A 54,258-nucleotide genomic window follows, 5' to 3' on the forward strand; every position below is an offset into this window, starting at 1 on the left:
CCGTCGCGGAGCCGCCGGAGCTGTCCGACGGCACCGGGTACGAGGCAGGCCAGAGGCAGCGCGCGATCGAGCGCCAGATCCGCAAGTACAAGAAGCGCGCTGCGGCGGCCGCGACACCCGAGGCCCGGCAGGTTGCCGAGCAGCGGGTGCGGGACTGGCAGGCCCGGATGCGCGACCATCTCACCGCCAACCCGGAGTTGAAGCGGCTCAGGTACCGCGAGCAGCTGGGGGCGGGGAACCTCCCCGAGCCGCGCCGCCCGGCGCCGCCGGATGCGGTCGAGGCCGCGAAGGTGCGCGCCGGCGACCACCGGACGCCAGCCGAGATGAGCGACGAGCAGCTCGGCGCCGCTCTGCGGCACGGCAGCCTCGACGAGCGCGACCGCGCCAATATCGAGGCCGAAGCGAACCGGCGCGACGAGCAGGCCCTGCTCGACCGCGTGCGGCCCGGCGGCCGGGTGGCTGAGCACCTGGTCGAGTTCAGCGATGACGAGCTCGCCCGCGTGCTGCCGCTACTCAGCGACGCCGGCGTGCTGCGGGTGGCAGTCGAGTTGGACCGGCGCGACATCGACGCCGCCCTGCCCGGCGCCCGGCGCGACTTGATCGCGCTGTCCGAGCGGCAGCTCGCCGAGCGGGCCCGGCACGCTACCGGCGACGAGCTCGCCGCCCTGGCCGCCGAGGCGGACCGGCGGGCCCTGCTCGCCGAGCTGTTCCCCGGCGGCCGGCTGCTGGCGGACCTCTCGCAGGTGGCCGACGACCGGCTCGGGTGGGCGCTGCGCTACACCGATACCGACGGGGCCGAGCGCATCGCCGCCGAGCTTGACCGCCGCTACCCGCTCGACCCGCCGCCGGCCGCCACCGGCCGCGGAGTCGAGGCGCAGCTCGCCGACCGGGCCGCGGTCGACGAGGCGCTGCGCCCGGGCTCCCGGATGGACGACTGGTCGTGGGTCGATGCCGCGCCCGACGAACACCCGTGGGACCGCCTTCCGGCGGCCGAGCGGTGGCTCGCCGAACGGGAGTGGGCCGAGGCCGGGAACCGGCAGGCGTTCACCGCCAAGCAGGTCCGGCAGATGTACGACGAGTACGTCTATGCGCAGTGGCTCGACGCCGAAGAGTGGTGCCGCGGCGTGCTGCTCACCAAACGGGCCGAACTCGACGGCGTCGACCCCCTGAGCCTGTTCTCTGGGCCGGCGCACGTGGCCTACGCCCGGGCGTCCGAGGAACTGCGCCGCTACTGGGCCGAGGTGTCCCCCCGGACCACGCTCGCCGAGTACACCGAGCAGCTCACCGGCGTGCGCTCGGCCGCCGCCGACACCGCCCGTAAGACCGGTGCCGACATCTCCAACAGGTTCTAGGGGGGTGAGGAGTTGGGGTTCCGCGCCGACGTCGTGCGCGCCACCCGGGCCGGCCGCGATGCGGCCCGCGCCGGACAGCCGATCACCGCCTGCCCCCACCCGCGCGACAGCCTGCTGCGCTCCGCATGGGTGCGCGGCTACGCCGCCGCCCGCCCGCTCACCGCGCCGCCGTAGCGCGCCGCCCGTTCCCGCCAAGGTCCGTACCCCGACCCGGGGGACGGGCCTTTCCATTTCCGCTCACGGCCCGGAGGGACCAACTACCTTGCCCACCAACGCATTTCCCATCCACCCCCGCACCGGGCTACAGGCCGTCGGGCTGCGCCGCGACGGCCGCCCGATCTGGCCCATCCTCGGGGGCTCCGGCGACACCGGCCCCACCGGCACGCCGACCGGCGACCCGGCCGCCCCGGGCCCCACCGACCCGGCCGCCCCCGCTCCGGCTCCGGCCGCGCCGCCCCCCGCGCCGCCGGCCCCGGCCGGCCCCACTTCCGAGCAGCTCGCCGAAGCGCAGCAGCAGGCCACCGACGCGGCCGCCCAGCGCGACCAGCTGCAGGCCGCCCTCGACGCCATCAACAAGGCCATCAACCCCGACGCCGGGGCCGGTGCGGACTCCGACCCGGCGCAGCTCGCGGCCGCCGTCGCGGACCGCGACCGGCAGCTCGCCGAGCTCGGCGCCCAGCTCCGCACCGCGCGGGTCGAGCTCGCCGCCCACCAGGCCGCCGAGGCGGCCGGCGCGCGCCCCGACCGGCTGCTCAACTCCCGCAGCTTCGCGTCCGCGGTCGCCGACCTCGACCCGGCCGACCCGAAGTTCGGCGAGCGGCTCACGGCCGCGATCACCGCGGCGGTCGACGCCGACCCCGATCTCTACCGCGCCGCCGGCGCCCCGCCGGCCCGGTCCGGCGGCGAGTTCCGCGGCGCCCCCACCACCCGTACCGAACCCGCGTCGCTGCTCGAAGCGATCTCGGCGCGGCTCGCCAAGTAAGGAGGCCGCCCCGTGGCTATCACGCTGGCTGACGCCAAGCTCAACACGCAGGACGCCGTCGACCTGCAGGTGATCGACGAGTTCGCCAAGTCGAGTTGGCTGCTCGACAACATGATCTGGGACGCCGCCGTGAACCCTGCCGGCGGCGGCGCGACCCTCAGTTACGGCTACACCCGGCTCGTTACCGAGCGCGGCGCAGCCTTCCGGCCGCTGAACACCGAGTACGCCAAGGGGCAGGCCAAGCGCCAGCGCTACAGCGTCGACCTGTCCCCGCTCGGCGGCGCCTTCGAGATCGACCGCACGATCGCCGAGCTCGGCCCGGCCGCGTCTGCAGAGGTCAACTTTCAGATGCTGCAGACCATCAAGGCCGCGAACGCCTTCTTCTCAGAGCAGGTGATCACCGGTAAGCGGGTCACCACCCCGGGCGCCGAGCAGGGGTTCGACGGCCTCGACAAGGCGCTCGCCGGCTCCGTGACCGAGATGGGCGCCGGCGCCTCCCTCGACTGGACCGGCACCACCCTGGGCGCCGACGCCGCCAAGGTTCACAACGCGCTCGACGTCCTCGACGAGTTCCTCGGGCTGCTCGACGGCGTCCCGTCTGCGCTGCTCGGCAACAAGAAGACGATCTCTCGCGTGCGCTCGCTCGCCCGCCGGGCCGGCTACTACAGCCGCACGGAAAACAGCTTCGGGCAGACCGTCGAGTCCTACAACGGGATTCCGTTCGTCGACCTGGGCGCGGTCGCTGGCAGCAACAACCCCGTCATCCCGATCGAGTCGCGCGACGTCGACGGCGCCGGCCCCGGCGGACAGATCACCGGTCTGTCCGACATCTACGCCGTCCGGCTCGGGATCGACGGCTTCCACGGCGTGACCACCACCAGCGGGAAGCTGGTCCGGCAGTGGCTGCCCGACTTCGAGCGGGCTGGTGCGGTGAAGGTGGGCGAGGTGGAGCTTGGGCCGGTGGCCACCGTGCTCAAGGCGACCCGGGCCGCGGCGGTGCTGCGGAACGTCAAGGTGCAGTGATGTACGCGATCACCTCCCCGTACGGGGATGACGGCCCGGTTGCCGGCGTCCACTTCACCAACGGCCGGGCCACCATCGACGAACTCGGCGCCGGGGCCCGGCTGTACTTCCTGCGGCACGGCTACGAGGTCGAGCAGCTCGACGACACCGACGAGCAGGGCTCGACCGGCGACGGCCCGCCGCCCCCGCCCGCCACCACGAAGGGGCGCAGCCGCGCCAAGGAAGGGGCGGCGCCGCCCGCGCCGTCCCGGTGATCGGGGGTGGGCGTCGTGGCATTCACCTACGCCACCCCCGCGCAGCTCGCTGCGTGGCTGGGCCGGCCCGCGCCGGCGGACGCCGAGCGGCTGCTCGCCCGCGCGTCCGCCGATGTCGACGCCGCGCTGCTCACCGCCTGCTATCCCGTCGACTCCGCTGGCGCCCCTACCCGCCCCGAGCACGTCGCCGCGCTGGCCGATGCCGCGTGCGCTCAGGTCGAATACCAAGTCGCCGCGGGGGAGGACGGGACCGGCGCGGCCGCGCGCTGGTCGAGCGTGAGTGCCGGCTCGATCAGCCTCTCGGCGAGCAGTTCGGCCCCGGCCGGCGCGCTCGACCTGGCCCCCCGGGCGCTGCGGGCTCTGCAGCAGGCCGGGCTCACCGGTCACGGGGTGGGCGCCCCATGGTGACCCGCGTCCCCCGGTGGCTTCTGCGCCACCGCATCGTGATCGAGCCGTACGTCGGAGAGTCCGCGTACGGGCCCATCTACGGCCCGCCCCTCGACGACGTGCCCGCCCTGGTGTCCGAGTCGGCGCGGCTCGTGCGCGCCCCGGATGGCCGGCAGGTCGTCAGCTCGGCGCAGGTCGTGCTCGACCTCGACACCGACGTGCCGGCCGGCTCCCGGATCACCCTGCCGACCGGCCGCACAACCGTGCCGATCACCGTCTCGACCATCGACGCGCCGGGCCTGCCCGTGCCCGCGCACAAGGAGGTGACCTGCGAATGAGTCGCCCCCGTGCCCGGATCGAGTGGACCGGTGACGCCGTCCTGCGGGCCGAGCGCGCCGGCGCCGCGCGCGGCCTGCTCGCCGCCGCCGAGCACCTGCTGCAGGTCTCCCGCGAGGTGGTGCCGATCGAAGAGGGCACCCTCGCGCGCTCCGGCGTCGCATCCGTCGACGAGCAGCAGCTCACCGCCGCAGTCTCCTACGACACCCCCTACGCCACCAGGGTTCACGAGGACCTCAACGCCCGCCACGACGCCGGCCGGACGGCGAAGTTCCTGGAGCGGCCAGCCGCCGAGGAAGCCGCGGCGGTCGAGCAGATCATCGCGGCCGCGGTCCGGCGGGCGCTGCGTGGCTGACGTCCTCGACTCCCTGGCCCGCTATCTGCAGGCCGCCGGCCTGCTCACCTACGACCCCACCGGCGTCAAGGGCGACACGTTCATCGAGCTCCTTCCGCCCGCGCCCGACCGCGCGGTGCAGCTCTCCCTCTACGGCGCCGGCACCCCTGACCCGCTCAACGCGTGGGACGAGCGGTCGCTGCAGGTGCGGGTGCGCGGCACCGCAGACCCGCGGGTGTCCCGCGCCCGCGCGGAAGCGATCTTCTCCGCCCTGCACGGGCTCGCCGGAGTCGAGCTGCCCGGCGGGATCTGGCTCGTGCTGTGCATCGCGCAGCAGACCCCCGCCCCGCTCGGCGTCGACGCCGCCGGCCGGCACGAGCACACCACGAACTTCCGCCTCGACGTCGAGGCGCTCAACCCCCGACCTACCTAGGAGGTGACCCCATGGCGACCACCGGAAGCCCGCGCCCGATCGACGCCCGAGGCTGGATCTTCGAAGTGCAGGACCTGACGGCCAGCACCGAGACATGGCTGCGTGTGGGCCTGTTGACGTCCTTCTCTCACTCGCCGGGCGAGAACGAAGAGGTGGAGGACATCACGAGCTTTGACGACGACGGCCACTACTCGCAGGACATCATGCAGCGCGGCGCGTCCATCTCCCTGGAGTCCAAGTACGCCGCCGACAAGACCGGCGCGCGCGACCCCGGGCAGGCATACGTCGACGAGAAGTGGACGCCGCGTCTCGGCGCCGAGTCCCACAACCCCGTGCGCTGGCGCCACCGCACCCAAACCGCGTGGGTGGTGTGGGACGCGACCGTGTCGCCCGGCGAGCAGGGCGGCGGGACCACGGAGAAGACCAGTTGGAGCGCGACGATCACCCGCTGTGGCAAGCCGTCGAGTACCGCGGTGACCCCGCCGCCGGCCGGGGGTGGCTCGTGACCGACGACGAGCTCGACCTCGACCACCAGGACCCGCCCGGCACCGGGGGGTTCGCGGACTTCGATGCGTTCTTCGCCGAGCAGGCCGCTACCGGACCTGCAGAAACGTTTCAGCTCTACGGCCGGACGTACACCTTGCCGGACGCCCTGCCGTTGATGTTCACGCTGCAGATGGAGCGGCTGCAGGCATCCGACGACCCGGACGACGTCCGGACGATGTTGCGAACCCTGGTGGGTGAGGATGCCCTCGATCACTGGGCCGAGCAGGGCATGACCGACCGGCAGCTCGGCATCGTCCTCATCTACGCGGCCGCGACCGTCCGCCGGCCCGGCAGCATCACCCTGCAGCGCGCCGCCGAGCTCTACGACCAGCAGAACGGGGCCGCGGGAAAAGCCCCGACGCCGCCGGCCCCGAACCGGGCTACCCGCCGGGCGAAGACGGGGCGGCGGCGGGCGGGCTCTGGGCGGCGGTCCTGACGCACTGGGCCGCCGTCGAGGCGGACCTCACCCGCACCTACCACCTCACCGCCGCCGAGGTCGCCGCACTCACTGAGCGGCGGTTCGTGGTCCTGCTCGGCGGGCTCGGCGAAGACTCCCGGTTCCGTGAGCTGTGGGCGCGCACCCCCCGCACCGTCTCGACGGCGGCGGAGATCGCCGCGATCACGGGCCTACCCGCCGAGGGCTGAGCGCGGGCTGCATCTGATCGAACACGACGAGCTTCCAACAGCGGATCATCCGCGGTTGGTTGCGCTCGGCGAGGGGGTGAGCAGCGTTGGCGCTCACCGTCGGCGAGCTGCTCGCCACCATCACCGTCGACGACGCCCCGGCCGAGGCTGGGCTGCGCCGCACCGAGCAGGGCATCCGCCGTACCGCGCAGGTCATCGAGGACGAAGCCGGCCGCGCCGGCCAGGCCGCCGGGCGCGAGCTCGGCGAGCAGCTCGCCGAGGAGTCCGAGCGCGGCGCCGAGCGCGCAGGCTCCGGCATCACCAGCGCGCTCGGGGCCGTCAAGGGTGCCTTGATCGGCGGCGCGATCGGCGCCGCCCTGATGGCCGGGCTGTCCGAGGCCGTCGAGCAGGACAAGGGGACCGACCTCCTTGCGGCTCGACTCGGCGCGACCCCGGAGCAGTCCGCGAGGCTCGGCAAGGCGGCCGGGAAGCTGTTCACCGGCGGATACACCGAGTCCGTCGAGGCCGCCAACGAAGCTCTCCAACACCTGTGGCAGCAAGGGCTCGTACCGGCCGACGCGACGGCCGAGCAGCTGCAGCAGGTCGGCGGCCGCGCGCAGCAGGTCGCCGACATTCTCGGCGAGGAAGTCGGCCCCGTCGCCAAATCCGTTGGGCAAATGCTCAAAACGGGAATGGCCAAGGATGCCGACGAAGCGTTCGACATTCTCGTAAGGGGAACTCAGCTCGGCGCAAATAAAGCCGAGGACCTGCTAGATACTTTCAACGAATATCCGACTCAGTTTCGGGATCTGGGCATTGATGGAAAACAGGCCATGGGCCTTATCCATCAGGGCCTGGAAGCGGGCGCGCGCGATGCTGATGTCGTCGCGGACGCTTTCAAAGAACTGAATATTCGGGTCAAGGATGGCAGCGCTGCCGATGGGCTCAAGTCCATTGGCTTGAACGCGGACAAGATGGCCGCCGCGTTCAACAAGGGTGGGCCGGAGGCGAATGCCGCACTTGATCAGATCATGGATCGGCTGCGGCAGGTCAAGGACCCGTCCGAGCGTTCCAAGCTCGCTTTCTCGCTTCTGGGAACTCAGGCCGAGGACCTTTCCAAAGCCCTTTTCTCGCTCGACCCATCGAGCGCGGTCGCAGGGCTCGGCGCCGTCGACGGCGCGGCCGCCAAGGCGGGCGACACCATGCGGGACAACGCGTCCACCCGTTGGACCAGCTTCACGCGCGGCCTGCAGCAGGGCGCCGTCGAGGTGCTCGGCTCCAAGGTGGTGCCGGCCCTCATGGCGGCCGCCGACTGGGTCGGCACGCTCGGCACGAAGTACGACACCGCCCGCAAGTTCGTCGGCGAGCACAGCCTCGCGTTCAGCATCGCGGCCGGCATCATCGGCGCCGTCCTGCTGCCCACGCTCATCGCGCTTGGGGTGCAGGCCACCGTCACCACCGCTACCACGGTGGCCGGTTGGGCCGCGCAGAGCGCGGCCGCGGTGCGCACCGGCGCAACCTACCTCCTCACCAATGCGGAGATGCTCGCCGGTTGGGCGGCGCAGGGCGTCGCCGCCGCTGCGGCCGGCGTCCGGGTGGTCAGGGCATGGGTGCTCATGGGCACACAGAGCCTGCTGCAGGCCGCTCGCATGGCGGCCGCGTGGGTGATCGCGCTCGGGCCCGTCGGGTGGATCATCGCCGCCGTGGTCGGCCTGGTCGCCCTGGTGATCAGCAATTGGGACACCGTCAGCAGCGCGACGGCCGCCGCGTGGAATTGGATCGTCGGCTTTGTGAAGTCGGCGGCCGGTTGGGTCGTCGATGTGTTTTTGAATTGGACGTTGATCGGGCTCCTGATCAAGCATTGGGATTCCATCAAGTCTGGCGCCGTCACGGGCTGGAATGCAACGGTGGATTTCGTCCGTGGCATTCCCGGGCGCATCGTCGAGTTCTTCCTGAACTGGACTCTCGTCGGACTTTTGATCAAGCATTGGGATTCGATCCGCTCGGGCGTGGCCGAGAAGGCGTCCGGGCTCGTCTCGGACGTCAAGGCGCTGCCCGGCCGCATCGCCGAAGGGCTCGGGAATCTCGGCTCACTGCTAGTCGACAAGGGGCGCGACATCGTGCGCGGCCTGTGGTCCGGCATTCAGTCCATGGGCGGCTGGCTCAAGGACACCCTGATGGGCTGGGCCAAGAATCTCATTCCGGGCCCGATTGCGAAGGCGCTGGGAATCCACTCGCCGTCGCGCGTGATGGCACAGCGGGTTGGCCGCTGGATTCCCGCCGGTATCGTCTCGGGAATCGAAGGCGGGCAGCCCGAACTCGCCGCCGCTATGCGGGACTTGGTCGAGGTACCGGACACCCCCGCCCTCGCGGCGGCCGCGCGCACGCCGCACCCCGCGGTGGCCGCGCAGCTTCCGACCACCGCCTACAGCACGGCCGGCGCCGGGCCGTCCGGCCCGCTGCTGCACATCGAGCAGTTCAACGCCGGTGGCCAGTCTCCCGAGCAGCTCGCGGCCGCGCTCGGGTGGGAGCTCAAGGTGAGGGGGTGAGGCTGTGGCGGGCGACCGCGTCACCCTGCCGGGGCACATCCAGTTCGGCGAGTTCCTGCTCGGCCCCGGCACCCCCTACCGGTGGCGGAAGCTGAGCGGCTGGTCCGACTCCCCCGCGTGGGACTCGGGCACCACCAACCGCCCGGCCGGCCACGGCGCCTACCCGGGTGCCCTCTGGGCGCAGCCGCGCACGGTCACGGTCGAGGACATCGTGATCCGGGCGCCGGCCGCCCGGATCGGCGCCGTGGTCGGCGCGTTCGAGGTCGGCGCAGCGTCGATCGACGACGAGCTGCCGCTCGTCGTGTGCGTCGACGAGCGCGGCCCGCTGCTGGTGTGGGCGCGGTGCCTGCGGTGGTCGGTGCCCACCGGCCGGGGGTACCGGGTCGGCACCATCACCGGCTGCTCGCTGCAGTTCGAGGCGACCGATCCCCGCCGCTACGGCCTCACCGAGCGGCACGCCGACACCGGCCTGCCGATCGACGAGCAGGGCCTCGACTGGCACCTCGACGCGGCCGCCGAGCGCGGCCTCGACTGGCACCTCGCCACCCCGCCCGGCGGCCTACCGCCGTCCGAGGACGGGATCACCTTCGGGTCCGGCGGGTCCACCGGCATCATCACCACCACCAACGCCGGCCGGGCCCCCGCGCCCGCGGTGCTGGTGTTCACCGGGCCCGTGGAGCTGCCTTCGCTCGTCGACCTGCGCACCGGCCGGCGGTGGGAGTACGACATCACGCTCGGCCCGGGCGAGCAGCTCGTCGTCGACGGCGCGGCCGGCACGGTCACCCTGTCCGGCTCGTCCCGCATCCACACCGTGACCGACCGCTCGGCCCCCGAGCAGTTCCTCGTCGTCCCCCCGGGAGTCTGCGACTTCGCGTTCGCCGGCGCCCCCGACACCGTCCCGCACCCCGCCGCCCGCGCCGAAATGCGCTGGCGTGACGCCCACTGGTAAGGAGGTACTCCCGTGCCCGTGCGCGCCGCGTGGCTCCCGCCCACTGGGCAGACCCGCACCGATACCCGACTCGCCCCCGTCGGCACCATGACCCCGACCGGGGCGACCACCACCGCCCCCGGAGTGATCCCCGGCGGCACCCCCCTGTCGCTCACCTCGACCGCCCCCATGCAGGCGCAGCTCGGCGCCGGCCGCGCCATCGTGCAGGGCACCACCCTGCAGGGCGCCTACCCCGTGACCCTCACCCTTCCCGAGACGCTCGACTTCGCCCCCGGCCACACTCAGTGGGACCGGATCGACGTCGTCCTGCTGCACGTCTACGACGGGCTCTACGACCAGAGCGGAAAGGCTCTGGCAGCGGTCGAGATCCTCAAGGGCACCCCGGCCGCCGACCCGAAGCCGGCGCCGCTCCCCTCGTGCTCCCTTCCGCTGTGGGCGGTGCGGGTGCCCGTCGCCGCGTCCGCCGGCACCGGCGGCATCCCCTGGGCCACCGCCGTCACGGACCTACGCGTCTACACCGTGGCCGCCGGCGGCATCCGCCCCGATGCGAGCAGCGACCCGGGCGCCTACGCCGGACAGCTGCGCGACACCGGCACACGGGTCGAGCGGTGGTCCGGCGCCGCATGGGTGCCCTACCCGTCCGCGCTCGGCGGCATCGTGCCCAACACCGGCCCCGCGTTCGGCAGTTACGTCGGCCAGTGGCGCGACGGACCCACCGGACTGGACCGCTGGGACGGTACACAGTGGGCGCCGCTCGGCCGTTGGGTGCCGTACACCCCGTTCTGGTCCGGGCTGGACATCTACGGCGACGCGACGGCCGGCGGCCGGTACTGCCGGATCGGCCGGCACGTCGACGTCGTCGCGTGGCTGACCTGGGGCCCCGGCAGCTCGCTCGGCACCGGGAACATCAGGGTGACGCTCCCGGTGGCGTCCGCGGACGTCGGCGCGCCCCACGGGTGGCAAGGCACCGGCCGCCACCTCGACGCAGAAACGTACTGGCGTGCGCTGCTGCCCGTCGTGGACGCCGGCGACGGCGGGGCGCAGGTACTGGCGACCGCCCCCGACGGGCAATGGATGAACCCCGGACAGCTCGGCTACCGGTGGAACCGGGAAGGCGCCAGCATGCGCGTGCAGTTCAGCTACGAGACCGCCTAGGGCCACCGGCCCCGGGCCCCCGGGGGTGGTCGAGCTGCCGCCTCTCGCCACCCCCTACACCCCGTACCGCGTGCTGATCTGCGACCTGCGCAGCGACCAGCTGCTCGACGTCCTGCCGCTCTGGGGCGTCGCGTTCGACGAGTTCCTCGGGAAGACCGGTTCGCTCCGGGCGACGGTGCACCTGGTCACGGCCGAGCTCGCCGCCCGCGCCCGCGCCGCGCTCGTTCCCGGCCGCACCGCGCTGTGGGTCGAACGGGCCGGCTCGATCTGGTGGGGCGGCGTCCTGTGGACCACCAGCCTCGCCAGCGACGAGCACGGCGAGCTCTCCCTCGCCCTGCAGGCCGCCACCTGGGATTCGTACCTCAGTCACAGAATCCTGTTCGACTCCCACCAGGCCGAGCAGGTCGACCAGTTCGACATCGTGCGCAACCTCATCTCCTACACAGCGGCGCAGCCCGGGGGCGACATCGGGATCGAGGCCGGCAGCGAGCTGTCGGGGGTGCGCCGCGACCGCTTCTACAGCCGGTACGACCAGCCCTACATCCGCGACCTGGTCGAGCAGCTCTCACGCGTCGAGCGGGGGTTCGAGTGGCGGATCGCCTCGACCCGCGACCCCGACACCGGCCGGCGGATCAAGCGGCTGCAGCTCGGCCACCCGGTGATCCAGGCCGGCGCGAACGAGGTGGTACTCACCCGCCCGGGCCCGATCCTCGCGTACACGTGGCCCGTCGACGCCACCAACAAGGCCAACGTCTGGCAGGCCCGCGGCGCCAGCGTGAACCGCAACCAGACGGCCGACTCGCACCCGCTGCTCTCCCCGCTCGTCACCAGCTCGGCAGACATCGCGGAGGGCTGGCCGAGGCTCGACGGGTCCGCCGACTACAGCACCGTTGAGCAGCAGGAGACGCTCGACGCGCACGCCCGCGCGGACGCCGCCGCCCACCTCGCCCCGCAGACCGTGCCCTCGATCACCGTGCGCCTCGACGGCCAGATCAGCCCCGCCCTGCTCGGCGCCACCGCACGCGTCAAGATCACCGATCTGTGGTGGCCCGAAGGCATGACCGCCCGCCACCGCATCATCGGAATCGCCGTGACGCCACCGGAGCGCGGCCGCCCCGAATCCGCCCAACTTCTCCTGGAGGCATAACCGTTGGCCGCGATCCCGCAGGATCTTCTCGACCGCATCCGCACCCTCGAACGGCAGGTGCGCGAGCTCTCCGGCCGGGCCCAGACCCGGCCGGCCCTCGACCGCATCCAGCACGGCCCCGTCGTGATCGGCGAAGGCGGAACGCTCACCGTGCAGGACGCCGACGGCACCCCGATGGTCTACATCGGCGACCTCGACATGCCCCGGCCGAACGGCGCCCCACAGTACGGCGTACTGATCTCCCGCGAAGACGGCACCCTCGCGCTCGCCATGTTCTCCGGCGGAACGCAGCCTCAGGGCCTCGACATCTACGACAACCGCGGCAACACGATCTTCACCGAAGACCGGGTCAACGGCGGGCTCGCCGTCCCCTACCTGCACACACCGTTCTATCCCGACGGGGACCTCGACCGGTACGCGCGCACGCAGTCAGGCAGCCCGGAATCACTGTGGACCGCCCCGCACGTGCGCTATCACCCGATGCTCACCGTGGCCGCCTACGCCGCGAGCGACGTCGGAACCACCGGTGCCGCGCAGGTCTACGTCGACGGCCAACCCTGGGGCGAGCAGCACAACCTCAACTCGGGCGACTGGATCTACGTCACCGACGGCCCGAAGCTCTGCCCCGGCAAGTACGGCGACATCACCCGAGTTGAGATCCGGGCATGGCGCACCGGCGGCGCCGGCAACGTCTACACCTGCGCCGCCGGCGCCATCGGTACACAGACCCGCTAGAGCCCCAACCCGCAACCACCCCAACACCGTTCGCCCCGCGGCCCACCGGCCCCGGGGCTTTCCCATGTCTGGAGACACCCCTGATGTCGTGGTACCCCGGCGCCGAAAAGATCGAGCTGCAGCCCGAGAGTGACCAGCAGCCGGCCATCACCCCCACGCAGTTCATCCTTCACTCGATCGCCGCGGAGTGGGGGCCGCACCGGATCTTCGAGTACTGGCGCGACTCGACGAACCTCGAATCGCACTTCGGGCTCGGCTACCGGGGCGAACTCGGCCAGTTCATCGGGACCGGCACTCGCGCGGACGCGAACGCGTCCGCCAACCGCAGGAGCGACGGCACCGGTGCAGTCTCGATCGAGACCGAGTCCAACAGCGAGCACACGGACCCGTGGACGCCCGAGCAGGTCGAGCAGCTCGTCGCCCTGGGCGTCTGGCTCCACCACGAGCACGGCATCCCCCTGCGCATCTGCCGCACCCCGGACGACCCCGGCTACGGCTACCACCGGCTCCACCGGTCGTGGTCGACCACCGGCACGGCCTGCCCCGGCGACGCCAGGGTGAGCCAGTTCCACGACATCGTGTTCCCGCGCATCGTCGCCCGGGCGACCGGCACCGAACCCGACCCGGGCCCGGCGCAGCCGGCGCCCGACCCGCAGCCGGCCGGGCCCGCCCGTTACCGGGTGACCATCGGCGGACTGGAGTACGGCTACGGCGCGCACGGGCCGCACGTCCGGCAGGTCGGCGAAGCGCTCGTGTCCGCGGGTCACGGCAGGCACTACGCCGTCGGCCCGGATGAGGACTGGCGGGACGCCGACACTCTGAACTACTCGGAGTGGCAGCAGGCGCTCGGCTACACGGGGAGCGACGCCGACGGGGTGCCGGGCGAGCAGTCGCTGCGGCGCCTGCTCGGCGGCGCACTGCCGGGCGAGCAGGCGGCCGTCGACCCCGACCAGGTGATCGCCGCCGCCCACCGTGACCCCGGCCTCCCGCAGGGCGGCACCACCTACCCGGACGCCGTCCGGGTAGTCGAGGCCGCGCTCGCCGACGAGGGCCTGCTCGACCGGCAGTGGTCCGGCGACGGCAGTTTCGGCTCGCGCACCGTGGCGGCCTACGCCGCGTGGCAGCGCTCCCTCGGCTACTCCGGCGCCGCGGCCGACGGCATCCCCGGCCGCGCTTCCCTCGAACAGCTCGGCGCCCGGCGCGGCTTCACCGTCCGCTAACTCACCCGCCCGGGGCCAGCCGGCCCCGGGCACTCACCGACAGGAGGCACCCCCTTGACCGACGCCACCCGGCGCACCATCCGCACCGGCCTGCAGGCCCTGCTCGGCCTGCTCGCCGCACTTCCCCTGCTCGTCTCCACCGCCGGCATCCCCGAGACGCTGCCCGGCATCGCGGTGGCGCTCACCGTGGCCGGAGCCGTCACCCGCGTGATGGCCCTGCCTGTCGTCGAGCAACTGCTGCCCGCGTGGCTGCGCACCCCGCCGAAGGAGGACGACGCCCAGTGAGCGACCCCACCGGCCGGCTCGACGACATCCTGCTGTGGGCCGGCGCGGTGGTCACCCTCTCCGCCGCACTCGGCCTCATCTGGCGCGCTACCCGCGGCGCCCGCCGCCTTGCTGCCAAGGTCGAGGAAGTCGTCGACGACTGGACCGGCGTGCCCGACCGCCCCGGAGTACCCGGCCGGCCCGGCGTCATGACCCGGCTCGACAAGATCGAGCACAAGCTCGCCGCCGTCGAGCACGAGCTGCACCCCAACAGCGGCAGCTCGCTCCGCGACGCCGTCGACCGCGTCGACCAGCGCACCGCCCACCTCGACCCCCCGTAGGACAGCGCAGCGCCCCCTGTACCGGCACGTAGCCGGTACAGGGGGCGCTTTCGTCGTAGAGCGAGGCATCGGGCAGCGCCCATGAGTCAGACGGCGCCGAACTCTCCAGACCGAACGGCCGTGACGAAGGCCGTCCACGCGTCGGCGGGGAAGACCAGCACGGGGCCCTCGGGGTCTTTGGAGTCGCGTACGGGGATCGCGTGAACGGCGCCCTCGGCGACTTCGACGCAGTTCCCTCCCTGAGTGCTGTACGAGCTCTTGTGCCAAGTAACGCTACGTAGATCATCCATGCTCAAAGCCTCTCCGCACGTCTCGAATGAACTCGATGCTCGCTGCCCGGGACAACGCCTCGACCTGAAGGTGATCGTACTCAGTGACCCACTCAGCCAATGTGTCCGGATCACGTTCGAGGTAGCCGCGCCGCTGCGTCTCGCCATACCCCACGATGACCCTACCCGCCATGGTCAGCAAGGTAATTGGGTGCCCAAATGGTCGGTTCTCGCCTGCCGATGTAGGACAGACCTGCACAACATAGCGGGGGCGAGAAGCTAGTTCCTCCAGGTGCCTGAGTTGCTCCACCATCACGTACCGGCCGCCGATCGGTCGCCGCAGCGCCCCCTCGTCTATCACCGCGTGAACAAGCGGCGCAGGGTCCCGAAGCAGGGTCTGCTGCCGGAGCAGAACCTTCTCGATGCGCTCGTCAGCCTGCTGCTGCGTTGCCGTCCCCCGCCGGACGGGCGCCTCCTGGAAGGCCCTGCTGTACTCGGGGGTTTGAAGCAGGCTCGGAACGATGTTGATCTCGAACAGCTGCATCGCGACCGCCTTACTTTCGTGACGGAGGTACTCGGCGAAGCCCTCGAAAAGAACCCGTCCACCCGACGTGCTCCACTCCCTGAGGAACTGCTCGCCAGACCCGAACGCGCGGTCAAGTTTAGTTACAAATCGTTGACTTGGTTTCTTTCGGCCGTTCTCAAGGGCCGAGATGTACGACGATGTGCAGCCAACCAGCTCCGCAAGATGTTCCTGCGTCCAGCCGCGCGCCTCGCGCGACATGCGAAGCAGTACGCCGAACTCGGCATCTTGATCACCCCGGGGGGTCGGTTCGTGCTTGCTCAGCAAGATTCATCCCACCAATCTAACCAATTTGGACTGGTTGATAACTGCGCCAGCCTAGAGGACAGTTGGGCGCCCTGGTAGCCGTCGAGTTACGGAACGGAGTCACCCCCATGGCGCGCAGACGCACCCCCACGCCCCCCACGAAGCCGAAGGGGCCGGCGGTGGCCGAACCCCGGTCCCTGCTCGACGACCTGCGCAGCACCGAACACGCGGCGGCGCTGCTCGCGCTCGCCGAGCTGATCGGGGCGACCAAGTCGGCCGGGGTGGTCCTGCCGTCACTCGAAGTGGAGCTGCCGGCCCGGGGCCGGACGGATTTCCTGATTCAGCTCGGCGGGGTACCCCCGGAGACGGCGGCGCGACTTGCGGTCGTGATCCTCGCCGGGGCCGCCGCCCTCGCCGCCAAGAAGCCCGCGGGTACCGTCACCCACCTGTGGGCGCCGGCCGTGGGTGATCTGGTGGTGGACACCATGGTCGACAGGGTCGGCGAGTTCCGGGGCCTGGACGACTCCGGCGCGTGGCTGCTCGCCCCGCCGGCCGGTGGCTCGCCGTGGCCCGCGGACCCCTCCGGGGTGCGCGTGGCGGGTCCGAACGACCGGATTCGAGCCGAGTCCGCACAGGCAAATGCCCGAAGCCACAAGGCGGTTGGCGGATGAACCCCAACCCGTTCCGCCGGCGCAGGGCCTACCGGTTCCTGGTGTGGGCGTTCGGGACGGACCCCGACCGCGTAGAGATCCACCTGGTCTACTGCGAGGGCGAGGACGACACCGGGCGCCCGTGCGGCGCGGACTCGGGCGAGTGCTCGGATGAGGACGTCGCGCGCGCCTGGCCCTTCGAACACGCGAAGCGCTTCCCCGAGCACCGCAGCTACGGACAGCTCTCCTACTACCCGAAGATCATGGCCCCGACGGAGGAACCGGCGTGAAGCACAAGGTTCTGGCCAGCGCCCTGGTCGTCGTGGTCGGCGGCGCCCCCGCCGCCCTGGTCGTGCTCGCCGCCGTGCTCGCTCCGTCGCGGCAGACCGCGGGGGTTCTGTGCTTCGTCGCCTTGGCGCTCGCCATGATCGGGACCGTCTACGGACCCGGGTGGGCCGAGCACTGCCAGCACCGAAGACAGGTGCGCGCCCGACGACGAGCCGGCTCGTGACCACCGAGACCGGCATGCTCCCGACGGTCCCGGACGGCCTTCGCTGGGAGGCTGGCTGGTGCTACCCCTGCGGCATGATGCGGGACGTGACGCCGATCCCCGCGATCGGTCGACGCACGATCCTCACCGTGTGCCGCTGGCACCACGGCCAGTACGCCCAACGCTTCCGCCGCACCTTCCAGCTCGCCCCTTGGTACGGGGCCCTGTCCCGGCACCGCGACCGCGCGCCGGGCACCTGATCCCCCGGGACGTCCTCCCTCGCCCCGGGTACCCCGCCGTTCCGCATGCGGCGGGCGCGTGCGGAACGACGCACGCCGGTCGCCCTGGTCCTGACCTTGTCGGGAATCAGGCCCGGGCGACCCCAAGACCCCCGGCGGCACCTGCGGGCCACCGGGCGTTCAACCCCCGCCCCGGTGACGGGAAACGATGGACCCGGACGACCGGGGCGGGGCCGCGCACCGGGAACCGCTGCTCACCCCGGGACGCCCAACAACTCCCGCTCCGGACGCTGGTTGAGGTCCATTCCGTCCGGAGCGGGGCACGACCCCGCACCACCGCTCGCAACCCCGAGGGCGGTCCCGGTGCGGGCCGGTTCCGGGGCGGGGTGGGTCCGCACCGGAACCCGCCGCTTCCTGCGCTGTCATGGCAGACGGACAGGGAGCGGCATCAACGACCCCCGTCCCGGCAGGTATGACCCGGTGGTGGGCCGGCCGGGACGGCCCGCACCAGCGACCGGAGGCTGTTCCGGTCGGTGGAGCCCGGTCCCGTCCGGCCGCAGCAGAACCCCCGTTGCAGCCGGACGGGACCACCAGGACCACACGAGAGAAAGTGATCATGCCGTTCCCGAGGGCGACCTACACCGAACCGGTTGTTCCGGCGCCTGCCGAGCCCGACGAAGACAACACCTGGTATCGGCTGTTCGAAGACGAGGACGAGGACGCCGCCCGCCGGTGCCAGTGCCCGTACCGGGCGTACCGCGGGTGTGTCGACGGTCTCGGGCTTCCGCCCCTCGGGAGCCTGTACGTCCACCCCGACGGGCGGCGCGGGATGCTGGTCCGGCGGGTGCGGAGGCACGACCCGATCACCCTCACCATCGTGCAGACGGCCGTGCAGTTCGAGCACGTCAACGGCGACGGGACGCGCGCCGTCTGGTCGCTGAAGTGCGCGGGACTGAGTCCCGCGGAGTAACCCCACAGACCCCCGTCCCGGTCACCAGTCACGTGACAATGACCGACCGGGACGGGCCCGAACCACCCAACTCTCTTCTCTACGATCAGGAAGGGGTCCCAGTGACAACGCTCCTGGAATCGCCGGTCAGTGGAACGCTGAGTGTCCCGAAGATGATCGAGTTGGAGCTCACCGGAAAGTGTCAGCTCCAGTGCGCGCACTGCCTGTCCGACTCGTCGCCGAGCGTCCCCCACGGCGAGATGACCCTCGTCGACTGGTGCAGCGTGATCGACCAGGCTGCCGAGCTCGGAATCGCCAAGATCCAGCTGATCGGGGGCGAGCCGACGACCTTCCCGGGATGGGCCGAGCTCGTTGACCACGCCCTGAACAAGGGGCGGCTGGTCGAGGTGTTCAGCAACCTGTACCACGTCACCGGCAAGGGCTGGGAGGTGTTCTCCCGCCCCGGTGTCAGCCTGGCGACGTCGTACTACTCGCCGAACCCCGGTGAGCACGACCGCGTCACCCTGGTCGACGGCAGCCACAAGCGGACCCGCGCCAACATCGCGGAAGCCGTGAAACGCGGCATCCCGATCCGCGCCGGAGTCGTGGGCGTCCACGACGGACAGCTCGAACAGCTGGCGGTCGACGAGCTGCGCGCACTCGGCGTCCAGCACGTCACGCTCGACTTCGCCCGCGGCGTCGGCCGGGCCGCGAAAGCCACCCCCACCGTCAACGAGCTGTGCGGCAACTGCGGCCGCGGCCGGCTCGCCGTTATGCCGGACGGGTCGATCTCCCCGTGCGTGCTCGGGCGCTGGATGAAGCCGGGGCACGTCAAGAACCCCGGGGGAATCCGCGCCGTGCTGGAGAGCCCGGAGTGGGCGGCTGTGGTCGCGAGCATCCCCGAGCGGAAGCTCGCCACGCTCAACGGGTGCCCGCCGAACGACTCCAACGACTGCAACCCCGCCAACAGCCCCGCCTGCAACCCCGCGTACGACTTCGCGCCCGTCACGCTCGGCGGGTGCCCGCCGAACGACTCCAACGACTGCAACCCCGCCAACAGCCCCGCCTGCAACCCCGCGTACGACTTCGCGCCCGTCGCCCTCGGCGGGTGCCCGCCGAACGACAGCCAGGAGTGTGCTCCGTCGTCCGCTCCGTGCAACCCTGCCTTCGGTCTCTGAAGTCCCAAGGAGGGCTGAGCAGATGGAATGGCGGCATCACGCAGCAGAGTTGGCGAAGCGCGTCACCGATCCGGATTCCCGGTGGCGCGCCGCCGTGGAGAGCATCCCCCGGCATCAGCTGATCCCGAAGTGGTGGGAACGGTCGGCGGACGGGTGGACGCTGCGGACGGGCAAGGACGACCCGCAGCAGTGGGCGGCGGTCGCGTACGGCAGCGAATCGGCGGTGACCAGCGTCGGCGGACTGCACGCCGACCACGCCGAACCCGGCGACCAGCCGACCGGCCTGCCCACCTCGTCGGCGACCCTCGCCGCGCTCGTGATCAAGATGCTCCGACACGGACGCATCGGCGACGGGCACCAGGTCCTCGACGTGGGCACCGGTGCCGGCGGGCTGACCGCCTACCTCGCACACCGCATCGGCGACCTGAACGTGACCAGCGTCGACGTGGACCCCTACCTCGTGGATGCGGCCCGAGACCGCCTCGCCGACCTCGGCCTGCACCCCACCGTCGAAGCCGTGGACGCAACCGGCCCGCTCCCGGGCGAGTTCGACCGCATCGTCTCCACCGTCGGAGTGCGGCCCATCCCGCAGTCCTGGCTCGCCGCACTGCGCCCGGGCGGCCGACTGGTCACCACCATTCGCGACACCGCGCTGATCCTCACGGCGTGGCGGACCGACGACGGCGGAGCGGTCGGCCACATCGAACGGGACTGGGCCGGGTTCATGGGCACCCGACATGATGCCGACTACCCGCCCGGCCCGGTCGCGCTGTTCGAGACGGCACGCGAAGCCGAGGGCGAGGTCGTCACCACCGGCCGCTATCCCGTGGCGGACGTACGCAACGGCTGGGAGACGTGGTCGTTCCTGTCCGTCTCGGCGCCCGGCATCGAGTACGACTACGAGGAACGAGACGGGCAGCGCACCGCCTACATGGTCCACCCGGACGGATCATGGGCACGAGCAACCGCCCACCGCTTCGAACCGCCCACCGTCCACCAGGGCGGCCCCCGCCAGCTCTGGACCGAGCTGGAACGCATCCGAACCCGAAGCATCGTCGAGGGCGGCCTGCCCCTGTACGGCTGCACCGCCAAGGTGACCCCGGACGGCAAGATCCACCTGTCCCGCGGCCGCTGGTCGGCCGAACTCGGATAGCCGCCCCCCCCCGGGAGCAAAGATCAGGCCCCGCCGGCCGACAAGTCGGCGGGGCCTACTTCTCCTCGCCGAACGCCCCCGTGATGAAGCTGCCCATACCGTGCTCGGTGCGAACGACACCGAGCCGACGCAGCTCTGCCATCGCCTTGCCCATGGTCACCCGAGTAACCCCGAACTCGATCTCAAGATCGGTAGCCGTGATCCGCTGGCCCGGCACGTAGAGACCAGAGGCAACGCGGGATCTCACCTCGGCGACGATCTGCGGCCACTTCGGGCGGCTGGCATCGAACTCGAACACAGGAGGACCGTACACGCGGGAAGCGAAACACACCGTGACGAACCATGCAGATGTCTGTAGACACCTATAGCGGACCCCTGTAATTTCAGGCACAAGAAAGCCCCGAGGCCGCGCGAACGACCTCAGGGCAGAGTCAACAGCTATTAGGGAGCTGCGACGTGCGACACCTTACCGCCCTGCTCGAACTCCTCAGGGCCCTTCTCGCCACCGGCACCGGCCGCCACGGACGACCGTCCCCCTTCACCCCGATCCGCCTCGGAATCCTCGTCATACTCACCCGCACAATCGAGGCGCGACGCGAACCCGTGCGCGAACCGATCCAACCGAAGATCACCGGACAGTACTGCGCCCCGTGGGCGCAGCGAGAGAACCCGTGGGCCCTGCAAGAGGACGTCTACCAGGGGCCGACCGTCCGGCCGTTCATCGACCGTGACGGGTGGCTGGCCGAGCTCGACGAGATCGAGCGCCAGTACTCGCGCCGGGAAGCACTGGAAGCGGCTGCGGAGGGCCTGCCGGACACCGGATACACCTACCCGGGCGCGCACACCCTCGTCGGGGCCGCGTGATGGCTGCGAAGGTCTTCATCGTGAACCTGCCCGACGGCACCCGCCACGGCAACACCCGCGGACTCCGGCAGTGCCACGCCGAAGGGTGGTCCATCCTGGCCGGCGAGTACTGGGAGGTACGCCACGCGCCCCGCGCCCCGCGCGACCCCCGCCCGTGGACCGACGGCCTGCTCCGGTTCCGCGCGCTCGACTGCTGGGCCGTCCCCCCGCACCGCCGCAACGCGCGGCCCTAGAAGTAGCAGCACCAAGCGGCCCCCGTCCGGGATCATCCCGAACGGGGGCCGCTTGCCGTTCCGCCGCCGTGGCCAGTGCCCGTCTGATCAGGGGTGGACCCCCTCACATCACCCACGCTGAGTCATGCCGGGTGAAACCGATGTGGGGGTAGTAGCCAACAGCCGCCGGCGCCGCCAGCAAGATGATGTTCGCCTGGGGAGCAGCTTCCTTCGTTGCCCGAATCAGATCCCGACCAACGCCACGCCGCTGGAAGGCTTGATCGACCGCGAGGTCAGACAGGTACGTCGCGTACACGTGATCGGTCACGCTGCGTGCGATGCCGATCAAGCGCCCCTCAGACCGCGCGACCACCACCAGATTGGCCCCCCGGAGCATCGCGGCGAAGCGCTCACGATCCCCGACAGGCCGGCGGTCAGCGAGCGTCGAGGCTCGGTAGAGCTCGGCTACCTCCTCGATGTCGAGCTCGGCCCCGACAACAACCTCGCACGTCCACATGGGCACCCCTTGCTTGGGTCTTGCTGCAGCACATCAGCCGCGTTGACCGGGCCGAACATACCTGAGGCGAGCGTCTCCCAACATGGCAATTTGCCGTCTGACCAGGCAGGAAACCGCATCGGCCAAGAGCGGCACCCCCGAACCGTTGTTCACCGTTGCGGCCCGAACAGCAGTCCAGTAACGTGCGTCTCTAAACAAGGACTACGAAGCTCCTGCTGCTGACTCACGCGTTCGAGGTGTTGGGCATGGGTCGGGTGTTCTGGAAGACCGACGCGCTCAACGACCGCTCGCGCAGCGCGATCCTGCGGCTGGGCGCGCGGTTCGAGGGCGTCCACCGCCGGGAGAAGCGGCGCGCCAACGGCGTCTGGCGGGACACCGCGTACTTCTCGATGCTGCGCGAGGAGTGGCCGGACGCGCGCGCCCGACTGGAGCGGCGACCGGCCGCCGGCTGACCGCTACTTGTCGTTGCGGGGCGCCAAGTCCCGTTTGCCGGACCGCCGTTCCCGGGGCTGACGGGTCGCGATGATCTGCGCCACCACGCCGACGAAGACCACCGATACCAGCAGGCCCGTCAGCAACACCACGGCCATCAGCGATCGACCGCCGCCACGGCCGGCACCGCCTCGCCGCACACCCCGATGAGTTCCACACCCCAGTCATCGGCCAAAGCGGCGGCGAGGTCAAGCCCCCGAGCACGAGTTCGATCCGCTCCCGGTTCAAGCAACATCGACTGCCTCCAGTCCAGTTGAGGCGTGGAGTCGACTGCCGACGCGGGTCGGCCCCATGCCGACGACGCTAGGGTTCCAGGGGTAACAGTTGCTACCGCAGCTGGTGCACTTCACCCCATCGAGCTACTCGGTGGACCCGGTGTCCACGGGGCGGCAGACTGCACCGAAGGCACCGACCGAGGAGAGACGCGCATGCCACCACGCCTGTCGCCCAGCGTGCGCCAGCAGCGGCTCGGCTCGGAACTGCGCAGGCTGCGCGAGCATGCCTGCATGACGCCCAAGGCCATGGCGGCGGCACTGGGCACGGACGTCCCCAAGATCTCCCAGATGGAGAACGGGAAGTCCGGCATCAGCGCCGACCGCCTCCGCTCCTGGGCCGCCGCCTGCCGCTGCGCGAACCTCCCGCTCATCGAGGCCCTGACCCTGATGACCCAGGACCGCGGCAGGCACTGGTGGCACCACTTCCGCGGCCGGGTCCCGGCCGGCATGCTCGACATCGCCGAACTCGAACACCACGCCGAGTCGCTGCTCGTCCTGAACACGACCTCGATCCCCGGCCTGCTGCAGACCAGCCGGTACGCCGCCGCGATGTTCGCCCGGCTGCGTCCGCCGCTGCCGCGCCACGACGCCGACGTCCGGACCGCCTTCCGCACCGAACGCCAGCAGGTGCTCTCCGCCGGACGGCCGTTCACCGCGTTCATACACGAGGCCGCGCTACGGATGCAGTTCGGCGGCCCCGCCGTCCTCCGGGAACAGCTGGCCAGCCTGCTCGACGACGCCGAACGGCCCGGGGTCACCCTCCGCGCGATCCCCTTCAGCGTCGACACCTACCCGGGCTCGGGCGAGGACCTCTTCCTCGCCCACGGCCCGGTCCCCGAACTCGACACGGTGCAGATCGACCTCACCCAGGGGCCGCAGTTCATCGACTCGGAGGCGGACCTGGCGTCCTACCGCACCATCGTCGGCGAGTCCGACTCGCTCGCCCTCGGCCCTGAGGAGTCCCACGACTTCATCCGGCAGATCATGACGGACCTGGAAGGGCGGCAATCCCGATGACCGACTGGCAGAAGTCCTCGATGAGCGGCAACAGCAACCAGTGCGTCGAAGTACGGACCGCCGGCGGCCGCATCGAGATCCGCGAGTCCGACACCCCCGACTCCGTCGTCGTCACCACCCGCAAGACCTTCGCCCGGTGGCTCGAACGCGTCAAGCGCGGCGAGTTCGACCACCCCACCACCCCCTGAAGGAGCCCCTCCCATGGACACCTGGCAGAAGGCCGCCCCCGGCGGCGAGGGCGACGACGCCCTCGAAATCCGCACCGTCGACGGCATGGTCGAGATCCGCGACCCCAGGAACGACGCCGTCATCGTCCGCACCACCCCCCGCAAGTGGGCCGCCTTCGTCCTCGGCGTGAAGGCCGGCGAGTTCGACCACTTCGTCGAGCGCTGACCCGTCGCGCACGGCGCCGGGCCCGCGACCGGCCCGCCGGATCCCGGCGGGCCCCGCGGAAGGTGCCCGGCGGCGGGGAAATGGGCGCGAGGGGGCGGGGTGGGCTTCGATAGGATTGGCGGGCCCACAGTGGAACGTCGCTCTGGCCGGCAGCCCGGGAGGCGGCATGTGTGGCCGGTTCCCCTCGCCGCCCCAGACCCTGCGCCCGCGCGGCACTCCGGGACAGGGGTGCGAGCGGGAGAAATCGGAGCATCCGAGGATGGCTCGGCACCTGATCACCAGCGCCCTTCCCTACATCAACGGGATCAAGCACCTGGGCAACATGGTCGGGTCCATGCTGCCGGCGGACGTCTACTCCCGGTACCTGCGCCGGCGGGGCCACGAGGTGCTGTACATCTGCGCGACCGACGAGCACGGGACGCCGGCCGAGCTGGCCGCGCAGGAGGCCGGGCTGCCGGTGGCGGAGTTCTGCGCGCGGGCGCACGAGCAGCAGAAGGCGGTGTACGACGGCTTCCGGCTGTCGTTCGACTACTTCGGCCGCAGCTCCTCGCCGCAGAACCGGGAGATCACCCAGGAGATCGCGCGCGAGCTGCACGCCAACGGGTTCATCGAGGAGCGGGCGATCCGCCAGGTGTACTCGAACGCGGACGGCCGCTTCCTGCCGGACCGGTACATCGTCGGCACCTGCCCGCACTGCGGCTACGACAAGGCGCGCGGCGACCAGTGCGAGAACTGCACCCGCGTCCTGGACCCGACGGACCTGCTGGAGCCGCGCTCGGCGATCAGCGGCAGCGCGGACCTGGAGGTGCGGGAGACCACGCACCTGTTCCTGCTCCAGTCGAAGCTCACCGGGCAGGTGGAGGACTGGGTCGCCGCGCACGCCGACGAGTGGCCGGTGCTGGCCTCCTCGATCGCCCGCAAGTGGCTGACCGAGGGCCTGCAGGACCGCGCGATCACCCGTGACCTGGAGTGGGGTGTGCCGGTGCCGGCCGACGTCTGGCCGGAGCTGGCGGCCGCCGGCAAGGTCTTCTACGTCTGGTTCGACGCGCCGATCGAGTACATCGGCGCGACCAAGGAGTGGGCGGACGCGGCGCCGACGGGCGAGCTGCGGGACTGGAAGTCCTGGTGGTACGAGGCCGACGAGACGGTCCGCTACACCGAGTTCATGGCCAAGGACAACGTCCCGTTCCACACCGTGATGTTCCCGGCGACGATCCTCGGCTCGCGCAAGCCCTGGAAGAAGGTCGACTACGTCAAGGCCTTCAACTGGCTGACGTACTACGGCGGGAAGTTCTCCACCAGCCAGAAGCGGGGCATCTTCACCGACGTCGCGCTGGAGCTGCTGCCGGCCGACTACTGGCGCTACTTCCTGATGGCGCACGCGCCCGAGTCGGACGACTCCAGCTTCACCTGGGACCACTTCGCCTCGGTGGTCAACAAGGACCTCGCCGACACCCTCGGCAACTTCGTCAACCGGGTGCTGTCGTTCAGCCGCAAGCGGTTCGGCGACGACGTGCCGGCCGGGCACGGGGCGGGCGAGGCGGAGGAGCGGCTGGGCGCGCAGATCGCCGAACTGCTGGCCGACTACGAGGCGCAGCTGGACGCGCTCAACTTCCGCAAGGCGGCGCAGAGCCTGCGCACCCTGTGGAGCGCGGGCAACGCCTACCTGGACGAGAAGGCGCCCTGGCTGCAGGTGAAGACCGACCCGGAGGCGGCGGCGCTGACGCTGCGCACGGCGATGAACCTGATCCACCTGTACGCGGCGGTCTCCGAACCGTTCATCCCGACGGCGGCGCAGGCGATGCGCGAGGCCTTCGCGCTGCCGGCCGACGCCCCGGCGCGCACCCGCGCCTGGGTGGACGCGGACGCCGCGCGGGCGCTGGACGCGGTGCCGGCCGGGACGCCGTTCACGGTGCCGCCGGTGCTGTTCGCGAAGATCACGGACGAGGACCTGGCCACCTGGTCCGAGCGCTTCGGCGGCGGCGAGTAGCGACCGGACGCAGCCCCGCTCGGCCGTCTCCCCACCGGGGAGGCGGCCGAGCGGCGTTCGGGGGCGGTCGGCCGAGCCGCGTCCGGAAGGCCGCCGAGCCGGCCGTCCATCGGCTTTTCACCCGATCGTGGAATCGCGGTGCCCGGGCCGGATCGGCAAGACTGACCGTCCCCGACCGACACCCGAGGGAGGTGCCGACGATGGCCGCCGAGGACGACCCGTGGGCCGAAGAGCCCCTGGACGACGAGCCGTTGGCCGACTGGTACGCCCGGCGGGCGCGCCGCCGCCGGGCCCCGGGGACACGGGACGCGATCACCCTCGCCCCCGGGCCGCGGCGCGGGACGCACCTCTTCCAGGACGTGCCCCGGCTGGTGGTCGAGTGGGACGGCCACACCTGGCAGCCCGTCGCGGTGGCCGAGAACTACGCCGAGGCCTATCCGCTGATCGTCCGCACCGGACCGGCGCCCGGGCCGCGGGCACCGTTCCCGCAGGAGGACACGCCCGTCCCGCTGCTGCGCCGGGGAACCGGCCGGCACCGCAAGCCGGACCGCTGACGCCCGGCCGCACCACCGCGTCCCCCACCTGTCGGGTCGGAACGGCTAGCGCGACCCGGCCGCGCGGGCGGTGTGCACGGTGAGGGCGGTGAGGTAGAAGGCGTCCGGTCGGGACAGGATGCCGGTGGGGGCGTCGCGGTCCAGCAGGGCGTCCAGGGCGGCGAGGTCGGCCTCGTCCAGCAGGTCGGCCAACTGCTCGCGGCGGCGGGCGAGCTGGACGTGCAGGAACTCGCGGGCCGGGGCGTCCAGCGGCGCCGGGCGGTCGACCAGGAAGGTCCGGGTGCCGCTGGGGACCAGGCCGGCGGCGGCCAGCATGGCCGGCCAGTCCTCGACCACCGCCACCGTGTCCGGGACGGACTCGCGCATCGCGGTGAAGGCGTCCTCGTGCGCCGCGTCCAGGCGGGCCTGGAGGCCGGGGCGGCCGAGGCCGAGGTCGCGCGGGAGGTAGCGGGCCGGCAGGCCGCGTTCGGCGACGGCCAGCAGGCCGCCCGGGCGCAGGGTGGCGGCCAGCGCGGTCAACGCGGCCTGCTGGTCGCCGAGATGGTGGATCGCGTTGCCGGACCAGACCAGGTCGGCGCTGCCGAGCGTGCCGAAGTCGGCGGGCAGGTCGGCGCGGTGGGTGCCGACGCGGCCGGCCGAACGGGTGCGGGCGCGCTCCAGCAGGGCCGCGGACTGGTCGACGGCGACCACCTCGGCGGCCGGGAAGGCGTCCGCGAGCAGCCCGGCGATCACGCCGGGGCCGCTGCCCACGTCCAGCACCCGGCGCACGGGGGTGCCGTCGAGCAGCCCGCCCAGCCACCGGGCGGCCCCGGTGACGGCCGGGGCCTGGAGTTCGGCCTCGCGCTCCAGGTGGACGGCGAGGGCGTCCCAGTCGAACTCGGCGTCCTGGCCGTGGTGGTGGGCGTGGTCGTGGGTGTGGTGAGCGTGCGCGGGGCTGTGGGTGTGGGTGTGCCGGGTCATCGGGACTCCGTCCTCTCAGTGGGTCGGCTCAGGCCGCGGCGGCGAGGGCGTGCTCGACGTCCTCGTCCACCAGGTCGTGGTTCAGGGCGAACGCCGCCGCGGCGCCCGCGCCGGCGGCGGTGACCACCTGGGCGCGCGGGTCGGCGACGTTGCCCACCGCCCAGACCCCGGGCACGCTGGTGCGGCCGACGCGGTCGGTGGTCACCCAGCCCTGGGTGTCCCGTGCGCAGTCCAGGCCGAACAGCAGGGCGTCCCGGGGCACCAGGTGCGGGAACAGGAAGACCGCCTCGCGCGGCACGGCCGTTCCGTCCGCCAGCTCGACGCCGCGCAGCCGGTCGCCGGCGACGACCACCCGCTTGACCTCGCCCTCGACGACCCGCACGCCCCGGGCGGCGAGCCGGACGCGGTCCTCGGCGGACGGCTCCAGGGTGTGCGCGAGGAGCACCACGTCCGCCGACCACTGGCGCAGCAGCAGTGCCTGCTGCACCGCTCCGGGGTGGGTGCCGAGCACGCCGAGCGGGCGGTCACGGACCTCGTAGCCGTGGCAGTACGGGCAGTGCAGCACGTCGCGGCCCCAGCGCTCGGCCAGGCCGGGCAGCTCCGGCAGGCCGTCGCGCAGTCCGGTGGCGACGACCACCCTGCGGGCCCGCAGGGCCGGGCCGCCGGCCAGGTGGACGTCGAAGGCGGGGTCCGGCCCGGGCACCGGCTCGACGTGGTCCACCCGGGCGTCGAGCAGGTCGACCCCGTAGCCCGCCAGTTCGGCGCGGCCGGTCTCCAGCAGCGCGCCCGGGGCCATGCCGTCCCGGGAGAGGAAGCCCCCCATCCGCTCGGCCGGGGCGTTGCGCGGCTGTCCGGCGTCCACCACGGCCACCCGGCGGCGGGCCCGGGCCAGCACCAGGGCCGCGTTCAGACCTGCGGCGCCGCCGCCGACCACCACGACGTCATGGCCGGCGGCGGGGATCTCGGGAACGGTCCCGTTGCGTGTGTCGCTCACGGCGATCACCTCCACCGCCAGGCTGCGCCGACCACCGGACCGCGGGCAACTTTCGTTGCTGTTTCGGCAACGGCCGCCCGGAGCGGCCCGCGGTGCGCCGCCGAACGCCTTGCGCTGGAGTCCACTCCAACTCCTAGGGTCGGCGACCGAATCACCGAACCGCACGCACCGCACACCGCACACCGCACACCGCACACCGCACACACCCAAGGGGACACCACCATGCGCTACCGCACCCTCGGCGGCACCGGCATCGAGGTCAGCGCCTACTGCCTCGGCACGATGATGTTCGGCGCGGTCGGCAACCCCGACCACGACGACTGCGCCCGGATCATCCACGCCGCGCTCGACGCGGGCGTCAACTTCGTCGACACCGCGGACATGTACTCGGCCGGCGAGTCCGAGGAGATCGTCGGCAAGGCCCTGCAGGCCCGCGGCGACCGCGACGACGTCGTGCTCGCCACCAAGGTGCACTTCCCGATGGGCGAGGGCCGCAACCGCAGCGGCAACTCCCGCCGCTGGATCGTGCGCGAGGTCGAGGAGAGCCTGCGCCGGCTGCGCACCGACCGGATCGACCTCTACCAGGTGCACCGGCCCGACCCGGCCACCGACATCGAGGAGACCCTCGCCGTCCTCGGCGACCTGGTGCGGACCGGCAAGATCCTCGCCTTCGGCTGCTCGACCTTCCCGGCGCACGAGCTCGTCGAGGCCCACCACGTCGCCGAGCGGCGCGGCCTGCCCCGGTTCCGCACCGAGCAGCCGCCGTACTCGCTGCTCGCCCGGGGTGTCGAGCGCGACCTCCTGCCGACCGTGCGGCGGCTCGGCATGGGGGCGCTGACCTGGTCGCCGCTCGCCTCCGGCTTCCTCACCGGCCGCTACCGCAAGAACCGGCCGATCGACCTGGGCAGCGGGCGCGCCGCCCTGATGCCGGCCCGCTTCGACCCGGCGCTGCCGGTCAACCAGGCCAAGCTGGACGCCGTCGAGGAGCTGACCGCCGTCGCCGAGGACCTCGGCCGCACCCTGCCCGAGCTGGCCCTCGCCTTCCCCCTCGCGCACCCGGCGGTCACCTCGGTGATCATCGGACCGCGCACCCTCGGCCAGCTGGAGGCCGCCCTCAAGGGCGCCGACCTCGTCCTCGACGACGCCACCCTGGACCGCATCGACGCGATCGTCCCGCCCGGCACCGACGTCTACCCCCCGGACGGCGTCTGGCTGCCCCGCTCCCTCACCGACCCCGCCCTGCGCCGCCGCCTCCCCGCCGACCGCCCGGCGGCCGGCTGACCGGCGGCGGGCCGGAGCGGCGGCGGGCCGGAGCGGACCGAACCGGCGGCGGCCCGAACCGGACCGACCGGCCGCCGCCCGGCGGCTACGCCCGCAGGAGGTCGATCACACCGGTGAGGTCCTCCGCGCCGTGGCGGGCCGGGTCGGCGGCGAGGCGGCGCTGCATCAGCTCGAAGTAGGGCGTGAGCAGTTCCGCGCTCACGCCCTGCTCCTCGGCGGTGCGCAGGAACGTCGGCACGCCGGCGACCTGCATCGCCAGGTCGGAGACGACGCCCCCGGTGTAGTCGCCGGCCGCCAGCCGCCCGGCGGTGGCCTCGACCGAGCCGGTCATCGCGGTGAGCCAGGAGGAGAGCAGCGGGGCCAGCGCGCGCGGGTCGACGGACTCGCCGCGGACCAGCGCGAAGGCGTGCGCGACGCCCGCGAACATGCCGTACATCGCGCTCAGCAGCGCCACGTCGTGCAGCGCGGCGAAGCCGGCGTCCTCGCCCACGTAGCGGGTGCCGGCCGGGGCCGCGAGGGTCGCCCGGTGCTCCTCGAAGAGCTCCCGCGAGCCGCTGTAGAAGACGTACGGACCGGCCTGCGGGACGCCGATCATCGGCGGGACGGCCATGACGCCGCCGTCCAGGTAGCGGGCGCCGCGCGCGGTCACCCGGGCGGCGCGGGCGCGGGCCGTGCCGGGGGTGCTGGTGACCAGGTTGACGACGTCCCGGCCGGTGAGGTCGACGCCGTCCAGCGCCTCCTCCACCGAGGCGTCGTCGAGCAGGCAGACCACCACCAGCCGGTTGGCGGCCACCGCCTCGGCCGCGCTGGCGGCGACGGCGGCGCCCCGGGCGGCGAGCGGTCCGGACCGGGCTGCGGTGCGGTTCCAAACGGTCAGCGGATGCCCGGCGGCGAGCCAGGCACCGGCCAGCGCGGTGCCCATCGCACCGAGGCCGAGCAGGGTGAGCGGGGTCTTCACGAGGGAGTCGGCCGAAAGGGCGTCAGCGGTGTTCCGTGTCATGCCGATCAGCCTCGTTCCGGTCTCCGGAAACGATCAAGTACGCACTTCGGAGTGGGTGGTTACCCTGGGGTGAGCGAGCAGGCCGGCGAAGGGCGGGGCGGGGACATGGCGGCGAGCGTGCCGAGGCCGGGGGCGTACGTGTGCGGGATCGACGCCGCGATGGACGTGATCGGCGGCAAGTGGAAGGTGCTGATCCTCTGGGCGCTGGCCGAGCGGCCGAGCCTGCGCTTCGGCGCGCTGCGCCGGGAGGTGCCCGGGATCACCGAGAAGGTGCTCGCCGCCCACCTGCGCGAACTGGAGGCGGACGGCATCGTGCACCGCGCGTCGTACGAGGAGGTGCCGCCGCGGGTCGAGTACTCGCTCACGGCGGCCGGGCTCCGGCTCAACGAGGCGCTCGCCCCGCTGGGCGCCTGGGGGCGCGAGCACGTGCTGGACGGCGCCCGGCACCCCTGACCGGGCCGGGCGCCCGGGCGGGAACGGGTCAGGCGATCGAGGCGGGGGTCAGGCGATCGAGGCGGACACGATCGCCGCCACCGCGAGGTTGCAGCTGGCGGTCACCCAGACCGCCGGGTGCGGCTCCCGGTCGACCAGGATCGCGCCCAGCTTGCCCGGCGTCAGCACGTCCACCACCCAGAACGCGACGGCCATCAGCACCAGGCCGAGCACCCCGAAGGAGACGGTGGAGGCCAGGCCCTTCCCGAAGTCCTCGTAGGTGTAGAGGATCGCGGTGAAGACGATGCCGCCGATGCCGAGCAGCGCCGAGCTGAGCACCACGGCCGCGTTGCGGTTGCGCTCCACCCAGATCTGGTGGCCGAGCTTGCCGGGCGTCAGGACGTCCACCAGGACGATGCCGAGCAGCAGCAGGACCACGCCGACGCCGCCGAAGGCCGCCGCCGCACCGAGACCGTGCAGGATGTCGTTCATGGGTGTCTGGCCCCCGGGTTCCGTGTCGCAGGTCGCGCACCGTGGGCGGGCCGGCCGCGCGCAGGCCCCGGTCCACGGTCAAGGATCGGCAAAAGATAACCCATCACGGCCGGATTCCGAGGGGGAACCGACTCTCCCGCACCATCGGGGCACACGCGTACCATCGGACGCCATGACCCTGCCGTCGCCCACCACTTCCGCCCGGATACCGGCCGTCCCCGGCCCGGACTCCCCGGCACGCTCCGCCGCGGGCCCGGGCACCGCGGCCCCCGGTGCCTCCAGCGCCCCCGGCCGCCGCCGTTCCGGCTTCGTCACCCTGGGCATGGTCGGCACCCTCGCGCTCGCCCTCTCCGGTTGTTCGTCCTCCTCCAGCAAGCCACCGAGCCGCTGCGTCGACCCCTCCACCCTCAAGGTGCTCGACAGCCACTCCTGCACCTCCAAGGGCACCACCACGACCGCCGGCCGCTGGTACTACTGCGGATCGGGCGCCACCACCGCCACCGGCGGCACCTTCGACAAGGCCGCCACCAAGCGCGGCGGCTTCGGCTGCCCGTCCGGTTCCAGCGGCTCGGGCGGGGGCTGATCCGCCGTGCGCCGCCGCACCGTCGAACCCCGCCCCGACTGGCTGGCCACCGTCGAGGGCCAGGGCCTCATCTACGCGATGTGCTCGGACCCCTGCAACCAGGGCGGCCCGCACGCCTACTGGGACGAGTCCGCCTACTACGAGTTCTCGCTGCCCGAGGTGGAGGCGCTGGAGGAGGTGGTCGAGGAGCTGCACGAGCTGTCGCTGGCCGCCGCCGACCACGTCGTGCGCACCGGCCGGTTCGCCGACTACGGCATCACCGACCCGCGGCTCGCCGCCGCCGTCGCCGAGTCCTGGCGCCGCCGCGACGAACAGCCCAGCCTCTACGGGCGCTTCGACCTCGCCTACGACGGCACCGGCCCGGCGAAGCTCTTCGAGTACAACGCCGACACCCCGACCTCGCTGATCGAGGCGGCCGGCCCGCAGTGGTTCTGGATGGAGGAGCGGTTCCCGCACGCCGACCAGTGGAACTCGCTGCACGAGCGGCTGGTCGCCTCCTGGGCCCGGCAGAAGCACCTGCTGCCGCCCGGCCCGGTGCACTTCGCGCACTCGCGCGGCGACACCGAGGGCGAGGACTGGATGACCACCCTCTACCTCCAGGAGTGCGCCGAGCAGGCGGGCATCGAGACGGTCGGCATCGCCGTGGAGGACATCGGCTGGGACGGCCTGTCCGGCCGCTTCGTCGACCTGGAGCACCGCTTCGTCCGCTCCGCGTTCAAGCTCTACCCGTGGGAGTGGCTGGCCTCCGACGAGTTCGGCGAGCAGCTGCTGGAGGTCCTCGACCACGGCGGCTCCACCGGCTCCACGCTGTGGATCGAGCCGGCCTGGAAGATGCTGCTCTCCAACAAGGCCCTGCTGGCCGTCCTCTGGGAGCTCAACCCGGGCCACCCCAACCTGCTGCCCGCCTACCTGGACGGCCCGCGCGAGCTCGCCGGCCCGGACGGCCCGGGCTACGCCGCCAAGCCGCTGCTCGGCCGCGAGGGCGCGGGCGTGCGGATCGTCGAGCCGGGCGGCCGCGAGACCCGGCTCGCCGACTGGGCCGGCGACCCGGACCGCTACGGCGCCGAGGGCCACTGCTACCAGCGGCTCCACCCGCTGCCCGACTTCGACGGCAACCGCCCCGTCCTCGGCACCTGGGTCGTCGACGGCGAAGCCGCGGGCCTGGGCATCCGCGAGACCGACGACAGCCCCATCACCCACCAGGGCGCCCGCTTCCTCCCCCACCTCATCGTCTGACCCGCCCGCCCGGACCACCCGCACCGGCCCCGCCCCCGGAATGCCGGCCGGCCCGGTGCTGTTTGATTGGCCCATGGCATCTCGTGCACGTGTACGCGCCCCCGGGCTGGTCGGGGCAGGCGGTTGGCTGAACACCGGGGGCAGGGAGCTGACGCTCGCCGACTTCCGGGGCAAGATCACCATTCTGGATTTCTGGACGTTCTGCTGCATCAACTGCCTGCACGTCCTCGACGAGCTGCGGGAGCTGGAGGAGAAGCACCGGGACACCGTGGTGATCGTCGGCGTGCACTCGCCCAAGTTCGTGCACGAGGCCGACCACCGGGCCGTGGTGGACGCGGTGGACCGGTACGAGGTGCACCACCCGGTGCTGGACGACCCGGCGCTCGCGACCTGGAAGCAGTACGCGGTGCGGGCCTGGCCGACGCTGGTGGTGATCGACCCGGAGGGGTACGTGGTCGCCCAGCACGCCGGCGAGGGGCACGCGCACGCGATCGCCCGGCTGGTCGAGGAGCTGGAGGCGGAGCACGCCGCGAAGGGCACCCTGCGGCGCGGCGACGGCCCGTACGTGGCACCCGAGCCGACCGCCGGGGACCTCAAGTTCCCCGGCAAGGCCGTCCGGCTGCCGAACGGCCACTTCCTGGTGGCCGACTCCGGCCACCACTCGCTGGTCGAGCTGGAGGCCGACGGCGAGAGCGTGGTGCGCCGGATCGGCGACGGGACGCGCGGCCTGGTGGACGGCGCCGCCCCCCGGTTCAGCGAGCCGCAGGGCCTGGTGCTGCTGCCGGAGGGCACCGCCGGGTACGACGTGGTCGTCGCCGACACCGTCAACCACGCGCTGCGCGGCGTCCGGCTCGCGGACGGCAGCGTGACCACCCTGGCCGGCACCGGCCGGCAGTGGTGGCAGGGCTCGCCCACCGAGGGGCCGGCCCGCGAGGTGGACCTCTCCTCGCCGTGGGACGTCGCCTGGTTCGACGGCCGGGTGTGGATCGCGATGGCCGGCGTCCACCAGCTGTGGGCGTACGACCCGGCCGCCGGCACGGTCGGCGTCGCGGCCGGCACCACCAACGAGGGGCTGGTCGACGGCCCCGCCGCCGAGGCCTGGTTCGCCCAGCCGTCCGGCCTGGCCGTCTCGGCGGACGGCGAGCGGCTCTGGGTCGCCGACTCCGAGACCTCGGCGCTGCGCTGGGTTTCACGTGAAACCAAGGCCGTGCACAGCGCCGTCGGCACCGGCCTGTTCGACTTCGGGCACCGGGACGGCGCGGCCGGGCAGGCGCTGCTCCAGCACCCGCTGGGCGTCACCGTGCTGCCGGACGGCTCGGTGGCCGTCAGCGACACCTACAACCACGCGCTGCGCCGCTACGACCCGGCGAGCGGCGAGGTCAGCACGCTGGCCACCGACCTGCGCGAGCCGTCCGGCGCGGTGCTGGCCGACGGCGACATCGTGGTGGTCGAGTCCGCCCGGCACCGGCTGACCCGGCTGCGGCTGCCCGAGGAAGCCGTCCGGGTGGACGCGGTCGCCCACCGCACCCGGCGGGCCGCCACCGAGGTCGCCCCGGGCGCCCTGCGGCTGGACGTGGTCTTCCGGGCACCCACCGGCCAGAAGCTGGACGAGCGCTACGGCCCGTCCACCCGGCTGCTGGTCAGCGCCACCCCGCCCGAGCTGCTGGTCTCCGGCGCGGGCGCGGACACCGCGCTCTCCCGCGAGCTGGTGCTCTCCGACACGGTGACCGAGGGCGTGCTGCACGTCTCCGCGATGGCGGCGTCCTGCGACGACGACCCGGAGATCGAGTACCCGGCCTGCCACGTCCACCAGCAGGACTGGGGCGTGCCGGTGAAGCTCACCGCCGACGGCGCGCGCCGGCTGCCGCTGGTGCTGGCCGGCCTGGAGTAGCCGGGGACGGCACAAAGGGCGAGGGGCCCGGCGAGTGGAAGAACTCGCCGGGCCCCTCGGGCTGCCGCAGTCGGGCTCAGCCCTCCAGGAACGCCTTGATCGCGCTCGCCAGCAGGTACGGGTCCTCCGCCCCGCACAGCTCGCGCGCCGAGTGCATGGAGAGCGCCGCGATGCCGCAGTCCACCGTCTGGATGCCGAGGCGGGCCGCGGTGATCGGGCCGATCGTCGTCCCGCAGGGCATGGCGTTGTTGGAGACGAAGGTCTGCCACGGCACGCCGGCCTTCTCGCAGGCCGCCGCGAACACCGCCCGGCCGACGCCGTCGGTGGCGTACCGGTTGTTGACGTTCACCTTGAGGATCGGACCGGCGTTGGGCATCGGGTGGTGGCCCGGCTCGTGCCGCTCGCTGTAGTTCGGGTGCACGGCGTGACCCATGTCGGAGGAGAGGCAGACGGTGCCGGCCAGCGCCCGGGCCCGGTCCTCCAGACCGCCGCCGCGCGCGTACACGCTGCGCTCCAGGACGTTGCCGAGCAGCGGGCTCTGCGCGCCGGTGTCCGACTCGCTGCCGGTCTCCTCGTGGTCGAAGGCGGCCAGCACGGGGATGTACGGCAGCGCCGCGCCGTCCGTCTCGGCGGCGGTGGCCACCGCGGCCAGCGCGGCGGTGGCGGCGTGCACCGAGAGCAGGTTGTCCAGCCGCGGGCCGGCCAGCAGCTCACGGTCCCGGCCCAGGTAGGAGGCGGGCTGGACGTCGTGGGTCATGAGGTCCCAGCCGGTCACGTCGGCCGCGTCGACCCCCGCCCGCTGGGCGACGTAGCCGATCAGCGAGCCCTCGTCGACCGGGCCGAGGCCCCAGATCGGCGTGAGGTGGCGCTGCTTGTCCAGCTTCATGCCGTCGTTGACCTGGCGGTCCAGGTGGATGGCCAGCTGCGGCACGCGCAGCAGCGGCTCGTCCAGCTGGACCAGCCGCCGGCCGCCGTCGCGCAGGGTGAGCCGGCCGGAGAGGCCGAGGTCCCGGTCGAGCCAGGTGTTGAGCGGCACCCCTCCGTAGATCTCCACCGCGACCTGCCGCCAGCCCGCCGACCCGGTGTCGGGAATCGGCTTGACCCGCAGGTTGGGTGAGTCGGTATGGGTGCCCACCACGCGGAACGGCGTTTCCGGTCCCGCGCCGGCCGGCACGTACCAGGCGATCAGCGCGCCGCCGCGGACGACGTACCGGCCGCCGGCCACGCCGTCCCAGGAGTCCGTTTCCAGCACCTGCCGGAACCCGGCTTTCTCCAGACGCTCGGCCGCGCTCGCGACCGCGTGGTAGGGCGACGGCGAGGTGCCGAGGAAGGCGATCAGGTCATCGGTGTGCGTCCGGTCGAAGAAGGCCTGGCGGGCGGCGGTCGACATGCTGCTCCTGGGTCGAGGGAGGGCCGAGGCCGAAATGGGGGATCGGCTTCGCACCTTGAGCATATGCCCGTACACGGACATGACACTCGGAGCATCCCAACGGATGCACAACGCAGACAGAAACGTGAACTGACGGCCCGTCTCGGGGCGTCCGGCGGTGAGCGGGCGTCCGCGGACACACCGAAGGGCCCGGTCGGCGGGACCGGGCCCTTCGGTGTGAGGGTGGGGTCAGGCGGTCAGAGAGGTGTCACGCGCGGCGTGCCCGGGGACGGGCGGCGGCGGGAGACGGGTGGCGTCAGAACGCCTCCTCCGCCAGCTCCATGATCTCGTTGTCGATGCCCTCGGCGATCAGGCGCTGCGGGGCGACGGTCGGCAGCACGTTGCGGGCGAAGAAGCGGGCGGCCGCGACCTTGCCCTGGTAGAACGGCACGTCCTTCTCGGAGGCGCCGGCCTCCAGCTTGGCCAGGGCCACCGCGGCCTGGCGCAGCAGCAGCCAGCCGACCACGACGTCGCCGGAGACCATCAGCAGGCGGGTGGTGTTCAGGCCCACCTTGTACATGTTCTTGACGTCCTGCTCGACCGAGGAGAGGTCGGCGAGCAGCTTGCCGACGATGGCCTCCAGGTCGCCGGCGGCCTTGGCGAGCAGCTCGCGCTCGGCGGCCAGGGCGTCGCCGCCCGCGGCGGAGCCGAGGAACTTCTGGATCTGCTCGGACAGGGCGGTGAGCGCCTGGCCGCCGTCCTTGACGATCTTGCGGAAGAAGAAGTCCTGGCCCTGGATGGCCGTGGTGCCCTCGTAGAGGGTGTCGATCTTGGCGTCCCGGATGTACTGCTCGATCGGGTACTCCTGCAGGTAGCCGGAGCCACCGAAGGTCTGCAGGGACTGGGCGAGCTGCTCGTAGGACTTCTCCGAGCCGTAGCCCTTGACGATCGGCAGGAGCAGGTCGTTGAGGCGCTCGGCGGCCTCGTCGTGCTCGCCGCGCAGCTTGGCGGCCGTCATGTCGTCCTGGACGGAGGCGGTGAACAGCACCAGGGCGCGCATGCCCTCGGCGTACGCCTTCTGGGTCAGCAGCGAGCGGCGCACGTCCGGGTGGTGGGTGATGGTGACGCGCGGGGCGGTCTTGTCCAGGAACTGCGAGATGTCGGCGCCCTGCACGCGCTCCTTGGCGTACTCCAGCGCGTTCAGGTAGCCGGTGGAGAGGGTGGCGATGGCCTTCGTGCCGACCATCATCCGGGCGAACTCGATGATCTTGAACATCTGACGGATGCCGTCGACCTTCTCGCCGAGCAGCCAGCCCTTGGCCGGGTGCTTGGCGCCGAAGGTCATCTCGCAGGTGTTCGAGGCCTTCAGGCCCATCTTGTGCTCGACGTTGGTGGCGTAGACGCCGTTGCGCTCGCCCAGCTCGCCGGTCTCCCAGTCGAAGTCGAACTTGGGGACGACGAACAGGCCCAGGCCCTTGGTGCCCGGCTTGCCGCCCTCGGGGCGGGCCAGCACCAGGTGGATGATGTTCTCGGACATGTCGTGCTCGCCCGAGGTGATGAAGCGCTTGACGCCCTCGATGTGCCAGGAGCCGTCCTCCTGCCGGATGGCCTTGGTGCGGCCGGCGCCGACGTCCGAACCGGCGTCCGGCTCGGTGAGGACCATGGTGGAGCCCCACAGGCGGTCGGTCATCCGCTTGGCGATCTCGAGCTGCTCCTCGGTGCCCTCCTCGGCGATGACGCCGGCGAAGGCCGGGCCGGAGGAGTACATCCAGATGGCCGGGTTGGAGCCGAGGATCTGCTCCGCGAAGGCCCAGATCAGCGAGTTCGGGGTGACCTGGCCACCGATCGACTCCGGGATGCCCAGGCGCCACCACTCGGCGTCCATGAAGGTCTGGTAGCTCTTCTTGAAGGTCGCCGGGATCGGCGCGGTGTTGGTCTCCGGGTCGAAGACCGGGGGGTTGCGGTCGGTGTCGGTGAAGGACGCGGCGAGGTCGTTCTCGGCGAGGCGTGCGATCTCGCTCAGGATGTTCTTCGCGGTCTCGACGTCCATCTCCGCGAACGGTCCGGTGCCGTACACCTGCTCGCGACCGAACACCTCGAAGAGGTTGAACTCCACGTCCCGCAGGTTGGACTTGTAGTGACCCATGGCCGTTATCTCCGGTTCGTCGCTTGCGGGACACCTCCGCGTTCGGGCGCCCGTACCCACCAGTAGGCCTCATGATGCTACCCAGCGGTAACTTGTTTCAAGCCCCCGTCGGCGAATCCTCCGCGGATTCCGGTATGAACGTGGTCACGTCCCACAAGGCGGGACGGCCCGCTCTTGTCAGGATCGGCGCCCGCGCGGCGGCCCGCGCTCCCGATAGCCTGTCCGTGTGTACGGCTATGACCAGAACGCGTACCCGGGCGATCCCTACCAGCAGGCGGGGCCGCAGCCGGGCATGAACGGCATGCCCGGCCCCGGCCCGTACGGCGAGCAGCCGCCGAGCGCGCAGCAGTCCCTCTACCCGGAGCCCTCGCCGCCGTCCCTGGCGGACGCGGTCAGGGCCTTCACCACCGGCTCGATGGCGGTGGAGGACTTCCAGGCCATCTTCATCACCTCCAAGGTGCACTGCCCGCGCGGCGACCGGCCGGGCTTCCTGGCCCTGCACAACACGCCGACGCCGGTCATCCCGATGTTCAGCTCGCTGAAGGAACTGCGCCGGTACGCCGGCAAGGACTCCAAGCACTTCACCGTCACCGGCGCCGAGGTCCTCGACCTGCTGCCGACCGGCTACGGCTTCGCACTGGACATGGAGGGCGAGCACCGGATGGTGTTCGACGCCAAGGCGGTCGAGCAGATGGTCGACTTCACCATGCGCCGGATGTACGGCTGACGGAGGATGGACGGGGGCCCGGCGGGCACCCCGTCCACGGGTCCACCGGTCGCACGCACGTTTGGTTCAATTTTCAACTTGCTTCTTGTTGAGCATTGAACTAATCTCGTGGACACAGGCCAGAGGAACATCCCCCGAAGGAGGCCGACATGCCCGCCGTGACCGTCGAGAACCCGCTGACCCTCCCCCGCGTCGCCACCCCGGACCCCGCCGCCTCGGCCGCCCGGCCGGTCCTCACCGTCGCGACCGCCCCCGAGGGCTTCGAAGGCGAGGGCTTCCCCGTCCGCCGCGCCTTCGCCAAGATCAACCAGAAGTACCTCGACCCGTTCATCATGATGGACCAGATGGGCGAGGTGGACTACGCGGCCGGCGAGCCGAAGGGAACCCCCTGGCACCCGCACCGCGGCTTCGAGACGGTCACGTACATCATCGACGGCACGTTCATCCACCAGGACTCGCACGGCGGCGGCGGCACCATCACCGACGGCGACACCCAGTGGATGACCGCCGGCTCGGGCCTGCTGCACATCGAGACCCCGCCGGAGTCGCTGGTGAGGTCGGGCGGCCTGTTCCACGGCCTCCAGCTGTGGGTGAACCTGCCCGCCTCGGACAAGATGATCGCCCCCAAGTACCAGGACATCCGCGGCGGCAGCGTCAAGCTGCTCAGCACCGGGGACGGCGGCGCGCTGCTGCGCGTCATCGCCGGCGAGCTGGACGGCCACCAGGGCCCGGGCACCACCTTCACCCCGATCACCATGATCCACGCCTCGGTCAGCCCCGGCGCCCAGATCACCCTGCCCTGGCGCTCCGACTTCAACGCCCTCGCCTACGGCCTCGCCGGCAACGGCTCGGCCGGCACCGAGCACCGCCCCTTCCACCGGGGCCAGGCCGTCGTCTTCGGCGACGGCGACTCCCTCACCATCCGCGCCGACGAGAAGCAGGACTCCCGCGACAACAACTTCGAGGTCGTCCTCCTCGGCGGCCTGCCGATCCGCGAGCCCGTCGCCCACTACGGCCCGTTCGTCATGAACAGCCACCGCGAACTCCAGCAGGCCATGGAGGACTTCCACGCCGGCCGCCTCGGCACCATCCCCGCCGACGGCCACTGATCCCCACCCGGCCGCACCCGCGCCGCCCTCCGGCGCTCCGCGCAGCGACGACGCCCCGGCCCTCCCCGTCCGTCCTGGAGACAGGCGTAGAGGGCCGGGGCGTCGTCGTACGTCGTGCCGCGCGGCCAGCGCTCGCAGGCGGCGTCCGCCCGCTCCACCGCCCGCACCCGGGCGGTCAGCCCGGCCGGGCCGGACTCCGCGAGCAGCCGCAGCGCGTCGCCCCAACTGCCCGGGCCGGAGCGCTCGGTGAACCGCGCGGCGCCGTCCGACAGGGCGGCCACCGCGCGCAGCCCGGCCGGCGGGACGAAGCCGGTCTCGGCGTGCCCGGCCGCCCGCGGGCCGGCGGCGGCGATCCACGGGCCGCGGCCGGAGTTGCGGGCCGCCCGGACCGCCGGCGCGTACCGCAGGTGCAGCGCGGCGCGCTCGGCGCGGCCGGGCACGGTCGCCCGCACCTGCCGGCGCGGCGCCTCCCCGCCCGGGAAGCGCCGGCTGTCGCCGATCGCCCGGGGCGGGCCCTCGGCCGGCTCCGGCACCGGCAGCGAGTCGCCGGGCACCAGGTACTCCAGCGCCGACCCGTGCCGGCGGGCCGCGACCACCGTCGCGGCCGGTGTGTCGGGGTGGGCGAGGTCGCAGCGCCCGCCGTGCAGGGCGGCCGTCTCGGCGATCGCGTCGGCCAGGCACCCGGCGATCGAGCGGTCCGCGCGGTCGGTGAGCCGGGCCGGCCGGTGCACCCCGCGTCTGCGGACGTACCAGACGGTGCCGTGGCGGCAGCCGGACTCCGGACCGGCCGGCGTGCTCGACCCGTCGAGCAGCACCGGCGCCTCGGAGGTGGATCCCGAGAGTGTGCGCGCCGGGTGCGGCGCACGCCCAGCCCCGTGCACGCGCCGCGCCGCCCGCCCGGTGGCAGGGCGGGGGATCCGGCCCTACCGTCGGAGCACGAGCGGACGTTTCGGACGAAGGCGAGGAACGGGATGTTCTGGCAGTTCATCGTGGTGACGGTCGCCTCGTTCGGCTTCCCGACCGCCGCGCTGCTCTTCTTCATCGGCGGGCCCCGCTTCCCCGACGAGCGGCGCGAGGACCGGTAGACGGCGCGCGGCGGGGCGGGCGGTTCAGCGCGCCGCGACCGCCCAGGCCGTGTCGCGGCCCAGCAGGGCGAGCGCGCGCCCGAACGGCCCGGCCTCCCCGTCCACCGCCCGGACGGCGGCGAAGGCCCGCCCCGGCGCCCGGTCCGGGGCGGCGGCCGGCACGGCCCCGGCCACCGCGAGCAGCGCCTCGGCGAGCGGCGGTTCGCCCTCCACGGCGGCCACCAGCCGGTCCGGCGGGCCCAGCGCGACCGCCACGTCCCAGGCGTGCACCAGGGTGTCCAGCAGGTGGAAGCCGACCGCGCGCTCGAACGGGACCGGAGCGCCGTCGCGGACCTCCGGCAGCCGGAGCGGGGCGGGCCGCGGCGCGGCGGCGGCGAGGGCGAAGGCGGCGGTCAGCCGCGCGGCCGAGTGCCGGAAGGCCCCGCCCGGATCACCGTGCACCGGATCACCGTGCACCGGGACGCCGTGCACCGGGACGCCGTGCCAGAGCGCGGGGTCCGGCCCGGCCCCGGCGGCGGCCGCGGCGAAGCCCCGGTGCAGGCCGACCATGTGCTCCACCAGGTGCCGCAGCGACCAGCCGGCGCAGGGCGTCGGCAGCACCAGCTGCTCCGGCTGCACGGTGTCCACCACGGCGGCGGCCAACTCCAGGGAGCGGGTGTGCAGTTCGAGCAGGCTCATGCCGCGCCCAGCTCCGTCGCGGGATCCGCCGCCGCCGCGCCGGCCTCCGGCGCCCCTGCCTGCGAAACCCCGGCCTCCGGTGCCCCGGCCGCCGCCGTCCCGGCGGAGAGGAAGCCGATCACGTTGTCGATCACGGTCGGCTCGGTCAGGATCCGCCGGTGGCCCAGCCCCCGGGTGGCCAGCAGCTCCAGCCGGTCCCCGTACGCGGCCCGCAGCCGCCGGGCCTGGGCGAACGGGACGACGTCGTCGTCCTCGTCGTGCGCCACCAGGATCGGCACATCGATCTCCTCGGGAGCGCGGGCGGCGTCGAAGTGCGTCCGCACGTCGCAGACCCCGGGGAACATCGCGCCGCTCTCCGCCCGGCGCCGCAACTCCCGTTCCACGGTGGCGTTGAGGCCGAGCACCGCGCAGAACCCGGCGGGCAGCCAGGACACCTCGGCGACGCCGGCCACGGCGACCAGCCGCCCGGCCCGCAGCCCCTCGCGCAGCGCCAGGAAGGCGGCGTTGACGCCCAGCGAGTGGGCGATCACCGCCTCGAAGGCGCCGTACTCCCGCTGGAGCCGCAGGGCGATGGCGCGGTGGTCCAGCACCGTGGCGGTCCGGCCGCCGGAGTCGCCGTGCCCGGGGGCGTCGTAGCCGACGGCGCTCAGGCCGAGCGCGCGCAGCCGGGGCACGAAGTCCGCGAACCGGGAGGCCCGGGACTGCCAGCCGTGCATCAGCAGGACGGGCCGGCTGCCGTCGCCCCAGCGGTGGACGACCACCGGCACGCCGCCGTGGTGCAGCGTCCGGGTGACGGCCCCGGCATGCGCCTCGCGCTCGCGGGTGCGGACGCGGGCGCGCCGCAGGGGGTGGCGGTAGAGCTCGAACGCGGCCCGGCCGGCGAGGCCGGGGGCGACCAGCGCGGTGGCGTTCAGGGTGGTGCGGATCAGTGCGACGGCCGGGTCCATGCGGAACTCCCTGTGGATGCCGAGGGGCAAGAGCCGAACTGGGCGGGATATTAGCACGATCGTTCGTGCTTTTTTATGTCCAGTACCGCCCGCCCGTTACCCTGGCCGCACGGACAGGGGCCGGAGAACTGGGGTGAGCGGTGGCCGGATCGAGCAGGTCGAGCACGGCGGGCAGGTCGGGCGCGTCCAGGACGGACGGACGGGTGCTGCGCGGCGAGGAGACCCGCCGGACGGTCCTGCGCCGCGCCGTGGAGATCGCCTCCGTCGAGGGCCTGGACGCCCTGTCGATCGGGCGGCTCGCCACCGACCTCGGGCTCAGCAAGAGCGGGGTCTTCGCCGGCTTCGGCTCCAAGGAGGAGCTCCAGCTCGCCACCATCCGGGCGGCCCGGCGGATCTTCTCCGACGCGGTGCTCGACCCGATCGCCGCCGAGCCCCCCGGGCTTCGCAAGCTCCGCCTGCTCTGCGAGTCCTGGCTGGCCTACTCGCGCGCCCGGATCTTCCCCGGCGGCTGCTTCTTCTACGAGGTCAACGCCGAGTACGACGCCCGCCCCGGCCCGCTGCGCGACGCCCTCGCGGCCAACTGGCGGGAGTGGCACGCCACCGTCCTCGGCCTGCTGGCCGGGGCCCGCGACACCGGCGAACTGCGCGCCGACGCCGACCTGGAGGACATCGCGTTCACCCTGATCGCCGTCCTGGAGAACGCCAACCCGCAGGCCCTGCTGTTCGACGACCACACGCCGTACGAGCGCGCCCACCGCGCCGCGCTGCGCCGGCTGCGCGCGGACGCCGCCGATCCGGACACCCCCGCGCTGCGGGCGGACTGAGCCCGCGGCGCCCGGACGGCGCTCAGGCCGCGTCCAGCACCCGCTCCAGGACAGCCGCCCGGGCCAGCAGCAGCTCGTCCGCACCGGCCTCGCCGACCACCTGGAGGCCCAGCGGCAGGCCCCGCGCCGTCACCCCGGCGGGCAGGCTCAGCGCGGGCAGTCCCGCACAGCTCCACGGCAGCGACATCACGGCGCTGCCGGTGCTGTCCAGCCCCAGCGGGGCCGGACCGGTCGCCGAGGGGGCCAGCAGCAGGTCCACCCCGGCCCGCCGGCGCTGCTCGGCGAGCCGCTCCCGGAAGGCCGCGAGGGCGCGCAGCGCCGCCCGGTAGGAGGCCCGGTCGACGCTCCGGCCGTGCCGGATGCCCGCCACCGTCTCCGGCCGGTACAGGGCGCCGAAGCGGTCGAACCACTCGGCGTGGGAGGCCGCCATCTCGAACCGGTTGACCGTCCGCACCTGCCGCTCCAGCTCGCCGAAGTCCGGCAGCAGATCGACCTGGCGAACCGTCAGGCCCCGGGTGGACAGCAGCTCCAGCTGCCGGCGGAAGGCCCGCAGCGCCTCCGGCTCGACCCGCTCCAGGTACGGGCCGACCGGGACGCCGAGCACCGGCACGTCGTCGTCCCCGCCCCGCGGCAGCCCGCGCCCGGCGTCCCAGTCGTCGCAGAGCAGCGCGGCGGCCAGCGCGGCGCCCGCCAGGTCGGCGGTGAACAGGCCCGGGGTGTCGTAGCTCGGCGCGTTCGGGATCACGCCCGCCGCCGGGATCCGGCCGTGCGTCGGCCGGAAGCCCACCACCCCGCAGTAGGCCGCCGGGCGCACCACCGAGCCGATCGTCTGGGTGCCGATCGCGAGCGGCACCAGCCCGGCCGCGACCGCCGCCGCCGAACCGCTGCTGGAGCCGCCCGGGGTGTGGCCGCAGTGGTGCGGATTGCGGGTCGGTCCGGGGGCGCTGCCCGCGAACTCGGCGGTCACCGTCTTGCCCGCCACCAGCGCGCCGGCCGCCCGCAGCCGGTCCACCACGGCGGCCTGCGGCCCGGCCAGCACGCCCGGCGGCAGCGCCGAACCGGCGTGCGTGGGCAGGCCGTCCACGTGCACGATGTCCTTGACCCCGACGGCCACCCCGTACAGCGGCGGCGCCCGGTCGGGATCGGGGTGGCGGGCGGCGAGCGCCCGGGCCTCGGCGTGCAGCCGGTCGGCGCGGCCGGGCTCCGGCACGAAGGCGTGGATCAGCGGGTCCACCTGCTCGATCCGGGCGCAGAGCCGGTCGACGTGGACGGCCAGGGCGGGTACGCCCGCGCGCAGCGCGGCGGCCTCACGGGTCAACGACCGCGGCCGGACCGGGGATTCCTCCATGGCGACCACGGTAGCCCCCGGCCCCGCGGGCCCGGTCCACCGCATCACCGGTGGCGGGCGTTCACCCCGTCGGCCAGGCGGTCTCGCGCTGTTCGCCGGGCGGGCGCGGCCGGTGCTCCTCGGCCAGCCAGGGGGCCTCGCGCAGCAGGTAGGCCCCGCAGGTGTGGCAGCAGAGTTCGGGGGTTCGCCCCCAGTCCACCGCCTCCCGGGCGGGCGCGCGGGCGTCCAGCTCCCGGCCGCACATCGCCACGCTCCCGCCGCCGCGGACCAGGTGCCACAGCCGCACCCCGGCGGAGGCGCCGCCGGCACCGTACTCGGCACGCATCTGGTGCATCATCCCCCCATCGTCCGGCGGCCCGCCGGGCCCGGCAACCGGAAGGCCGGGCCCGGGGGCGCTCAGACCAGGGCGCCCCAGAGCCGCAGCCGGGCGATCCCGCCGTCCGGGAAGACGTCCAGCCGGACGTGGGTGGCCGGGCGCGGCGCGCCGATCACCAGGCGGTGCACGGCGTCCGGCTGCAGCCGGGTGCGCGGCACCAGTTCGAACCACTCCCCGGGGTCCGCGCCGTGCTCGTCCCGGCCGGACAGCGCCGCCCAGCCGGCCGCGTTGCCCACGTAGTAGCCGGTGTCGATCTCCACCGCCCGGACCGCGCCCCGACCGGCCAGCCGCAGCCGGACCCAGTCGTGGCCCGCGTCCCGGCGCCGGCGGTTCTCCCAACCGTCTCCCATCGCACGGGACTTGCCGGGAAGCACGAGGCCGACCGGAGAGGAGTAGAAGCGGTCCGAGGTGTCCTCGACGGCGCCGCCGTTCTCGGCCGCGGCCAGGTCGAAGGTGCCGAGCGCGGCCAGCCAGGCCTGGTCCGGGCGGGCCTCGCCGTGCACCCGGAAGCGCGCGATGCCGCCGTCGGGGTACTGGCGCAGCCGCAGATGGGTGACGCGGCGGCGGTCGGCGACGGCGAAGCCGTTGGCGGCGTGGCCGCGCACCGGTGAGCGGGGGACCAGCGGGTGCCAGACCGTCCCCGCGGCCAGCAGCTCCTCCGGGCCCGGGGTGCCGGGGAGTTCGGCGCCCTCGACGCTGATCCGCTGCGGGTGGTTGCCCCGGAAGTGGGCGGTGTCGACGACCACGCCGTGCACGACGCCCGGCACGCCCAGGCGGACCAGGGCCCAGTCGTGGTCACCGTCGGCCGGGTGCGGGCGGTCGGCGGCGGCGCCCCGGCGCCGCCGGGTCTCCCAACCGTCCATGAGCTGCCCCTTGTTGCCGAAGGTGTGCGGGCGGAACTCGGCGCGCCGGGGCAGCAGGAGGTTCTCCCGCTCGGCGAACAGCTCGTCGTTGGCGGCGACGACGGCGCCGCCCAGCCGGCGGTCGGCGAGGTCGACCAGGGCGGTGAACGGGAAGTCGGCGGCGCGGTAGTCCGCGTACGGGTCGCCGCCCCCGTACGGCGGGGCGCCGGCGTCGGACACCCGAGCGGGGTTCGGGCTGGAGTTCGCTTCGGTGGTCATGCCCGTCACCCTCGCGCCGGGCGGCCGGCCGGGTCCATCGCGAAGAACCGGGCAAACCGTTCAGCCGGCCTGAACGGTGCGGGCCACCGCCGCCAGTTCGGCCAGTACCCGGCGCAGCGGCGGCGTGCGCTCCGTCCCGGCCCGTACCGCCGCCACCACCCGCCGGACCGGCAGGTCCGCCGGCAGCGCCCGGACCACCGCTCCGGCGCACCGCCCGGCCGAGGCCAGCCGGGGCACCAGCGCCACCCCGAGACCGGCCGCCACCATGGCCAGGATCGCCGTCCAGTCGGCGGCGGTGTGCGCCCGCTCCGGTACGAACCCGGCCTCGGCGCAGGCCTCCCGGGTGATCTCCCGCCACGGCCCGGCCGCGCCGTAGATCCACGGCTCGCGCGCGAGGTCCGCCAGCCGCAGCCCCGGCGCCCCGGCCAGCGGGTGCCCGGGCGGCAGCGCGACGTCCAGCGGGTCGCTGAGCAGGTGCGTCCCGACGATGCCGGGGCCCCGGCCGAACGCGCCGACGGACAGCGACAGCGCCAGGTCGACGTCCCCCGCCGCCAGCAGCCGGAGCGTCCCGTCGGCCTCCGCCTCCACCACCCGCACCGCCAACTGCGGTGCGGCCACGCGCAATCGGGCCACCGCGGGGACGAGCAGCCCGCTGATCGCGGTGGGGAAGGCGCCCACCCGGACCTCGCCGGCCTCGCCGTGCAGATAGCCCGCCAGCTCGGCTTCGGCCCGCTCCAACTGTCCGAAAACCACCGCCGCGTGACGCAGCACCAACCGGGCCGCCGGGGTCAGCCGCACCCGCCGGCCGTACGGCTCCAGCATCGGCGCGCCCACCTGCCGGGCCAGCGCCGAGATCTGCTGGGAGACCGCCGACGGCGAGAGATGGAGCCGTTCGGCCGCCGCCGTCACCGTCCCGCACTCGTCGACCGCGCGCAGCACCCGCAGCCGCCGCAGGTCCCAGTCGCCCACCGCACCCGCCGCACCCATCGGGCCAGGGTAGGGCGTCCGGGGGCGCGATCCGGCCACCCCGGGGGAGACCCTTCGCCCACGTCCCGGTAGGGTGCCGCTCCTGCGACGCCACCGGACTTTCGGATCCGGTCGCCAAGTCGCCCATATTCGGACAGACTTCATCACAATACGCTGGAGCCAAAACCTTGCGCTCTTCCCGCCTCCTGGCCGCGTCCACGCTGCTCGCGCTGTCCCTCGGCGCGACCGCGGGCACGGCCACCGCCGGCGCCGCCGCCGTCTCGCCCACGCCGACCCCGCCGGCCACCGCGACCGCCGAGCCGAGCACCACGCCGACCCCGACCGGCACCCCGAGCGCCACCCCGACCGGCACCCCCTCGGCCACCGCCTCGACCACCGCCTCACCGTCGGCGAGCACCTCCCCGAGCGCCACCGCCAAGCCCTCGGCGACGCCCACCGGCCGGCCCTCCGTCCCGACGACCGCGCCGGGCTTCGCCTGCTCGGGCGGCGTGTACCAGGGCTACGACTGGCTCAAGGCCACCGGCACCGGGCTGTGGAACCGCACCCTCACCCCGGGCGAGACCCAGGAGACGTCCGTGAGCTGGGAGAACCTCAGCGGCGTCGACCTGCCGAAGTTCCACACCTACCTCTACCTGGCCGCGAACGAGCGGGAGGACGGCGTTGGCGGGTACGACTGGAGCAAGGACTACTTCGCAGTCCAGTTCCGCGCCCCCGGCCAGGACTGGAAGCCGGTCCAGTTGAACGACCACTCCGCCGACACGGGCACCTACCGGCTCGGCAAGGGCGAAAAGCTCACCCTCCAGTTCCGCATCACGCCCACCGACAAGGCGCCGCTCGGCGAGTTCGGCGGCAACTTCGGCGGCGGCGACACCGCCATGCCCAACACCACGCTGCCGCACCCGGCCCGGCCCGACAAGAACGGCTGTACGCAGTACATCAACTACTACGAGGGCGCGTTCAAGCTGATCAGGGCCGGCGCCACCGGCACCGCGTCCGCCGCCGCCAAGCCCATGAATCCGGCCTCCGCCTCGCCGACCGCGGTGAGCGGCCCGCACCTGGCCGAGACCGGCTCCAGCTCCACCACCCTGCCGATCGCCGTCGGCGGTGCCGTGGTGCTCGCGGCCGGCGCCGGGACGCTGCTCGCGCTGCGCCGCCGCAAGGCCGGCGCGCACGGCTGATCGCGGACCGGAAAAAGTGCGGGGGATACGCACAACCGTTCGCATCCCCCGCACGTCCACCTAACGAAGCACTGACCTACCGTCACCACCAACGACCGCCGGAGACCTGTATCGTGCGCACCTCCCGCCTCACCGCCGCAGCCGCCGTGCTGCTGCTCACCACCGGCGCGTCGATCGCCGGCACCACCGGCGCCTTCGCCGCCGACGTCACGCCGAGTGCCGCGGCCACCGCGACGGCCGAGCCCACCGCGACCGCCGACTCCACCGCGACCCCGACCGCCGAACCCACCGCCACCGCCACCGCCGGACCCACCGCGACCCCGACCGCCGAACCCACCGCCACGGCGACGGCGACGCCGTCGGCCACCGCCACGCCGACACCGACCGGCACCCCGTCGGCCACGTCCACCCCCACCTCGACCGTACCGACCCCGATCCCGCCGTACGGCTGCCTCGGCATCTCGCAGTCCCCGATGCCCGTCACCGGCAGCGGCCCGGCCGGCGGCCTGGTCGTCGCCGGCGGCGCCCCGCAGGACTTCACCGTGGTGTTCGAGAACATCAGCACCACGAAGGTCCAGAAGCTCCTCGTCAACGCCTGGCTCGCCGCGCCGATGGGCCCCGACGCTCCCGGAGTGCAGGCCCGCGTGGGCGACTCCGACTGGCAGACCGTCTTCTACGGCGGCCACCCGACGGCCCTCGGCTCCTTCCCGGTCGAGCGCGGCGCGAAGCTCACCGTGAAGCTCCGGGTGACCGCCGGCGCGAAGACCCCGCTCGGTTCCTACGGCTTCACCCTCAGCGGCCAGTCCGAGATCCTTCCGCCCGGCTCGGCCCAGGCCTACAAGTACGACTGCCCCCAGCTCAACGGCTCGTACACGGGCAGTGTCAAGGTCACCGACAAGGCGCCGGCCACCACCGCGCCCCCGGCCACCGGCGAGCCCTCGCCCACCGCCACGCCCACCGCGACCGGCTCCCCGAGCGCCTCGGCCTCGCCGTCGCCGTCCCGGACCGCCGGCACCACCGGCACGGGCACCACCCGGAACTCCGGCGGCACCACCGGCGGCCGCCTCGCCGAGACCGGCGCGAGCTCCAGCACCGCCCCGCTCGCCGTCACCGGCGGCGTCGCCGTCCTGCTCGGCGCCGGCGCGGTCGTGATCGCCCGCCGCCGCAAGGCCGCCGCCCGCGGCTGAGCCATCGCCCCGTCCCGCCCGCGCGCACCGCCGCCCGGGCGGGACGCCGCGTTCCGGGCCCGCACCACGGCGCCCGGGGCTACGAGGCCCGGGGCAGCAGGGCGTCGTCCTGCCACTTGAGGATCTTGTCGAAGCTGACGATCGCGCCGCGCAGCGGATGGTTGCGCAGCCGGACGTGGTCGGTGAGGGCGTGGATGAGGAAGAGGCCGCGGCCGGACTCGGCGGTGAGGTCCGGGAGGGCGTCGAGGTCCAGCGGCCGCAGCAGGGGCAGCGGCGCCGGCTCGGCGCCCGGCGGCAGGACGTGGGTGTCGTACGGGCGGCCGTCGCGGCGCGGGCGGTGCGCGGTGAGCAGCGGCCCGGGGACGGTGGGCCGCCCGCGCCGTGCGCGGGGGCGGGGCTGCGGACGGCCGGCCGGACGGGCCGGCGGGGCCGGGGCGGGGGCCGGACGGCGGGCCGCCGGGGCGGCGGGGCCGGGCAGGCCGGGGCCCGAGTCGGTCACCTCGATCCGCAGCAGGTCCCCGCTGATCGACGCGGTGACCTGGTAGCCGTCGTCGGGCCCACCGCCCGCGCCGTGCTCGACGGCGTTGGCGCAGGCCTCGCTGAGGGCGACGCCGAGGTCGTGGGCGATCTGCGGGTCGACACCGGCGGTCGCCATCGCGCCCAGCAGTATGCGGCGGGCCAACGGCACGCTGGCCGGGTCGCGCTTGAGGTGCAGAGTCCACCAGATGTCCACGGGAGGTCCCTCCTGGCTGCGGCTCCACATATAACGAGGTATCTCCGGACGGTGCGCAGGTGAACCGTGCCGGGGGTGCGCCACCACCCGTTCGGCGGATGGACGGGGGGACGGGCATGTGCCGGGCGGCGCATGTCCGGGGTGGTGCGCGGGGCCGATCGGGGCATTCGTCGGGATTTCCCACCCTGCCGGTCCGGCGGGTGTGCGCGATGAGATGATGGCCCGGCCATGACTGCCCCAGCCGCCGCCCCGCACCCGGGCGCCCCCGCACCGGACGCGCCGGTGGGGGCCGCCGCCTGGGACCTGCGGCTTGCCCGGGCGGTCCCGTTCGCCCTGGTGTGCACGCTGATCGCGGCCGCCGGGCACGCGCTGGCGGGCGGCGGGGACGTCGCCCTTCCCGCACTCGCGACCGGGTTCGCCGCCGTCCTGGTGCTCGCCGCCGCCTTCGGCGCGCGGGAGCGCTCGCTCGGCGCGATCGCCGGGGCGCTGGCGGCGGGCCAGTTCGGGCTGCACTGCCTCTTCCACTCCTTCGGCGGCCACGCGGCCGCCGGCGCGGCCGGCGCGCACCACGGCGGTCCGCTGGGCTCCGGCCCGCTGACCCTGCCGCAGGTGGCCGGCCGGCTGGTCTGCAACGAGGCCCGGCCCGGCACCCTGATCGGACTGCCCGGCAGTCCGACCGCCGAGCAACTGGTCGCCGGCGCGGGGCTGGACCCGCAGGCCTACGCGGCCGCGCCCTGGTGGCAGGGCGGGGTGCTCGGGATGACGCCGACGATGCTGGCGGCCCACCTGGCCGCGGCCCTGGTGGCCGGCTGGTGGCTGCGGCGCGGCGAGGCGGCGCTCTGGCGGCTGGTGCGGATCGCCGCGTCGACCGCGCGCGCCCGCGGCCAGGCGCCGCTGCGCACCGCCTGCGCGCTGGCCGCGGTGCTGCTGCGCGGCCTGTTCGGCCTGCCCGCCGGCCCGGTGCGCCGGTCCGGCGGCCGCGGCGGGGACGACCCGCTGCCGGCCGGTGCCGCGCTGCGGCACAGCGTGGTGCGGCGCGGTCCGCCGCTCGGGGCGCTCGCGTACTGACCCGCGCCCGCCACGCCCCGGTGTCCCCCACCGGCGGTGGCCCGACGGACGGGTGTACGCGGCAGCAGCGCCGTACCCGCCGACTCGCGCGGTCCTGCGGCCTCCCCCACGTCCTCCCCGCCGCGCGGCCCCGCCGCGGCACGGATCCTCCCGTGCCCGGGAGCGGGCCTGCCCGCCGAGCCTCCGAACGGAGACACCAACCCCATGCGTTCCCTCTCCCCCCGCCGTACCGCCGCCGTCGCCCTCGCCGCAGCCGCCGCCGTGGTGGCGCTGGCCGGCCCCGCCTCCGCGCACGTCAGCGTGAACCCGGGCAGCGCCGAGCAGGGCGGCTACACCGCCGTCGACTTCCGGGTCCCGAACGAGAACGACACCGCCGGCACCGTGAAGCTGGAGGTCAACCTCCCGCTGGACCACCCGCTGGCCTCGGTGCGCACCCAGCCGCTGCCGGGCTGGACCGCCACCGTCGAGAAGGCCAAGCTGGACAAGCCGATCAAGGTGCACGGCAACGACGTCAACGAGGCCGTCTCCAAGATCACCTGGACCGCCGACGCCGGGGTGAAGATCGCCCCCGGCCAGTTCCAGGAGTTCCGCGTCTCGCTCGGCCCGCTGCCGACCGACACCGACACCATGGTCTTCAAGGCGCTGCAGAGCTACGACAACGGCGACATCGTCCGCTGGATCGACGAGGCCAAGGACGGCCAGCCGGAGCCCGCCAAGCCCGCTCCGGTGCTGAAGCTGACCAAGGCCACCTCCGCCGACGGCCACGGCGTGTCCGCCACCGCCTCCCCGTCGGCCGCCGCCGGCGGGCACGGCGACGCCGCCAAGGCCGAGGCCGCCTCCGACGACAAGGCCAGTGACTCCACCGCCCGGGTGCTCGGCGTCGTCGGCATCGTGGTCGGCGTGATCGGCACCGCCGTCGGCCTCCTCGGCCTGCGCCGCAAGAGCGGCGGCTCGGCCTCCTGACCCCCGCACCGGCGGGGGCCGCGCCCGGCACCCGCCGCGCCGCGCCCGCGTTCCGGGCGCGGCCCCCGCCGGTGATCCACCGCACACGATCGGACCTCTCCCATGCCCCGCTCCGCCCGTACCGCCCGCACCGCCCGTCCGGCCCGGCTGGCCGGCGCCACCGCCGTCGCGCTGGCCGCCGCGCTCGCCCTGACCGCCTGCGGCTCCGACGGCGGCGGTTCCGCCTCGCCCGCCAAGGTCGTCCAGCAGAAGTCGGACTCGCCCTACGAGGGCACCGTGCTCGGCAAGAACTTCGAGAAGCCGGACCTCCAGCTGACCGACACCTCCGGCCAGCCGTACGACCTGCGCCAGAAGACCAACGGCAAGACCACCCTGCTGTTCTTCGGCTACACCAGCTGCCCGGACGTCTGCCCGACCACCATGGGCGACGTCGGCGTGGCGATGAAGAAGCTCTCCCCGGAGGAGCGGCAGAACGTCAACGTCGTGTTCGTCTCCACCGACCCGCAGCGCGACACCCCGCAGGTGCTGCGCACCTGGCTGGACTCGATGGGCAGCGACTTCATAGGCCTGACCGGTGACCTGGAGAAGGTGAAGGCCGCCGCCAAGTCGCTGGGCATCCTGATCGAGGACCCGGTCGTCAACGGGGACGGCACCGTCACCTCCACCCACGGCGCCCAGGTGCTGGCCTTCCTGCCCTCCGACGACAAGGCCCACGTGCTCTACCTGAGCGGCACCGAGGTGAAGACCTACGAGCACGACCTGCCGCTGCTCGCCAAGGGGGTCGCCGCGTGAAGGGCACCCTCGGCTTCCGCCGGACGGCACTCGCGGGGGCGGCTGTGGC

Annotated in this window: 68 protein-coding genes (2 of these 68 running past the window's edge); 49 read left to right on the top strand and 19 right to left on the bottom strand. The window is 73.4% G+C overall.

Features of this window, described 5'->3' with window-relative positions; all coding sequences use genetic code 11:
- The 20 genes from ABT238_RS04370 to ABT238_RS04465 all read left to right on the top strand — a co-directional run.
- A protein-coding gene (locus ABT238_RS04370; RefSeq protein ID WP_350755496.1) for a phage minor capsid protein crosses the window boundary here: on the top strand, positions 1-1,352 show its 3' portion. The gene continues 880 nt to the left of window position 1, outside the view; the window shows 1,352 of its 2,232 coding nt (coding positions 881-2,232); its start codon lies beyond the left edge, outside the window; the stop codon is at positions 1,350-1,352.
- Between the two features lie 12 nt (positions 1,353-1,364).
- Positions 1,365-1,526, top strand: a complete 162-nt coding sequence (locus tag ABT238_RS04375; RefSeq protein WP_350755497.1) for an Rmf/CrpP fold protein — start codon at positions 1,365-1,367, stop codon at positions 1,524-1,526.
- 88 nt (positions 1,527-1,614) lie between these two features.
- Entirely contained in the window at positions 1,615-2,334 is a 720-nt protein-coding gene (locus tag ABT238_RS04380; RefSeq protein ID WP_350755498.1) for a hypothetical protein, read from the top strand.
- A gap of 12 nt (positions 2,335-2,346) precedes the next feature.
- Positions 2,347-3,357 carry a major capsid protein gene (locus ABT238_RS04385; protein ID WP_350755499.1) on the top strand — a complete coding sequence of 337 codons (1,011 nt, stop codon included), beginning with the start codon at positions 2,347-2,349 and terminating at the stop codon, positions 3,355-3,357.
- Entirely contained in the window at positions 3,357-3,611 is a 255-nt protein-coding gene (locus ABT238_RS04390; protein ID WP_350755500.1) for a hypothetical protein, read from the top strand. The genes ABT238_RS04385 and ABT238_RS04390 overlap by 1 nt, the downstream gene beginning before the upstream one ends.
- A gap of 15 nt (positions 3,612-3,626) precedes the next feature.
- On the top strand, positions 3,627-4,019 hold the full coding sequence (locus tag ABT238_RS04395) for a hypothetical protein (protein WP_350755501.1): 393 nt from the start codon (positions 3,627-3,629) through the stop codon (positions 4,017-4,019).
- Positions 4,013-4,336 (top strand): hypothetical protein, encoded by a 324-nt coding sequence (locus ABT238_RS04400; protein ID WP_350755502.1) that lies wholly within the window; start codon positions 4,013-4,015, stop codon positions 4,334-4,336. Before ABT238_RS04395 ends, ABT238_RS04400 begins: the two co-directional genes overlap by 7 nt.
- Positions 4,333-4,689 carry a hypothetical protein gene (locus ABT238_RS04405; protein ID WP_350755503.1) on the top strand — a complete coding sequence of 119 codons (357 nt, stop codon included), beginning with the start codon at positions 4,333-4,335 and terminating at the stop codon, positions 4,687-4,689. Before ABT238_RS04400 ends, ABT238_RS04405 begins: the two co-directional genes overlap by 4 nt.
- Positions 4,682-5,101 (top strand): minor capsid protein, encoded by a 420-nt coding sequence (locus ABT238_RS04410; RefSeq protein WP_350755504.1) that lies wholly within the window; start codon positions 4,682-4,684, stop codon positions 5,099-5,101. Before ABT238_RS04405 ends, ABT238_RS04410 begins: the two co-directional genes overlap by 8 nt.
- Positions 5,102-5,112: 11 nt before the next feature.
- Positions 5,113-5,607, top strand: coding sequence for a phage tail tube protein (locus ABT238_RS04415; protein WP_350755505.1), 495 nt, complete (start codon positions 5,113-5,115; stop codon positions 5,605-5,607).
- Entirely contained in the window at positions 5,604-6,083 is a 480-nt protein-coding gene (locus tag ABT238_RS04420; RefSeq protein WP_350755506.1) for a hypothetical protein, read from the top strand. Before ABT238_RS04415 ends, ABT238_RS04420 begins: the two co-directional genes overlap by 4 nt.
- Before the next feature lie 86 nt (positions 6,084-6,169).
- Complete coding sequence (locus tag ABT238_RS04425) at positions 6,170-6,292, top strand: hypothetical protein (RefSeq protein ID WP_350755507.1); 123 nt, start codon at positions 6,170-6,172, stop codon at positions 6,290-6,292.
- Positions 6,293-6,378: 86 nt separating this feature from the next.
- Positions 6,379-8,820 carry a phage tail tape measure protein gene (locus tag ABT238_RS04430; RefSeq protein ID WP_350755508.1) on the top strand — a complete coding sequence of 814 codons (2,442 nt, stop codon included), beginning with the start codon at positions 6,379-6,381 and terminating at the stop codon, positions 8,818-8,820.
- A 4-nt stretch (positions 8,821-8,824) separates the two neighbouring features.
- On the top strand, positions 8,825-9,769 hold the full coding sequence (locus tag ABT238_RS04435; protein WP_350755509.1) for a phage tail family protein: 945 nt from the start codon (positions 8,825-8,827) through the stop codon (positions 9,767-9,769).
- 87 nt (positions 9,770-9,856) lie between these two features.
- Entirely contained in the window at positions 9,857-10,924 is a 1,068-nt protein-coding gene (locus ABT238_RS04440) for a hypothetical protein (protein WP_350755510.1), read from the top strand.
- Between the two features lie 25 nt (positions 10,925-10,949).
- Positions 10,950-12,071 (top strand): hypothetical protein, encoded by a 1,122-nt coding sequence (locus ABT238_RS04445; protein ID WP_350755511.1) that lies wholly within the window; start codon positions 10,950-10,952, stop codon positions 12,069-12,071.
- Positions 12,072-12,074: 3 nt separating this feature from the next.
- Positions 12,075-12,806, top strand: coding sequence for a hypothetical protein (locus ABT238_RS04450; protein ID WP_350755512.1), 732 nt, complete (start codon positions 12,075-12,077; stop codon positions 12,804-12,806).
- An 83-nt stretch (positions 12,807-12,889) separates the two neighbouring features.
- Complete coding sequence (locus tag ABT238_RS04455) at positions 12,890-14,026, top strand: peptidoglycan-binding protein (protein WP_350755513.1); 1,137 nt, start codon at positions 12,890-12,892, stop codon at positions 14,024-14,026.
- A gap of 54 nt (positions 14,027-14,080) precedes the next feature.
- On the top strand, positions 14,081-14,311 hold the full coding sequence (locus ABT238_RS04460) for a hypothetical protein (RefSeq protein WP_350755514.1): 231 nt from the start codon (positions 14,081-14,083) through the stop codon (positions 14,309-14,311).
- Entirely contained in the window at positions 14,308-14,631 is a 324-nt protein-coding gene (locus tag ABT238_RS04465; protein ID WP_350755515.1) for a hypothetical protein, read from the top strand. The genes ABT238_RS04460 and ABT238_RS04465 overlap by 4 nt, the downstream gene beginning before the upstream one ends.
- 86 nt (positions 14,632-14,717) lie before the next feature.
- Here the strand turns inward: ABT238_RS04465 and ABT238_RS04470 are convergent, their stop codons facing one another.
- Both ABT238_RS04470 and ABT238_RS04475 read right to left on the bottom strand, forming a co-directional pair.
- On the bottom strand, positions 14,718-14,921 hold the full coding sequence (locus ABT238_RS04470) for a DUF397 domain-containing protein (RefSeq protein ID WP_350755516.1): 204 nt from the start codon (positions 14,919-14,921) through the stop codon (positions 14,718-14,720).
- On the bottom strand, positions 14,914-15,750 hold the full coding sequence (locus tag ABT238_RS04475) for a helix-turn-helix domain-containing protein (RefSeq protein WP_350755517.1): 837 nt from the start codon (positions 15,748-15,750) through the stop codon (positions 14,914-14,916). The genes ABT238_RS04470 and ABT238_RS04475 overlap by 8 nt, the downstream gene beginning before the upstream one ends.
- A 158-nt stretch (positions 15,751-15,908) precedes the next feature.
- Between ABT238_RS04475 and ABT238_RS04480 the strand changes: the two genes are divergently transcribed.
- The 7 genes from ABT238_RS04480 to ABT238_RS04510 all read left to right on the top strand — a co-directional run bounded on the left by ABT238_RS04480 (position 15,909) and on the right by ABT238_RS04510 (position 20,388).
- Positions 15,909-16,400 carry a hypothetical protein gene (locus tag ABT238_RS04480; RefSeq protein ID WP_350755518.1) on the top strand — a complete coding sequence of 164 codons (492 nt, stop codon included), beginning with the start codon at positions 15,909-15,911 and terminating at the stop codon, positions 16,398-16,400.
- Positions 16,397-16,669, top strand: coding sequence for a DUF7848 domain-containing protein (locus tag ABT238_RS04485; RefSeq protein WP_350755519.1), 273 nt, complete (start codon positions 16,397-16,399; stop codon positions 16,667-16,669). The genes ABT238_RS04480 and ABT238_RS04485 overlap by 4 nt, the downstream gene beginning before the upstream one ends.
- On the top strand, positions 16,666-16,890 hold the full coding sequence (locus tag ABT238_RS04490) for a hypothetical protein (protein WP_350755520.1): 225 nt from the start codon (positions 16,666-16,668) through the stop codon (positions 16,888-16,890). Before ABT238_RS04485 ends, ABT238_RS04490 begins: the two co-directional genes overlap by 4 nt.
- Positions 16,887-17,129, top strand: a complete 243-nt coding sequence (locus ABT238_RS04495) for a hypothetical protein (RefSeq protein ID WP_350755521.1) — start codon at positions 16,887-16,889, stop codon at positions 17,127-17,129. Before ABT238_RS04490 ends, ABT238_RS04495 begins: the two co-directional genes overlap by 4 nt.
- Positions 17,130-17,724: 595 nt before the next feature.
- On the top strand, positions 17,725-18,078 hold the full coding sequence (locus ABT238_RS04500) for a hypothetical protein (RefSeq protein ID WP_350755522.1): 354 nt from the start codon (positions 17,725-17,727) through the stop codon (positions 18,076-18,078).
- A 152-nt stretch (positions 18,079-18,230) separates the two neighbouring features.
- Entirely contained in the window at positions 18,231-19,235 is a 1,005-nt protein-coding gene (locus ABT238_RS04505; protein ID WP_350755523.1) for a radical SAM protein, read from the top strand.
- Between the two features lie 22 nt (positions 19,236-19,257).
- Positions 19,258-20,388 carry a methyltransferase domain-containing protein gene (locus tag ABT238_RS04510; RefSeq protein ID WP_350755524.1) on the top strand — a complete coding sequence of 377 codons (1,131 nt, stop codon included), beginning with the start codon at positions 19,258-19,260 and terminating at the stop codon, positions 20,386-20,388.
- A 55-nt stretch (positions 20,389-20,443) separates the two neighbouring features.
- Here ABT238_RS04510 and ABT238_RS04515 read toward each other — a convergent pair whose 3' ends face one another.
- Positions 20,444-20,686, bottom strand: coding sequence for a GntR family transcriptional regulator (locus ABT238_RS04515; protein ID WP_350755525.1), 243 nt, complete (start codon positions 20,684-20,686; stop codon positions 20,444-20,446).
- Between the two features lie 158 nt (positions 20,687-20,844).
- Between ABT238_RS04515 and ABT238_RS04520 the strand changes: the two genes are divergently transcribed.
- On the top strand, positions 20,845-21,252 hold the full coding sequence (locus ABT238_RS04520) for a hypothetical protein (RefSeq protein ID WP_350755526.1): 408 nt from the start codon (positions 20,845-20,847) through the stop codon (positions 21,250-21,252).
- Positions 21,252-21,485, top strand: coding sequence for a hypothetical protein (locus ABT238_RS04525; protein ID WP_350755527.1), 234 nt, complete (start codon positions 21,252-21,254; stop codon positions 21,483-21,485). The genes ABT238_RS04520 and ABT238_RS04525 overlap by 1 nt, the downstream gene beginning before the upstream one ends.
- A gap of 103 nt (positions 21,486-21,588) precedes the next feature.
- On the opposite strand, the gene ABT238_RS04530 is transcribed toward ABT238_RS04525, so the two are convergent.
- Positions 21,589-21,981, bottom strand: a complete 393-nt coding sequence (locus ABT238_RS04530) for a GNAT family N-acetyltransferase (protein ID WP_350755528.1) — start codon at positions 21,979-21,981, stop codon at positions 21,589-21,591.
- A gap of 245 nt (positions 21,982-22,226) precedes the next feature.
- On the opposite strand from ABT238_RS04530, the gene ABT238_RS04535 reads away from it, so the two are divergent.
- Positions 22,227-22,433, top strand: a complete 207-nt coding sequence (locus ABT238_RS04535; RefSeq protein ID WP_502891392.1) for a GNAT family N-acetyltransferase — start codon at positions 22,227-22,229, stop codon at positions 22,431-22,433.
- Positions 22,434-22,436: 3 nt separating this feature from the next.
- Here ABT238_RS04535 and ABT238_RS04540 read toward each other — a convergent pair whose 3' ends face one another.
- Positions 22,437-22,565, bottom strand: a complete 129-nt coding sequence (locus ABT238_RS04540) for a hypothetical protein (RefSeq protein WP_350560328.1) — start codon at positions 22,563-22,565, stop codon at positions 22,437-22,439.
- Between the two features lie 336 nt (positions 22,566-22,901).
- Between ABT238_RS04540 and ABT238_RS04545 the strand changes: the two genes are divergently transcribed.
- The 5 genes from ABT238_RS04545 (at position 22,902) to ABT238_RS04565 (ending at position 26,702) form a co-directional block, all read left to right on the top strand.
- Positions 22,902-23,765, top strand: coding sequence for a helix-turn-helix domain-containing protein (locus tag ABT238_RS04545; protein ID WP_350755529.1), 864 nt, complete (start codon positions 22,902-22,904; stop codon positions 23,763-23,765).
- Complete coding sequence (locus ABT238_RS04550; protein WP_350560332.1) at positions 23,762-23,953, top strand: DUF397 domain-containing protein; 192 nt, start codon at positions 23,762-23,764, stop codon at positions 23,951-23,953. Before ABT238_RS04545 ends, ABT238_RS04550 begins: the two co-directional genes overlap by 4 nt.
- 13 nt (positions 23,954-23,966) lie before the next feature.
- The gene (locus tag ABT238_RS04555; RefSeq protein ID WP_350560334.1) at positions 23,967-24,158 is read left to right on the top strand and encodes a DUF397 domain-containing protein; all 192 of its coding nucleotides are present in this window, start codon (positions 23,967-23,969) and stop codon (positions 24,156-24,158) included.
- A 259-nt stretch (positions 24,159-24,417) separates the two neighbouring features.
- Positions 24,418-26,148 (top strand): methionine--tRNA ligase, encoded by a 1,731-nt coding sequence (metG, locus tag ABT238_RS04560; protein WP_350755530.1) that lies wholly within the window; start codon positions 24,418-24,420, stop codon positions 26,146-26,148.
- 200 nt (positions 26,149-26,348) lie between these two features.
- Complete coding sequence (locus tag ABT238_RS04565) at positions 26,349-26,702, top strand: DUF6087 family protein (RefSeq protein ID WP_350560338.1); 354 nt, start codon at positions 26,349-26,351, stop codon at positions 26,700-26,702.
- A gap of 45 nt (positions 26,703-26,747) precedes the next feature.
- Here ABT238_RS04565 and ABT238_RS04570 read toward each other — a convergent pair whose 3' ends face one another.
- Complete coding sequence (locus tag ABT238_RS04570) at positions 26,748-27,662, bottom strand: class I SAM-dependent methyltransferase (RefSeq protein WP_350755531.1); 915 nt, start codon at positions 27,660-27,662, stop codon at positions 26,748-26,750.
- Between the two features lie 28 nt (positions 27,663-27,690).
- Positions 27,691-28,665 carry an NAD(P)/FAD-dependent oxidoreductase gene (locus ABT238_RS04575; RefSeq protein ID WP_350560342.1) on the bottom strand — a complete coding sequence of 325 codons (975 nt, stop codon included), beginning with the start codon at positions 28,663-28,665 and terminating at the stop codon, positions 27,691-27,693.
- A 213-nt stretch (positions 28,666-28,878) separates the two neighbouring features.
- Between ABT238_RS04575 and ABT238_RS04580 the strand changes: the two genes are divergently transcribed.
- Positions 28,879-29,937 carry an aldo/keto reductase gene (locus tag ABT238_RS04580; protein WP_350755532.1) on the top strand — a complete coding sequence of 353 codons (1,059 nt, stop codon included), beginning with the start codon at positions 28,879-28,881 and terminating at the stop codon, positions 29,935-29,937.
- 85 nt (positions 29,938-30,022) lie between these two features.
- Here ABT238_RS04580 and ABT238_RS04585 read toward each other — a convergent pair whose 3' ends face one another.
- Positions 30,023-30,937 (bottom strand): imine reductase family protein, encoded by a 915-nt coding sequence (locus ABT238_RS04585; protein ID WP_350560346.1) that lies wholly within the window; start codon positions 30,935-30,937, stop codon positions 30,023-30,025.
- A 105-nt stretch (positions 30,938-31,042) separates the two neighbouring features.
- Here ABT238_RS04585 and ABT238_RS04590 point away from each other — a divergent pair, with 105 nt between their 5' ends.
- Positions 31,043-31,390: a winged helix-turn-helix transcriptional regulator gene (locus tag ABT238_RS04590; RefSeq protein ID WP_350755579.1), complete on the top strand. Its 348-nt coding sequence runs from the start codon at positions 31,043-31,045 to the stop codon at positions 31,388-31,390.
- 48 nt (positions 31,391-31,438) lie between these two features.
- Here ABT238_RS04590 and ABT238_RS04595 read toward each other — a convergent pair whose 3' ends face one another.
- Positions 31,439-31,861 (bottom strand): DUF350 domain-containing protein, encoded by a 423-nt coding sequence (locus ABT238_RS04595; RefSeq protein WP_350560348.1) that lies wholly within the window; start codon positions 31,859-31,861, stop codon positions 31,439-31,441.
- Positions 31,862-32,033: 172 nt separating this feature from the next.
- Here ABT238_RS04595 and ABT238_RS04600 point away from each other — a divergent pair, with 172 nt between their 5' ends.
- The 3 genes from ABT238_RS04600 (at position 32,034) to ABT238_RS04610 (ending at position 35,571) form a co-directional block, all read left to right on the top strand.
- Entirely contained in the window at positions 32,034-32,444 is a 411-nt protein-coding gene (locus ABT238_RS04600) for a hypothetical protein (protein ID WP_350755533.1), read from the top strand.
- A gap of 6 nt (positions 32,445-32,450) precedes the next feature.
- Complete coding sequence (locus ABT238_RS04605; RefSeq protein WP_350755534.1) at positions 32,451-33,680, top strand: glutathionylspermidine synthase family protein; 1,230 nt, start codon at positions 32,451-32,453, stop codon at positions 33,678-33,680.
- Between the two features lie 73 nt (positions 33,681-33,753).
- Complete coding sequence (locus tag ABT238_RS04610; protein ID WP_350755535.1) at positions 33,754-35,571, top strand: NHL domain-containing thioredoxin family protein; 1,818 nt, start codon at positions 33,754-33,756, stop codon at positions 35,569-35,571.
- Between the two features lie 76 nt (positions 35,572-35,647).
- Here ABT238_RS04610 and ABT238_RS04615 read toward each other — a convergent pair whose 3' ends face one another.
- Both ABT238_RS04615 and ABT238_RS04620 read right to left on the bottom strand, forming a co-directional pair.
- A complete protein-coding gene (locus ABT238_RS04615; RefSeq protein ID WP_350560356.1) occupies positions 35,648-36,961 on the bottom strand; it encodes a M18 family aminopeptidase in 1,314 nt (437 codons plus the stop codon).
- Positions 36,962-37,256: 295 nt separating this feature from the next.
- A complete protein-coding gene (locus ABT238_RS04620; RefSeq protein WP_350560358.1) occupies positions 37,257-39,086 on the bottom strand; it encodes an acyl-CoA dehydrogenase in 1,830 nt (609 codons plus the stop codon).
- 226 nt (positions 39,087-39,312) lie between these two features.
- On the opposite strand from ABT238_RS04620, the gene ABT238_RS04625 reads away from it, so the two are divergent.
- On the top strand, positions 39,313-39,813 hold the full coding sequence (locus tag ABT238_RS04625) for an SseB family protein (RefSeq protein WP_380290475.1): 501 nt from the start codon (positions 39,313-39,315) through the stop codon (positions 39,811-39,813).
- Between the two features lie 149 nt (positions 39,814-39,962).
- On the top strand, positions 39,963-40,922 hold the full coding sequence (locus tag ABT238_RS04630) for a pirin family protein (RefSeq protein ID WP_350560360.1): 960 nt from the start codon (positions 39,963-39,965) through the stop codon (positions 40,920-40,922).
- Here the strand turns inward: ABT238_RS04630 and ABT238_RS04635 are convergent.
- The 3 genes from ABT238_RS04635 to ABT238_RS04645 form a co-directional block, all read right to left on the bottom strand.
- Positions 40,823-41,737 (bottom strand): integrase, encoded by a 915-nt coding sequence (locus tag ABT238_RS04635; RefSeq protein WP_350755536.1) that lies wholly within the window; start codon positions 41,735-41,737, stop codon positions 40,823-40,825. The genes ABT238_RS04630 and ABT238_RS04635 overlap by 100 nt on opposite strands.
- Before the next feature lie 294 nt (positions 41,738-42,031).
- A complete protein-coding gene (locus tag ABT238_RS04640; protein ID WP_350755537.1) occupies positions 42,032-42,685 on the bottom strand; it encodes a TIGR03086 family metal-binding protein in 654 nt (217 codons plus the stop codon).
- A complete protein-coding gene (locus ABT238_RS04645; protein ID WP_350755538.1) occupies positions 42,682-43,632 on the bottom strand; it encodes an alpha/beta hydrolase in 951 nt (316 codons plus the stop codon). The genes ABT238_RS04640 and ABT238_RS04645 overlap by 4 nt, the downstream gene beginning before the upstream one ends.
- A 203-nt stretch (positions 43,633-43,835) precedes the next feature.
- Here ABT238_RS04645 and ABT238_RS04650 point away from each other — a divergent pair, with 203 nt between their 5' ends.
- Entirely contained in the window at positions 43,836-44,456 is a 621-nt protein-coding gene (locus ABT238_RS04650; protein WP_350755539.1) for a TetR/AcrR family transcriptional regulator, read from the top strand.
- 22 nt (positions 44,457-44,478) lie between these two features.
- On the opposite strand, the gene ABT238_RS04655 is transcribed toward ABT238_RS04650, so the two are convergent.
- The 4 genes from ABT238_RS04655 to ABT238_RS04670 all read right to left on the bottom strand — a co-directional run bounded on the left by ABT238_RS04655 (position 44,479) and on the right by ABT238_RS04670 (position 48,288).
- Positions 44,479-45,804, bottom strand: a complete 1,326-nt coding sequence (locus tag ABT238_RS04655; RefSeq protein ID WP_350560370.1) for an amidase — start codon at positions 45,802-45,804, stop codon at positions 44,479-44,481.
- Positions 45,805-45,865: 61 nt separating this feature from the next.
- Entirely contained in the window at positions 45,866-46,129 is a 264-nt protein-coding gene (locus ABT238_RS04660) for a hypothetical protein (RefSeq protein WP_350560372.1), read from the bottom strand.
- A gap of 71 nt (positions 46,130-46,200) precedes the next feature.
- Positions 46,201-47,301 (bottom strand): allantoicase, encoded by a 1,101-nt coding sequence (gene alc, locus ABT238_RS04665; protein WP_350755540.1) that lies wholly within the window; start codon positions 47,299-47,301, stop codon positions 46,201-46,203.
- A 60-nt stretch (positions 47,302-47,361) separates the two neighbouring features.
- Entirely contained in the window at positions 47,362-48,288 is a 927-nt protein-coding gene (locus tag ABT238_RS04670; RefSeq protein WP_502891393.1) for a LysR family transcriptional regulator, read from the bottom strand.
- A gap of 167 nt (positions 48,289-48,455) precedes the next feature.
- Between ABT238_RS04670 and ABT238_RS04675 the strand changes: the two genes are divergently transcribed.
- Positions 48,456-49,466: an LAETG motif-containing sortase-dependent surface protein gene (locus ABT238_RS04675; RefSeq protein ID WP_350755541.1), complete on the top strand. Its 1,011-nt coding sequence runs from the start codon at positions 48,456-48,458 to the stop codon at positions 49,464-49,466.
- Between the two features lie 113 nt (positions 49,467-49,579).
- Positions 49,580-50,653 carry an LPXTG cell wall anchor domain-containing protein gene (locus tag ABT238_RS04680; RefSeq protein WP_350755542.1) on the top strand — a complete coding sequence of 358 codons (1,074 nt, stop codon included), beginning with the start codon at positions 49,580-49,582 and terminating at the stop codon, positions 50,651-50,653.
- A 79-nt stretch (positions 50,654-50,732) separates the two neighbouring features.
- Here ABT238_RS04680 and ABT238_RS04685 read toward each other — a convergent pair whose 3' ends face one another.
- On the bottom strand, positions 50,733-51,386 hold the full coding sequence (locus tag ABT238_RS04685) for an ATP-binding protein (protein ID WP_350755543.1): 654 nt from the start codon (positions 51,384-51,386) through the stop codon (positions 50,733-50,735).
- Positions 51,387-51,614: 228 nt separating this feature from the next.
- Here ABT238_RS04685 and ABT238_RS04690 point away from each other — a divergent pair, with 228 nt between their 5' ends.
- The 4 genes from ABT238_RS04690 to ABT238_RS04705 all read left to right on the top strand — a co-directional run.
- Positions 51,615-52,454: a hypothetical protein gene (locus ABT238_RS04690; RefSeq protein ID WP_350560382.1), complete on the top strand. Its 840-nt coding sequence runs from the start codon at positions 51,615-51,617 to the stop codon at positions 52,452-52,454.
- A 204-nt stretch (positions 52,455-52,658) separates the two neighbouring features.
- Complete coding sequence (locus ABT238_RS04695) at positions 52,659-53,417, top strand: YcnI family copper-binding membrane protein (RefSeq protein WP_350560384.1); 759 nt, start codon at positions 52,659-52,661, stop codon at positions 53,415-53,417.
- A 102-nt stretch (positions 53,418-53,519) separates the two neighbouring features.
- The gene (locus ABT238_RS04700) at positions 53,520-54,209 is read left to right on the top strand and encodes an SCO family protein (RefSeq protein WP_350560386.1); all 690 of its coding nucleotides are present in this window, start codon (positions 53,520-53,522) and stop codon (positions 54,207-54,209) included.
- Positions 54,206-54,258, top strand: the 5' end (the start) of a protein-coding gene (locus ABT238_RS04705) for a copper chaperone PCu(A)C (protein WP_350560388.1). Its footprint extends 454 nt past the window's final position; only the first 53 of its 507 coding nucleotides appear in the window; the start codon lies at positions 54,206-54,208; the stop codon falls past the right edge of the window. The genes ABT238_RS04700 and ABT238_RS04705 overlap by 4 nt, the downstream gene beginning before the upstream one ends.

Origin of the sequence: Kitasatospora sp. NPDC001527 (assembly GCF_040298605.1) — a bacterium.
In the GTDB taxonomy this organism is placed as follows: Bacteria; Actinomycetota; Actinomycetes; order Streptomycetales; family Streptomycetaceae; genus Kitasatospora.

Coding starts and splice junctions, on each gene's coding strand:
- ABT238_RS04550 (WP_350560332.1), top strand. CDS start 23,762: ATGACCGACTGGCAGAAGTCCTCGATGAGCGGCAACAGCAACCAGTGC.
- ABT238_RS04570 (WP_350755531.1), bottom strand. CDS start 27,662: ATGACCCGGCACACCCACACCCACAGCCCCGCGCACGCTCACCACACC.
- ABT238_RS04525 (WP_350755527.1), top strand. CDS start 21,252: ATGGCTGCGAAGGTCTTCATCGTGAACCTGCCCGACGGCACCCGCCAC.
- ABT238_RS04695 (WP_350560384.1), top strand. CDS start 52,659: ATGCGTTCCCTCTCCCCCCGCCGTACCGCCGCCGTCGCCCTCGCCGCA.
- ABT238_RS04535 (WP_502891392.1), top strand. CDS start 22,227: ATGGGTCGGGTGTTCTGGAAGACCGACGCGCTCAACGACCGCTCGCGC.
- ABT238_RS04400 (WP_350755502.1), top strand. CDS start 4,013: ATGGTGACCCGCGTCCCCCGGTGGCTTCTGCGCCACCGCATCGTGATC.
- ABT238_RS04655 (WP_350560370.1), bottom strand. CDS start 45,804: ATGGAGGAATCCCCGGTCCGGCCGCGGTCGTTGACCCGTGAGGCCGCC.
- ABT238_RS04600 (WP_350755533.1), top strand. CDS start 32,034: ATGACCCTGCCGTCGCCCACCACTTCCGCCCGGATACCGGCCGTCCCC.
- ABT238_RS04470 (WP_350755516.1), bottom strand. CDS start 14,921: ATGGATGATCTACGTAGCGTTACTTGGCACAAGAGCTCGTACAGCACT.
- ABT238_RS04595 (WP_350560348.1), bottom strand. CDS start 31,861: ATGAACGACATCCTGCACGGTCTCGGTGCGGCGGCGGCCTTCGGCGGC.
- metG (WP_350755530.1), top strand. CDS start 24,418: ATGGCTCGGCACCTGATCACCAGCGCCCTTCCCTACATCAACGGGATC.
- ABT238_RS04660 (WP_350560372.1), bottom strand. CDS start 46,129: ATGCGTGCCGAGTACGGTGCCGGCGGCGCCTCCGCCGGGGTGCGGCTG.
- ABT238_RS04590 (WP_350755579.1), top strand. CDS start 31,043: ATGGCGGCGAGCGTGCCGAGGCCGGGGGCGTACGTGTGCGGGATCGAC.
- ABT238_RS04415 (WP_350755505.1), top strand. CDS start 5,113: ATGGCGACCACCGGAAGCCCGCGCCCGATCGACGCCCGAGGCTGGATC.
- ABT238_RS04700 (WP_350560386.1), top strand. CDS start 53,520: ATGCCCCGCTCCGCCCGTACCGCCCGCACCGCCCGTCCGGCCCGGCTG.
- alc (WP_350755540.1), bottom strand. CDS start 47,301: ATGACCACCGAAGCGAACTCCAGCCCGAACCCCGCTCGGGTGTCCGAC.
- ABT238_RS04580 (WP_350755532.1), top strand. CDS start 28,879: ATGCGCTACCGCACCCTCGGCGGCACCGGCATCGAGGTCAGCGCCTAC.
- ABT238_RS04630 (WP_350560360.1), top strand. CDS start 39,963: ATGCCCGCCGTGACCGTCGAGAACCCGCTGACCCTCCCCCGCGTCGCC.
- ABT238_RS04640 (WP_350755537.1), bottom strand. CDS start 42,685: ATGAGCCTGCTCGAACTGCACACCCGCTCCCTGGAGTTGGCCGCCGCC.
- ABT238_RS04615 (WP_350560356.1), bottom strand. CDS start 36,961: ATGTCGACCGCCGCCCGCCAGGCCTTCTTCGACCGGACGCACACCGAT.
- ABT238_RS04455 (WP_350755513.1), top strand. CDS start 12,890: ATGTCGTGGTACCCCGGCGCCGAAAAGATCGAGCTGCAGCCCGAGAGT.
- ABT238_RS04390 (WP_350755500.1), top strand. CDS start 3,357: ATGTACGCGATCACCTCCCCGTACGGGGATGACGGCCCGGTTGCCGGC.
- ABT238_RS04405 (WP_350755503.1), top strand. CDS start 4,333: ATGAGTCGCCCCCGTGCCCGGATCGAGTGGACCGGTGACGCCGTCCTG.
- ABT238_RS04565 (WP_350560338.1), top strand. CDS start 26,349: ATGGCCGCCGAGGACGACCCGTGGGCCGAAGAGCCCCTGGACGACGAG.
- ABT238_RS04505 (WP_350755523.1), top strand. CDS start 18,231: ATGATCGAGTTGGAGCTCACCGGAAAGTGTCAGCTCCAGTGCGCGCAC.
- ABT238_RS04610 (WP_350755535.1), top strand. CDS start 33,754: ATGGCATCTCGTGCACGTGTACGCGCCCCCGGGCTGGTCGGGGCAGGC.
- ABT238_RS04690 (WP_350560382.1), top strand. CDS start 51,615: ATGACTGCCCCAGCCGCCGCCCCGCACCCGGGCGCCCCCGCACCGGAC.
- ABT238_RS04440 (WP_350755510.1), top strand. CDS start 9,857: ATGACCCCGACCGGGGCGACCACCACCGCCCCCGGAGTGATCCCCGGC.
- ABT238_RS04485 (WP_350755519.1), top strand. CDS start 16,397: ATGAACCCCAACCCGTTCCGCCGGCGCAGGGCCTACCGGTTCCTGGTG.
- ABT238_RS04510 (WP_350755524.1), top strand. CDS start 19,258: ATGGAATGGCGGCATCACGCAGCAGAGTTGGCGAAGCGCGTCACCGAT.
- ABT238_RS04645 (WP_350755538.1), bottom strand. CDS start 43,632: ATGGACCCGGCCGTCGCACTGATCCGCACCACCCTGAACGCCACCGCG.
- ABT238_RS04545 (WP_350755529.1), top strand. CDS start 22,902: ATGCCACCACGCCTGTCGCCCAGCGTGCGCCAGCAGCGGCTCGGCTCG.
- ABT238_RS04670 (WP_502891393.1), bottom strand. CDS start 48,288: ATGGGTGCGGCGGGTGCGGTGGGCGACTGGGACCTGCGGCGGCTGCGG.
- ABT238_RS04530 (WP_350755528.1), bottom strand. CDS start 21,981: ATGTGGACGTGCGAGGTTGTTGTCGGGGCCGAGCTCGACATCGAGGAG.
- ABT238_RS04500 (WP_350755522.1), top strand. CDS start 17,725: ATGCCGTTCCCGAGGGCGACCTACACCGAACCGGTTGTTCCGGCGCCT.
- ABT238_RS04555 (WP_350560334.1), top strand. CDS start 23,967: ATGGACACCTGGCAGAAGGCCGCCCCCGGCGGCGAGGGCGACGACGCC.
- ABT238_RS04620 (WP_350560358.1), bottom strand. CDS start 39,086: ATGGGTCACTACAAGTCCAACCTGCGGGACGTGGAGTTCAACCTCTTC.
- ABT238_RS04585 (WP_350560346.1), bottom strand. CDS start 30,937: ATGACACGGAACACCGCTGACGCCCTTTCGGCCGACTCCCTCGTGAAG.